We start from the raw sequence: 57,671 nt of genomic DNA on the forward strand, positions 1-57,671 counted from the left end.
ATCCACCGTCATTGCTGCGCTGCAGACAACGCTAGGTGGATAACTGTCAGCAAAAATTCACTTAGAATTTTCAGGGAGAACTCGAACTTCGTTTATAGTACGTAACGCACTTCTTCTATCGCAGACAATTCAGCATAAAGCTTCTCAATATGCTGTTGACTGCGCACGGTAACGGCAACCGATACTGAGTGGTAAGTCCCTTTGCTGCTTGGCTTTATTGTCGGTGCATAATCGCCCGGAGTATCTTGTTGCAATACCGCAACGACAAGGTCTGGTAGATGTGGCACAGCGACGCCCATCACTTTAAAATTAAATACGTATGGAAATTCAATAATTTTATCGAATCTGGCTTTCATAACATTCTCTTTATTGTGCCCATAGGGGCAGGGTTAACACGATATCGGTGGTTTACACGGTTAGCTGGCGCTTAAATGCTTGAAATTTGCTAAACAGCGCCCTTGCTACAGGGCCGATATTACCCTGACCGATTATTTTATCATCAATTTGCCTTACAGGGGAAATTTCTCTGCTCGAAGAGGTTATCCAAACTTCGTCAGCGGCAAATAAGTCATCTGTATATATGTCCTGTTGGTGCACTTTTAAACCCGCATTTTCGGCAATTTCAATAATCACATCGCGAGTGATACCACCAAGGATAAAATGATTGGCTTTTGGTGTGTAAATATTACTGTCTTTAACAACAAAGACGTTAGATGTCGAACCTTCAGTCACCAAACCATCGCGGTGTAAAATGGCTTCATCGTAGCCTCTAAGCTGGGCTTCATTACGCAACATAATGTTGGCTAACAGAGCGATACTTTTTACATCACAATGTTGCCAACGAATATCGTCTAGCAGTGTGGCTGTGCAACTATCGATGTGTTTTTCGTCGATATTCAATGGCGATGCCATAACCAAAACAGTGGGTACTTGCTGCTCTGCAAACACATGCTGGCGGTCGACGTCACTGCCACGAGTAAGCTGCAAGTAAATGGACATATGGCCAGCACCATTTTGCCTAATCACCTTGTTAATTATGTCGACCCATTGCTGATGACTATATGGATTGTCGATGTTTACTTTACTTAGGCAGTAATCGAGGCGCTGTAAGTGCTGCTCAAGGCGAAACGGTATGGCGTTATAGACAGGAATAACTTCATATACGCCGTCTGCAAACAAAAAGCCTCGGTCAAGGACCGAGACTTTTGCATCTTGCTTGGCGACAAACTGGCCGTTGAGATAAACAATATTCATGCGTGTTCGTCAACCCTTGCTACGGCTTTTCACTGCACCGGCAAGGGCTGAGAGCTCCTAAGGCTTACTGAATTTGTAGTTTAATATAGTCGATTAAGCGCGAGAAGATACTGCCTTCGTTGACTTCTTGTAGTGTAACGAGTGGGTACTCGGCAATTTGCTCACCATCGAGCGACAATGATACCGTACCTACAACTTCACCTTTAGCAAGAGGCGCGGTAAGTTGTTTATCTAGCTTAACGTTGGCTTCTAAGTTTTTCTTTTGACCACGAGGAATGGTGATAGACACATCCGACATAACACCTAAGTCGACTTCTTTAATGTCACCCATCCATACTCGATTACGAGCAAAGCTGTCGCCGGCACTGTATGGAGTAACGGTTTCAAAAAAGCGGAAACCATAATTTAGTAGTTTTTTACTTTCAATTTTGCGTGCTTGTGCGCTGTCGGTTCCCATTACCACAGCAACGAGGCGCATATCACCCTTAGTTGCACTGGTTACAAGGTTGTAGCCAGCTTTTGAGTGATGACCGGTTTTTAAACCATCAACATTTAAGCTCTTGTCCCATAACAGGCTATTACGGTTGTATTGTTTGATGTTGTTGTAGGTGAATGATTTTTGCTTGTACAGGGCATATTCTTCCGGTACATCGCGGATCAGTGCGCTAGCCAAGGTTGCCATATCACGTGGCGTGGTATAGTGCTCATCACCACTTAGGCCATGCGAGTTTTCAAAATTTGAACCGAACATTTCTAATTGCTGTGCATACGCATTCATCATATCAGCAAAGGCGCCTTCACTGCCGGCAATATGTTCAGCGATAGCCACACAAGCATCGTTACCTGAAGCAACAATAATACCTTGATTTAATAAGTTAACACTAACTTCAGTGCCCACTTCAATGAACATTTTTGACGAGTCAGGGAAGTTTTTTGCCCAAGCGTTTTCACTGATTAACACCTTGTCATCGTTAGCAATGTTACCTGCTTGAATTTCTTTACCGACGATGTAGCTGGTCATCATCTTAGTTAAAGATGCTGGCTCTAGTTGTATATCAGCATTACCTTCAGCAATAACGTAACCTGTGGCGTGATCTAAAAGAATATAGCCTTCAGCATTAATTTGTGGTGGTGCCGGAATAACATCCGCTACGGCAAATGATGAGGTGGTGGTTAGCAGAACCCCGGAGAAAAGTTGAATCAATTTATTAGCTGATTTGCTCATTATAAACCTGTATTTTGAAAATAGTTATGTCGTTTCATGAGTTGTCGTCCGCAGTGTGATGATAGCTAAAAACCATTATTCTAACCGTGTTAGCGGTTTATTTAACTGTTATAGGGGACGACGATAAAATTGTCGAACAGTATAGCAATTATGGCGTCGATGTTAACCGTCAAGGGCGATTATTTGTGAATTTGTTGCCCTTGCTAGCGCTATTTTAGCGAAAATAGTGGGTATGCTTCTGGGTAACCTTGGTTGTGTAGACTTGCCAATAACTGCTTTGCTTGCTCTGCACTTGATATTGGTCCTATTTGCACGCGAAAAAGTTCATTTTTTTCGCTCAATGAAACAGGAACTTGCATTAAAAATCGCATGCCTTTGGCGGTATTGTCAGCCAACGTTTTATTACGAGTCACCAATACATGAATGTAGGGCTTAAAAAACGCACTATTGGTTGTTAATTGTGTTGCGTGCGGTTTGGTGGGTTTAACTGGGGTGACTTTGGCAACTTGTGATTGACTGGCCTGCTCTGGTTCAGTAACAAAGCGACTAATGTTACTCCGGGTAATGGCTTCAACCTTAACGCGCGCGGTTCCTTTATCCAGCATACCCAGTTTATATGCGGCGCTGTAGGAGAGATCAATCAATCGGTCTTGATGAAATGGACCACGGTCATTCACACGGACAATGATCTTACGGTTATTGGCTAAATTAGTGACTTGCGCGTATGTAGGTAGTGGCAGCGATTTATGGGCCGCACTAAAGCCGTACATGTCGTAGATTTCACCATTGGATGTTAAGTGGCCATGAAACTTTTTACCATACCATGAGGCGATACCTGTTTCGCTATAACCCTCTGCACTGCTCATCACTTGATAAGGAACACCAAATACTCGGTAATCTTTATTGCCTCCACGACTCTTTTCCAACACCTTAGGTTGGGGCTCTTGTAGCTCTTGCTCAGTAGGTAGTCGAGTAGGAATGGAATCGTGCTTTTGTGAATATCGTGATGACGTCTGACAACCGAACATGCTTATTGTTACAAGCATTAAGGCCGCGGAAAAAAGCAGACGCTTAGCAAAAGGTATTGTCATTATTGGTATTAAACAGTGTGTCGACGACTTAATAGCCTCAATATAATGTACCGAATCGAGCGATACAAGAGCGACGATAGCGAAATATCGTATTTATACCAATCACATTAAGTTATTGCTCACTCAGTGAGAATTTAAAGGCTTTTTAGCCAGTTGCATAGATTAGTTATGAGATCAAACGTCGATGGGTACTAATCGCCATTAAAACACCAAACCCTGCCATCAGTGTCACCATTGAGGTACCGCCATAACTTACCAAGGGTAGCGGGACGCCTACTACCGGCAATATGCCTGAAACCATGCCGATATTAACAAATACATAAACGAAAAACGTCAGTGTCAGGCTTCCTGCTAAGAGCTTGGTAAAGGCTTCTTGTGCATTCACGGCAATCCATAAACCACGCACAACTATGTATAAATAAATCAGTAATAAGCCGATCACCCCAAATAAACCAAACTCTTCACTAAATACGGCAAAAATAAAGTCAGTATGCCGTTCCGGCAAAAATTCAAGTTGAGATTGGGTACCTTGTAGCCAACCTTTACCTGATAGTCCACCCGAGCCTATAGCAATTTTCGATTGGATAATATGGTAACCAGCGCCTAGCGGGTCTTCCTCCGGGTTTAAAAAGGTGAGTACTCGTTGCTTTTGATAATCGCGCATCAAAAACATCCACAATATTGGCAAAAAGGCAGATAGTAAGCCCGCACATACGCCAATTAAACGCCAGCTTGCACCGGCCAGAAACAGTACGAAGATACCAGAACTTGCTACCAGTAACGAGGTACCCAGATCTGGTTGCTTGGCAATAAGCAGGGTTGGGATCATAACCAACGCAAACGCGATAACAATGTGCTTGGTTTTCGCCGGTAAATCGTAGCGTGAAATAAACCAAGCGGTGGTCATCGGCACCACTAATTTCATGATCTCAGAAGGCTGAAAGCGGGTAAAACCTAGGTCAAGCCAGCGTTGTGCGCCTTTACTGGCATAACCAAAAAGTAATACACAAACGAGCAGTAATAGACCTATCACAAAAATTGCAAAAACCCAGCGTTGATAGAACGATGGCGGTATTTGCGCGACAACGAACATCACACCAAGGGCAACGCCAAGACGAATAACCTGCCGAACCACGAGATCCATATCCTGACCACCTGCACTATAAATAACCGCAAGGCCTAGCGACATGAGCACCAATAAACCAAATAGCAGCGGTAAATCAATATGAATGCGCTCCATTAAGGTTTTTCGTTTAGCGTGGTCTTGGCCTGTGTTTCGTATCATCTGTTTTCGTTTCTAGGTTATTGGTTAGGTGGCGTAATCAGTTGTTGCTGACCAAGCTGTTGTTGATTGGCAAAGTATTGATCCATAATTTGCCTTGCAACGGGACCTGCATTCGAACCGCCACCACCAACGGCGACATTCTCTATGGCGATAGCAACAACGATTTCCGGTTTCTTTGCCGGCGCGTAGGCAATAAACATGGCGTTGTCTCGTTGGCTTTCTGAGATTTTACTGGCATCGTATTCGACATCTTCATCTCGGCCAACAACTTCCCCGGTTCCTGATTTACCTGCAGCATCGTAGGTTGTGCCTAAAAAGGCATTATAGCCGGTACCTGCAGGGTGCTTGACCGTCGCGTGCATTGTATCGAGGATGATATCCCAGTTTTTGTTATTGTTTAATACGATGGGGGGTTTCTCATTAACGGTAAAGGCTACGGTATTTTTCTCAATTGCCGCATTCATTGCGATGCCTTCATCATCAAGCGCGGAAGAATCATCGTTGTTAACCTCAACAGGCTCATGAAAATACGAAACAAAATGCGGTTCAATAACCTGTCCTTTATTGACCAATATACTGGTTGCTTGAGCTAATTGCATTGGCGTTACGGTCCAAAAACCCTGACCAATACCAATGTTTACCGTATCTCCATGGTACCAAGGCTGATTGTAGCGAGCACGCTTCCAACCTCGGCTTGGTAATATAGCCGCGCTTTCTTCGAGTATATCGATACCAGTGCGTTCACCAAAACCAAATTTGGCCATGTTTTCGCTGATTCGGTCGACACCAATTTTATAGGCTAAATCATAGAAGTAGGTATTACACGAACGCATTACCGCTTCTTCTAAGTTAACCCAACCGTGTCCCCACTTTAAATGGTCGCGGTATTTACGCGTGCCATTTTGTAGGCGGAACCAGCCCGGATCCCATAGTTTGAAGCTTTGGTTAATTATTTTTTCTTCCAGACCGATTAAGCCCAAAAAGGGCTTGATAGTCGATGCGGGTGGATAAGTGCCTTTCGTAGCACGGTTAATCAGCGGTCTGTCTTTATTTTGTAGCGCTTTGTAGTCTATAGATGAAATACCGTGAACAAACAAGTTACCGTCATAACTTGGATTAGAATAAAAGGCTAAAATCCCGCCATCGCGAGGGTCAATCGCGACAACTGCGCCGCGTCTATCGGTAAGGGCGCGTTTGGCTATCATTTGTAATTCAATATCAAGACTTAACGTTAAGTCTTTGCCAGGCACTGGTGGTGTATAACTTAGCGTTCTAAGCACACGACCACGGTTATTAACTTCCACTTCTTGGTAGCCCATTTGCCCGTGCAGATCTTGCTCGTAGTAACGTTCAATGCCCAGTTTGCCGATATCTCGAGTCGCTTGGTATTGCTCAATTAAGCCGTTTTCTTCAAGGTGTAATAAATCGCGACTGTTTATTTTGGCAACGTAACCTAGCGAATGCGTGGTTAACTCAGCAAACGGGTAATGGCGTTTTAAATGGGCTTCGATGATAACACCGGGTAGGCGGTGTTGATTGACTGAAATCTTAGCGACATCATCTTCACTAAGTCGAGATACTAACTCGAGCGGTTTGAAGCGGCGTTTATAGCGCATCGATTCGATAAAATTTTGCTTTTGTTCATCACTAACCTCGATAAGCTCGGCTAATTCATTGAGTGTTGAGTCAATATTGTCAACATCCTCCGGAATTATGGCAAGTGAATACACCGGTTTGTTTTGTGCCAAAATCACACCATTACGGTCGTAAATAAGACCGCGGTTTGGTGCGACAGGTAATACCTTTATTCGGTTTTTATTGGAATGTGTTTGGTATTTTTCATAATTGGTTACCTCAAGATCATAAATGTTGTTAAACAAAACCAGTAATAACACGACCACACCCAGTAAGGTGATGAAGGTACGCCGTGCAAACAGGTTTGCTTCGGCGCTATGATTTTTGATGGTAACTCGACGTGCCGGCAAAGTGATTACTCGCGATGATACGGATGATTGTTATTGATGCTCCAAGCACGATAGAGACTCTCGGCAATCATGACGCGAACCATAGGGTGTGGTAAAGTCAGAGGTGATAATGACCATTTTTGCTCAGATGCTTTAATGCATGCTGGGGCTAAGCCTTCAGGGCCGCCAACCAACAAAGCGACATCACGACCATCCATTTGCCAGCCGTGTAATTGTTTGGCAAGTTGTGGCGTCGTCCATGGCTTACCTTCTACCTCTAGGGTAACAATGCGAGCGCCTTTAGGAACGGCAGCTAAGGTCTGTTCACCTTCTTTTTCTAGGATGCGGGCGATATCGGCATTTTTACCACGTTTACCTGGTGTGATTTCCACCAATTCAAAGGTTAAATCGCGAGGAAAACGGCGGGCATACTCATTAAATCCTTCCGTTATCCATTTTGGCATTTTGTTACCAACGGCAATTAAGGTTAAACGCATAATGACTAATGCTCGGACCAAAGTTTTTCAAGTTGATAAAAGTCGCGACATTCATCGGTCATTACATGGACTACGACATCGCCTAAATCGAGTAGACACCACTCACCAACATCACCACCTTCAAGACCTAAGGTGTCAACATCAGTCTGTTTGATTTCGGTATGTAGGTTGTCGACAATTGATTTTACATGGCGGGTAGAGTTACCAGAGCAAATGACCATATAATCGGTGAAACTGGCACGTTCTTCGACATCAAGTGTGACAATGTCACGGGCTTTCATGTTTTCAAGTTGTTCAATAACAAATTCGACAAGTTGTTGGCTTTGCAAGCTACTTCCTTATTGGGGTTATTAATAGTGATATAAGCGACAGCTGATGGCAGGAAAATAATTAGGCGCCTAAAGATCAAGCTAAGTCGCTCAAAGAATCACTATTCTAGCTCGAACATAGCGTAAATAACAGTACTTATTTAGCGCTGATATAGCTGATTTTGCTCGATGTAATCGGCAATATAAGAGGGCAAAAAGCGCTGACAATTTTGCTTTTGTAGAAGTTGTTGGCGAATTTGTGTTGAAGAGATATCAACTTGACGAGTCTCCACCATTAATATTTGTCCAGCTGCAAGGTGGTTAACATCGTTTATATTGCGGGTTATGCGATGTTTTATTGTCTCGTCAACATGCAGGCTGTTATATCCTGGGCGAGTACTGACCACGAAATGACAGAGTGTAAATAACTCGTCAATTTGATACCACGTATGCAAGCTTAATAGAGAATCGGTACCAATAAAGAAAAACAATTGTGCAGTTGGGTATTGTTGCTTGAGCTCTTTAATGGAGTTAACGGTATATGAAGGCTCATGGCGTTGTAATTCTCTCGCGTCAACGACAAATAATGGATTTTGCTCAGCGACCAGTCGAGTCATTTGTAATCGTTGCTCAGCATTGGCATGGGTTGATGATTTATGAGGGGGCAAATGCGCTGGCATTAATAACACATGGCTGAGTGTGAGCGCATTGGCTAAATCTTCACAAGGAAGAATATGCCCTAAATGAATCGGATCGAAGGTACCACCAAAAATGCCAAGACGCTGAGCTCCTAATGTTTCGTTTAGATTGCTGGTCATTAGGCTATGTATTCGTAGTCCAGTGGCAGGGTTTGTGTAGCGTGACCATGATACAAACTAATGCAAACATCACTTAGCAAGATAAATACATCGAAGTCACTGGCGGTTTTACTGATTAAATCGACTTGCGCAAGGCGCATTTTCGCATGCTTAATGTTAGCTAGCGTCATTGTTGCTAATGCGTGTTGATAAAGAGGCTTTTTCTTATCCCAAACTTTAAATTGTTTAAACACATCGCCTTGCTGGGCACCAGATTTTAGCATGAGATGCATTTTTTCCAGTTCGGTGATTTGTCGATGTAAAACCCAAATAAGTTGCTGCGCCGCTATACCTTCGTGTTTCATCTGCGTTAGCATGTCTTGAATTTGACTGAGTTGGCCAGCAAGCAATGCATCGGTTAATTGAAACGGCGTAAATTTGGCTTGGCGGATCAGTAATTGTTCGAGCGCATCAACATCAAGGTAGTGTTGTCCATAGAGCAATGCTAATTTTTCTAATTCTTGTGCCAGAGCAGGGGTGTTGCCAGCAAAAAAGTCAATGAGCATGCGCTGCGCATCGTGACTCATTTTGATATTTAAGCGCTGGCATTGTTGATTTAACCAAATGCTCAGGCCTTTGCCTTCTAATTCATATACTGGAATATAGGTGCCAGCTTGCTCAATGGCTTTAAACCATTTTTTTCGAGCGGTAGCGCTATCGAGTTTGCCACCGTGGACAATCAACAAGACATCAGTTTGCTGCGCTTTTTGCAATGTAGCAATATCGATTAAGATATTGCTCGCTTTATCATCGAGCTTAGCTGAGCCAAGATCAATCTCAATAATACGTAAGCTAGCAAACAGGCTTAAGCTTTGAAACTCGGCCATAACATCGGCAAAGTCAAAGCTTTCCTCAACGCTAAAGCGGATCAGTTCATCGTAGCCTTGCTGCTTGGCGACTTGCTTAATTTGTGCAAGGGCATCATTTTTTTGCCAAGGTTCATCACCAAAAATAGCAAAGGTATTCGCCAGAGATTGACTTAATTGTTTGCTTAATTGACTGTGATATATACGCATGGCAACCGTACTACCCGTTTAGCTTGATACTGGCTAAATCGCGCAGAATTTTATCGGCGGCAGCAACACGCATTTCTTTACGCAACAGGTTTAACTCACGTGTCTTTGCTAAAGCGCGGTTCGGATCGTCTTGATAACTGCGGGTGATATTAAAGTCATAATACTGACGTTCTTGTTCGTTAATCATTACTTCATAACGCACGGTATAGGTCAGTTCATACTCAGCAACTTGGCCGTTTTCAAACAAGCTCAGGGTTCGACGATTAAGACTATCTTTAAGAATACGTAAATGAGGTACATCATCCGTTACCGATTTAATAATGGTTATATCGTTTACGGTAAGGTGTTGCTTCACAACGCGGGTTAGTTCGCCATGGGGATCTTGCGAGCTAACGTACATGGTTTGTAAGCGCTCGGGGATTAAATAATCGCCTCGCAATTTAAAGCCGCAAGCGGTTAGCAAACTGACCATCAGCATAGCGCTGATGGTCAGTTTTAAGTGCTTGGTAAAATGTGTTGTTAACAGCATTAATTAGCCACAATATTAACCAGTTTGCCCGGTACGTAGATGACCTTGCGAATGGTTTTTCCGTCGGTAAATTTAACTACATTCTCATCATTAAGAGCCTGTTTTTCAACATCTTCTTGAGAAGCAGTGCTAGATACTGTGATTTTAGCACGTAATTTACCGTTTACTTGTACGATGACCAGTTTTTCATCTTCAACAAGCGCGCTTTGGTCTACTTGTGGCCATGCCGCATCTTCAACTTCACTGTTGTCACCAACAATTGCCCATAGTTCATGGCCTAAGTGTGGCGTGATAGGGGTAAGCATTAATACTAAGGCTTGTACCGCTTCTTTCATTACTGCACGGTCAGCATCTGACTCCATCTTAGCCTTAGCTAAGGTGTTCATCAGCTCCATAATCGCAGCAATGGCAGTATTGAACGTGTTACGACGACCAATATCATCACTCACTTTGGCGATGGTTTTGTGTAGTTCACGACGCAAGTGTTTATGTGCAGACTCTAGAGTCACATCGCTTAATGCTGGCGCATCACCAGATTCCACAAAATCGTGAACCAATTTCCACACGCGTTTTAAGAAACGATGCGCACCCTCAACACCTGAGTCAGACCATTCAAGCGTTTGCTCTGGTGGTGAGGTGAACATGATGAATAAGCGCACAGTATCAGCACCGTACATCTCAATAACTTGTTGCGGGTCGATACCGTTGTTTTTCGACTTACTCATTTTACTCATGCCAGCAGAAATAACCGGCTCGCCGTCAAGTTTAGAAATAGCTTTTGTGACTTGGCCTTTTTCATTGCGCTCAACGTCAACGTCGGTCGGTGAAATCCAAGTTTGTGCGCCATTTGCTTCTTCACGGTAGTAAGTATCAGCAAGCACCATACCTTGACATAACAAGCTCTTAAATGGCTCATCAGATTCTACTAGACCTACATCACGTAATAGTTTGTGGAAAAAGCGCGAGTACAATAAGTGCAAAATCGCGTGCTCAATACCACCAATGTATTGATCTACCGGTAGCCAGTAGTTGGCTTTGGCAGGATCTAACATCACATCAGTGCTCTCTGGCGAACAGTAACGTGCGTAATACCAAGACGATTCCATGAAGGTATCAAAGGTATCGGTTTCATGTAACGCAGGTTGACCATTGTAGGTGGTTTTTGCCCACTCAGGATCCGCTTTAATCGGCGATGTTACGCCGTCCATAACCACGTCTTCAGGTAACTCAACCGGCAGCATATCTTCTGGTACCGGCACTGACTCGCCGTTTTCTAAGGTTAGCATTGGGATTGGTGTACCCCAGTAACGCTGACGAGAAACACCCCAGTCACGTAAACGGTAATTTACCGTCACTTTACCTTTGCCTAGCGTCACTAATTTGTCGCTGATGGCTTTAAACGCAGCATCAAAGTCTAAACCGTCGAACTCATCTGAGTTAACCAAAGTGTTTTTCTCTACGATAGCAGCGGTTTCAATGTCATCGCCTTCTTGTGCAGCGATAACTTGCTTGATTGCTAAGCCATATTTTTTCGCGAACTCATAGTCACGTTGGTCATGACCAGGAACCGACATGACTGCGCCTGAGCCGTAATCCATTAACACAAAGTTCGCTGCCCATACAGGTACTTGTTCGCCTGTTAATGGGTGAATGGCTTTAAGACCGGTATCGACACCACGTTTTTCCATGGTCGCCATTTCGGCTTCGGTTGCTTGGTTATTTTTGCATTCTTCGATAAAGGCCGTTAATTCAGCATTACCTTCAGCTGCTTTTAATACCAATGGATGTTGTGCAGCAAGCGCTACGTAAGTCACACCCATAACGGTGTCTGGACGTGTGGTGTAGATATCAAACGCTTCATCGCTGTCAGCAACGGTGAAGGTCATTTCAACACCTTCCGAGCGACCAATCCAGTTACGCTGCATGGTCTTAACTTGCTCAGGCCAGCCGTCAAGCTTGTCGATGTCGTTTAATAGCTCTTCTGCGTAATCCGTGATTTTAATGAACCATTGTGGAATTTCTTTTTTCTCAACAATGGCACCTGAACGCCAGCCGCGACCATCGATAACTTGTTCGTTAGCAAGTACCGTTTGGTCAACCGGATCCCAGTTAACGGTTGCATTTTTCTTGTACACTAAGCCTTTTTCATAAAGCTTAGTGAAGAACCATTGCTCCCAACGGTAGTATTCTTTTTTACAGGTAGCGAATTCACGATCCCAATCGTAAGCAAAGCCTAACGACTTAAGTTGGTTACGCATGTAATCAATGTTTTCGTACGTCCATGCGGCAGGCGCAGCCTTATTTTTGATTGCTGCGTTTTCTGCTGGTAAGCCAAATGCATCCCAACCCATTGGTTGCATTACATTTTTACCTTGTAAGCGTTGGTAACGACTGATCACGTCGCCTAGCGTGTAGTTACGCACATGGCCCATGTGCAAACGACCGCTTGGGTACGGGAACATCGATAAGCAGTAGAACTTTTCTTTGCCTTCGATTTCTTGTGCTTTAAAGGTTTTCTTTTCCATCCAACGTTGTTGGATTTTGCTCTCAATGGATTGAGGATTATAAATGGCTTCCATTAATATCTTCTCGGTTAACTGTTTCTGCGCGCCTTTTTATTGCCTTTTATGGTGAGCCTAGGGGTGGCCTAGGAGAGGCATAGGGCAGGCGCAATATTCCAAAATATGGCAGCAATATTACCTTATTTCAGCGCTGCCTAACAACGCTTTCTTCCGTCTATACTTAAAATAACGACATTTTTACAGAGTTTGCACTATGACCGAACAAAATCAACAATATCAAGGTGTCTTCGACCGTTTGTCAGCTTGGCTTGATAAAGCGGCTCCCGATGAAATGCATAGTATTCGCCAGTGGGTGAATAAAGCGGAGGAGTTTATTGATGCCGCAGCCGATGTGTCAGTAAATGAGTATCAACTGAGTGTCGATAGTTTTAAAAATGATCTGCTCGGTTTTTACCGACATTACCAACAAGATGCCGAAGAATCTTTATATCTAGATGCTGTGCAAGAGGGCATGTGGCAACATCTTGCTAATATGACCGATACCACACAGGTCGAATGGCAAGAATTTCTTGATGATATTGACCATGACGGTGTGTATCGCAGCGGTGATGTGATTGGTTTTGGGCGATTAAGCTGTAATGGTTGTGGCCGAGTGGTTGATATTACTCACGCATCAACCGTGATTGATTGCCCTAAGTGCGGTCATAATACGTATTCAAGACAACTGTTTAAGCGCAATGTTTAACGGTACAACAGAGATAACGGTACAACTTCAAAAGCAAAGCCAAGTTATTAACTTGGCTTTGTATGTTATCAGGCTTTTGGTTCAGAGCTTATATATGGCCCTGGTTAAGGCTAAAGCGATAACCTTTATTCTACCGCATTACCATCGGCATCAAGATAGGTGATATCTTGGTAACCCAGTGACTTGATCTTATCTTCAATTTTGCTGCGATCACCAACCACTACCCAAGTTATTTTATCTTCATGTAAAGTGTCTTTGGCCGCTTGCGCTATTTGTGCTTTGCTAAGCGCCCTGACGCTTTGTGGATATTGTTGCCAGTAGTTATCAGGATAGCCAAACTGTACCATCTCAACCAATGACCCTAGCACTGCGTCGTACGTTTCCCAACGCCCTGGTAGGGTGAGTACTCGCTTATCTTTGGCGCGCGTAACTTCTTCATCGCTTGGTGGGCGTGCACCTTGAATGTCGGTAAACTCTTTTTGAATCTCACTCATCGATTCGCTAGTTTTATCGGTTTGTACAGGCGCATAAGCTATGAACGGGCGTTGACCACTGGCGGGTAATAGCAAGGTTCTGGCACCATACGACCAATGCTTATCTTCTCGTAAATTTAGATTCAAGCGAGAATTAAAGCCACTGCCCAGTACTTCATTAAATCCTTGCATGGCGACTTCATTGTCATTGTTTTTTGGAGCCACAACATGGCCTGCAAAAATAATAGATTGCTCTGAGCCGGGGCGATCGATAAGGTAAACTTTTTCGGCACCAGGTAGAGAGACTGTAGCAATATCTTTTTTCGGCACATCTTTGGCTTGCCATTTAGCAAAGGCTTTACGAACTTTGCTTTCTAATTCATCCATGCTGATGTCACCAACGGCGACTAGAGTCGCATTATTAGGACGCAACCATGTGGCATGAAAATCATTTAACGTTTTAGGTGACATGGCCTTAACTGACGCTTCACTGCCACTGCCTGTTTGCGGCGTACCGTATGGGTGCTCGTCACCATAAATCAGTTTCGGAAATACCCTAAGCGCCATGCCTACCGGTTGAACTTTTTCTTGTTGGATTCTAGCAAGTCGTAGATTTTGTCGACGCTTGAAATTATCTTCAGGGAATGTTGGGTTAATCACCATGTCGGCAAATAAACTTAGGCTATCGTCTAAGTTTTCGGTCAATGCGGACATACTAATATTGGATGTATCTAAGGTTGATGATACCGAGTAATTTGCGCCTAGTGTTTGCAGGCTATCACTGATCTCTAATGCGTCACGGCTTCTGGTGCCTTCTTCGAGCATTTCTAAGGTTAAGCTGGCAGTGCCTGCTAGCTTGCCATGATCGGCGGCATATCCAGCGTCAAAGACTAACTGCATGTTTACCATTGGCACGGTAGAACGTTTGGCTAATACAATGTTTAGTCCATTATCTAAGCTGCGTTTTTCAAAGCTATCAAATGCAACATTTGGCGACTCTTCAGGTTCAGGTAATTTGCTTCGGTCGACTGTATTAGCGGCGGCTTTGCCCTCGTCAAAAGGGTGTATTTCTAGTACATATTGACCTTTATTGATCCATGAGCGCGCCGTATTCAGTAAATCAACCTGATTGGCTTTTTGCCAACGCTGTAATGTCGTTTTGTAAAAATCCGGTTGATTTAAGTACACTTGATTGCGAGCTAAGGTATCGGATTTACCACCAAAGCCACCAACGCGTTCATTGCCACGAATAAACGCTGCTTTACGAGCGGTGACAATACGTTTAACTTCGTCTTTTGTAGGACCTTTTTCAAGTAGTCTGGAGACTTCCTGATTAATGGCGTTTTCCATATCGCTGAGTGATTTGCCCGGCATGGCAGTAGCGATAACACCAAATATGCCAGAAATTTCTAATGGAAACGCAAAAGCTTGTACGTCAGATGCGAGTTGCTCATCTATTACTAAGCGTTTGTATAATCGCGACGACTTACCTTGAGACAAAATACCACTGATTAAATCCAATTGATTGGCTTCAAGCGAGCCGATGCCTGGCATTTTCCATAGCTTGTATAAACGCGCTTGCGGCACGCGATCTTGCATTACGGTGCGCACATCGCCGTCGATGCTGGCAATCCAATCATCATGTTTGGTTAGTGGTGGTCCTGATGGAATATGGCCAAAGTAATGTTCAACGCGTTGTTTGGCATACTCCGGCTCAATATCACCGGCTAGTACAATGGTTGCATTACCTGCACCATAATAGGTTTTAAACCACTGATGTACATCATCAAGACTGGCGGCGTTTAAATCTTCCATAGAGCCAATAACAGAGTGAGCGTATGGGTGGCCGTTGGGGAACATATTTTCAAAAATGGTTATAAAGGCTTTGCCGTATGGTTGGTTTTCACTTTGGCGCTTTTCGTTTTGTACAACGCCACGCTGTTCATCCAATTTGGCCTGATCAACGGCACCCAGTAGGTGTCCCATACGATCAGATTCCATCCATAGTGCCATATCTACGGCATTTTTCGGTACCACTTGGAAATAATTAGTACGGTCGAAATTGGTGGTGCCATTCATACCCGTAGCACCTACGTTATCAAATGGCTTGAAATATTCATCATTATAATTTTCAGAGCCATTAAACATTAAGTGCTCAAATAAATGAGCAAAACCCGTTTTACCCGTTGGTTCATTTTTGGAGCCAACGTGATACCAAACGTTTACTGCAACAACGGGCGCTTTATTGTCGGTGTGAACAATAAGAGTCAGACCATTATCAAGTACATAACGGGTATAGGGAATATCTAGCTCGCTTGCCTTGGCGTTAAAGCCAATTACGCTCAATATGGCACAGAGTAACCATAGCCTGATAGCAAAAAAGTGATGATGCATACGCGTTTCCTTTTATTGTTGTTAGTGGCGTTTTTGCTACCTTGTTAAGTAGCCAATGATTTGTGCTTGATGTTGCGGCACATTGAATTTAACCTTAGTTTTCAGTTTGTTAAATGTCAAAGCCAACTGCGTGGTAACGCCTTTTGTGACCAAATAAGTCGAGACTCAATGAATAAGGAAAAGTGATGATAGATTTTAACAACAAAAGTGTTTTTAAATTAAAGCAAAATCCAGAGTATGGTGAGATGGTGAGCCAGCTATTACTAGAGGGTGAAGAGATTTTAGATGCGTATAAATCGATGCGTGATGGCGTGGTATTTACTAATAAACGCATTATTGCAGTGAATGTGCAGGGCATTACCGGTAGCAAAAAGGATTTTACATCATTACCCTATAAAAATATCGTTGCCTTCTCTGTCGAAACATCGGGAACCTTTGATTTGGACTCAGAGCTTGAAATATATTTTTCAGCACTAGGGCAAGTTAAATTTGAATTTAGCGGTAATGCCAAGACCACAGATATCGCGGCGATAATAGCGAAACACGTCTTATAACGCAGGCCAAAACCGTGTAACGCTAATTAGGTTTTGCATTTTTACAGGGCATACGGTTACTATGGAATGAACACCAGTAACACATTGGTATGATAACCCTAGTGTGATTTACTGTATGCAGTAAAGATTAAAAGGATACCCGCATTTGATGACTGAGCGTCTTAATGCACTGAAAGTGCCGGCGGAGCAACTCGCTGCCGATTTACCCGCAACATTATTTACCAAGTCTCAAGTAGATAGCCAAACGACGCAAAAATTTATCGGCCATGATCGCGCCAAGGAAGCCCTGCGTTTTGGCTTATCTATGACCTCGCCAGGGTTTAATGTTTTTGCTAAAGGCGATCCTGGTACTGGTCGACAAACGTTGATCACACAAATGTTAGCGGAGTTCGCTGCTAATCAGCCTACCGCGGAAGAATGGTGTTATATCAATAACTTTGATGACCCACAGGCGCCCTATAAATTGTATTTAAATGCCGGCGAAGGTAAACAATTACAAAGTAAGATTAATCAATTAATTGACGACTTATTGGATTTGTTTCCGGAAATTTTTGATAACCCGGGTTATCAACGACAAAAAGCCGCAATCGATCGTCAGTTTAATCAACGCTACGACAGCGCCATCGAAGAGCTCGAAGAATATGCTTACAGCAAAGACGTGGTGCTCTATGAAGAAAAAGGCGAAATTAGTTTCGCGCCGTTGGTTGATGGTAAACCGGTCGATGATAAAGAGTTTGCAAAATTAGACGAACAAACGCGTACTGCGTTTTATCAAATGCTTACTGAGCTAGAAACTATGCTCACTGAAAAGCTACTTGAGCTGCCACTGTGGAAGCGTGAATCAGCGATGGCGCTACGTAAACTTAAGTTTGAAACCGCAGAGCAAAGTATTCGACCATTACTTAAAGAGCTTGAACATGAATTTTCAGCGAATTTGGGCGTTCTTAAGTACTTGCGTCAGGTGAAAGATCATATTACCGAAGTCGTCCTTGATATTTTGGTTGATGAAAACTCAGAAAGCTCCCGTGACGACAAAGTTTGTCGCAAGCTATTGAGCGAACGGTTTTTGCCTAATTTATTGGTAACACGAGACGCCGATGAAGGTGCTCCTGTTGTTTATGAGCAAAACCCAACCTATCAAAACTTATTTGGCACCATTGATTACTCATCGATTCAAGGCGCGGTATATACCAATTATCGGTTAATTCGTGCTGGCGCTATGCATCGAGCCAACGGTGGCTACTTATTACTCGATGTTGATAAACTGTTGAATCAACCTTTGGTTTGGCAACGCTTAAAATTAGCCCTAAAAACAGGTGAATTACAAATTGAGCACCCGTATGCGGAAATGAGTATTGGCGGTAGCGTCAGCTTACAAGCCGAAAAAATACCGTTAAAGGTGAAAGTCGTTTTGCTTGGAAACTCTGAGTTGTATTACACCTTGCAAGAGTATGATCAAGAATTTACCGAGCTGTTTCGAGTGCTGGCAGATTTTGATCGCCATGTTGATAAAGACGAAGAAAACTTAAAAGCCTATGCGACGCTAATTCGCCAACATGCAGTCAAACATCAGTACCCAGATGTTAGTGATGCTGCGGTAAGTGCGCTGGTGCGTTTCTCTCTGCGCCAAGCTGAGCATCAAAATAAGTTATCTGCCAATATTGTTAACATCAACGACTTGCTTGATGAAGCCGTGTTTATTTGGCGTAACGATGACAGTCCAAGTATTGAACAAGAGCACGTTGAAGCAGCACTGGCAGCGAAAAAACGTCGCAGTGGTCGCTTGAGTGAAACTTGGTTGCAAGAGATCAAAGAAGAGCAAGTGTTAATATCGACCGACGGCGAAGCGGTTGGTAAAGTTAACGGCTTAACGGTACTTGAAATTGGCGACAGTGTATTTGGTACGCCAGCGCGTATCTCGGCTACGGTCTATGCTGGCGCGCAAGGAGTAACCGATATAGAGCGGGAAGCGGAGTTGGGCAAATCGATTCACTCCAAAGGGGTGTTGTTGCTTATTGGCTATTTGGGCCATAAATATGGCAAAAAATTCCCGCTGTCGATTTCGGCAAATATTGCTATTGAACAATCGTATGGCCATATCGACGGTGACAGTGCATCGATGGCAGAGCTGTGTGCCTTGATATCTTCGATTACCGAATTACCAATTAACCAACAGATCGCTATTACCGGTTCGATGAACCAGCATGGTGGAGTGCAATCGATCGGTGGTGTTAACGAGAAAATCGAAGGTTTTTACCGCTTATGTAAAGACAAAGGCTTAACGGGCGGGCAAGGGGTGATTATCCCGAAAACCAACAAAATGAACTTAATGTTAGATCATGATGTTATTGATGCTGTCAAAGCAGGGCAGTTCAGTATTTATGCGGTAGATCACGTTGATCAAGCGTTAGAGATTTTACTTAACCAACCTGCCGGTGAGATGAAACGTACCGGTACGTATCCGAAAAAGACCATTCATGGTATGGCACAAGATAAGCTGAAAAAGTTATCTGATTTGATAAACGGTGAAGATGAAGAATAACAACTGTTTGTCTACAGGCCTGTTTCACATAGGTACAGCTGGCTAGTGAGATTAACTAACTATTAGTGGTTATCGCTAGCCAGTGTTGGCTAAATGACCAAAAAAATTAAAGTACGCGTCGCGAGATATGTAAAAAATGTTTAAAAACAACTGCTTGTTGTTTTTGGCTCGGTTTTTGATTGTCTTATAACAGGCGTGTCGTTAACGCCACACGTTAAAAGCAATAAAGATAAAATATTTACAGGGATATATATAATGCGAACCTCATTTGCCGCCATGTTAGCCTGCACAGCCGTGTTACAAGGTTGTGTGATTCACTTAGAAGCAAATAATGCGGATATTAAACTGCAACAAACCTTGCAACTTGATAGCCAAGATATTGCAAGCTTAAAAGTAGAAGCCGGTGCGGGTAATTTAATCATTGAAGGTGTCGATGGCATGAATGAAATTGTCGTCAATACCGATATTTTTACGACACAAGAGCGTCGTTATCAGCTGACGCTCAGTCGTGTGGGTGATAAGGCGGTATTAATAGCCAAGCATAATACCAATGGTATATGGCATGAATCGCCAAAAATCGATGTAACAATGCGCGTACCGAGTCATTTATTGATGGACATCGAAGATGGCTCAGGCGAGCTCGTTGTTCGTAATATGGACAATGACGTAGATATTAATGATGCATCAGGTGCACTCACTGTAATGAACATTAATGGTCGTGTTGATATTGAAGACGGCTCAGGGAGTATCACCGTCGACAATGTTGCAGGCGATCTGCAAATTGACGATGGCTCGGGTGATCTTAGTGTCACCAATGTTGTTGGTTCGGTTGATATTGAAGACGGCTCAGGTGCTATGCGTGTCGCAGACGTTGGGGGGATGGTTACCATCGATGATGGCTCAGGGGCGATATCCGTAGAGAAAACCGGTGGGCTTATTATCACTGAGGCGGGCTCTGGCGGTTTAAGCTTTAACCAAATTAATGGCGAAGTACGCGTCGACTCATAAGCGAACGGCAATTGCAGTAAACGCAGCCTAAAGTTATACAGGGCTTTTAATGTAAAGTGCATTAAAGGCCCTTTCTGTTTCAAGGGGGATAGTTGTATAAGGTAAAAGCGGATTCATCAACTCCGTTAATAACGTACATATTGTGTTAATAAAACAATTAGGTTACACAATGTTACTTGCATATTTTTTACAAGTCGGTATGATGCGGCTTCGCATGTATTATCGAGTCAAATTTGAGTGTTGTCAGTCATATTAAGAGAGACAAAAGACAATAAGCGTCGAGACTTGAGCTAAGATACATAGGAAAGGGTTATTTCCGCCATTCGACTTTTTTGCAAGTTTGCTAACTTGCCCTCGCTAGAGTGTGAAATGCATAACAGAGAATTTGTTATTGCATTGATATTGCCATAAGTCGCCAGGTGGATAACGAAGATTTTAATGCAGTTATTTGCCTGGACGAACACCATATTGCTCGTCCTTATTTGAGCTGCCCACATTTAAGAAGATATTTTAATGACTGATACCAACAATGCTGTAACCAGCTTTGACTCTTTAGGCTTGCCTGAATTTTTATTATCTGCAGTAACCGAGATGGGTTTTACTGCACCAACACCTATTCAAGAAAAAACCATTGGCCCACTTTTACAAGGTCATGATGTATTAGGTGAAGCACAAACAGGTACTGGTAAAACCGCTGCTTTTGGTTTACCTGCACTTGCTAACATCGATACCAAATTACGTCGCCCACAAATGTTGGTTTTAGCACCAACTCGTGAGCTTGCTATTCAGGTAGCTGAAGCGTTAGAAGCATTTGCTGCTAACATGAAAGGCTTACGTATTGCCACCCTATACGGTGGTCAGTCATACAGTCCACAGTTGTCGCAACTTGAAAAAGGTGCACAAGTGGTAGTAGGTACTCCGGGTCGTTTAATGGATCATTTACGTCGTCGTTCATTAAAATTAGGTGACGTAAAGTTCTGTGCCTTGGACGAAGCAGACGAAATGCTAAACATGGGCTTTTTGGAAGATATCGAGTGGATTCTTGATCACTTACAAAAAGACACGCAAATGGCATTATTCTCAGCGACCATGCCACCAGCAATTAAGAAAGTTGCTGACCGTTTTCTTGACGAACCAGTGCACATCAAAATTGCACACAAGAAAGAGTCTAAGAAAAACATCAAGCAATTGGCGTGGAAAGTTACGGGTATTAACAAAAATACTGGTATTGAGCGCATCATTGAGACCCAAGATTTCGATGCATTACTGATTTTCGTACGTACTCGTAGCGATACAGTAACCGTTAGTGAATTTTTAGAGCGTCAAGGTTACCCTTGTGCGGCGCTAAACGGTGACATGAACCAAGCGCAACGTGAGCGTACCGTTGATCAGCTGAAGAAAGGTGAAATTTCTATCATGATCGCGACTGACGTTGTTGCTCGTGGTTTAGATATTCCACGTATTGATTTGGTTATCAACTACGATTTACCGGGCGACAGCGAATCTTACGTTCACCGTATTGGTCGTACTGGTCGTGCTGGTCGTGAAGGTACCGCAATTTCATTCGTGCGTCCTCGTGAAATGTACAACTTACGCCATTACGAGCGTGCAACATCTGGTACCATCGAGAACTTCGAAATGCCGGCCATTGCTGAAATCGGTAAAAAGCGTATTGAACGTGTTAAAAATGAAATCGTTGAGATTGCTGGTCGCCAAGACTTAGCCAACATGATGCAAATTCTTGAAGGTATGGTCGAGCAAACTGAACTAAGCATTGAACACTTAGCTGCGGCGTTGCTATACCAGAAGCAGTTAAAGCAACCGCTTCAACCAAAAGAAGACCCGCGTGAGCGTCGTGCTCGTGATGACCGTCGTGGTGACCGTGATGAGCGTCGCTCAGATCGTCGAGGCGACAGAAATGAGCGTCGTGGCGAGCGTGGTGATCGTAACGATCGAGGTGAACGCCGTGCTGAGCGTCGTGAGCGTCCACGTAACAATGGTCCACGCGTTGATGTTGATTGGCAAGCATATCGTATTGAAGTAGGTAAAGAGCATGGTGCTCGTCCTGGTGATATCGTTGGCGCGATTGCTAATGAAATTGCTTTGGATAGTCAATACATTGGCCAAATCGATTTGCATGAGCAACACTCGATTGTGCATTTACCAAAAGGTATGCCAAAAGACTCGTACAATAAGTTACGTACCGTTCGTATTCGTCGTAAGCAACTAGATATTTCAGTTGCCGATCAGCAAGTTGTTACGGATGCACCGCGTCGTCGTAACAATCGTTCTGACAAAGGTGAGCGTCGTTCACGTAATCATTAATCACGCGAGAGTAAGGTTAGCCTGTTGCTAGCCTTACATTAGCGATAATGAACAACAAAAAGGAGAGCCGTTTAACGGGCTCTCTTTTTTTATGCTTAAACTATTGTGAGTTTGATATTTAAACGAACATATTCAGCGTTATATCTTCATCAATAGCAATAGTTAGTCGATGCTACGTAGCAGTTCATTTAAGCCCGTTTTACCTAAGGTTTTTGCGTCGACCTTTTTGACGATAACCGCAGCGTATAAACTGTAAGTGCCACATTTTGATGGGATGTTGCCAGGAACGACAACAGAGCCTGCTGGTACTCTACCATAATGGATTTCACCTGTTTCACGGTCAAGGATCTTCGTTGATTGACCAATGTAAACGCCCATAGAAATAACCGAACCTTGTTCAACAACGACGCCCTCAACAATTTCAGAACGCGCGCCAATAAAACAGTTATCTTCAATGATGGTCGGGCCGGCTTGTAACGGCTCTAATACACCACCAATACCAACACCACCTGATAGATGAACGTTTTTACCGATTTGCGCACAGCTACCTACAGTTGCCCAAGTATCTACCATAGTGCCTTCATCAACAAATGCGCCGATGTTAACGAACGATGGCATAACAACAACATTTTTGCCAATGTACGAACCAGCGCGAACCGATGCACCTGGAACCACTCGGACACCTTCTTGAGCAAAGCGATTGTGATCGTAGTCTTTGTATTTCATTGGCACTTTGTCAAAAAACTTACCGTTTTTATCACCATCTTCAATCACTTCGTTATCCCAGATACGGAATGACAGTAGCACGGCTTTTTTCAACCATTGATTTACAACCCATTCGCCGTCGACTTTTTCGGCAACACGGGCACTGCCATCATTTAACATATCAAGTGCATCTAAGATGGCTTGTTTAACGTCAGCAGCGACGGTCGTTGGCGTAATTGAAGCGCGTTCGTCAAATGCTTGTTCAATGATTTGCTGTAAAGAACTCATATATTTTCCTAAAACTGTCAATATTAATGTGTTGTCTCAAGTTAACCAAGGTGAAAAGTCACATGTTAAATCGTAAGATAATGTCGCTAAAATGATTAACTCGTAATGCTATGTAGTTGTGATTCTAACTGATTTTGCTCGTCAATTGATAGCGCTTCACCGTCTTTATTGGAGATGATAAAGATATCTTCGGCACGTTCTCCATAGGTACTGATTTTTGCCATATGCACATTGACATGGCATTGCTGAAATACTTGGCCAATTTGTGCAAGTAAGCCAGGGCGATCGATAGCGACGACTTCTAAGGTATTAACTCGCTTATTACTGTGGCCAATAAAGCTAACTTTGGTCGGGATATTAAACTGCTTAAACTTTTGCGGCACTGGCTTTGTTGGAATGTGCGGCAGCTTATCAGTGGCTAAGCTCTTTGTGAGCGACGTTTTAATATCATCTAGATAATACAAATCTTTAAGAGGTTTGCCTTTGCCGTCTAAAACAACAAAAGTATTTAAGGTGTAACCGTCTTTAGATGTAATGATCTTAGCATCGTGAATCGACAGCTTTTTCGCACTAAGCACACCAACGGAGGTGGCAAAAACGTTACTTTTATCTTTGGTATACACAAACACTTCAGTGCCGCCGCGATAAGGCTTTTCACTGATCAGCACCAATGGCTTTTCTTTATCATGACTGATGATATGGCGACCATGCCATGAAAGTTGCGATGGCGAATAACGCAGAAAATAGTCGGCTCTAAACTGTTGCCATAACTGTTCAATGGCGCTGATATCAATGCCCTGATCTTGAAGTTTCTCTAACGCCAATTGCTTGTTTTCGCGGATCTTGCTACGCAGTTCAACGGGTTTTTCTAAACCACGACGAAATGCGGCTTTGGTGGCAAAGTACAATTCTTGCAATAGGTTGGCTTTCCAACTGTTCCACAAGCTTTCATTAGTGGCGCGCATATCAGCAACGGTTAAACAATACAGATAGTCGAGGTGTGCTTCATCGCGCACCACATCGGCAAATTGCTTTATCACCGCAGGATCGGAAATGTCTTTACGTTGTGCGGTAACAGACATCAATAAGTGGTATTTAACGAGCCAAGCAATTAACCGACTATCATGCTCTGATAGTTTATGTACTTTACCGAACTCAAGCGCATCTACGGCACCGAGTTTACTATGATCACCGCCTCGACCTTTGGCAATGTCATGGAATATGCCAGCGATGTAGAGCAGTTCTGGCTTGCGAATTTTTTGTACTATGGTCGAGCAAAGTGGAAATTCATTGTTGTGCTCAGGCAAAGAAAAACGATATAGGTTTTTAATCAATCGATAACTGTGTTCATCAACCGAGTAAGCATGGAATAAATCAAATTGCATTTGCCCGACAATTTTTTGCCACTCGGGAAGATAGCTGGCAATAATGTCATGGCGATGCATTAGATTAAATGCACGGCCTAAGCCATTAGGGTGGCGCATTAAGGTCATGAACAAACGACGGCATTCGGCGTAATCATTTAAACCACCAATTAATCGACGGCGGGTGTTACGCATTAAGCGAATGGTGTTTGAGTGAATACCTTTGATATCGGGATTTTCGGCAATGGCTAAAAATATGGCGATAAAGTTACTGTGACGAATAAACGCTCGCTTATTCTTGGCGCGGATCAGTGAGCCCACTTTCTCAAAGGTATGGTCAATATCAACCGTGGTAAGCGTTGCGTCTTTACCCAAAATACCTTCTTCAAAGTGCTGTAGTAGCATTTCGTTTAACTCATTCACCGAGTTAATAATACGGAAAAAGCGTTTCATCATTCGCTCAACTGCGGGCTTACCGTCATCGCCAAAGCCCATCATGTCTGCCACATCACCTTGGTAGTCAAACAACAGGCGGTTTTCACTGCGACCGGCAACAAAGTGCAAGCAAAAGCGCATACGCCACAAATAGTCCTGACACTCGATAAGCTCGTCTAACTCATTTTCAGATAAGTAATTGTGATCAACCAGTTGTTTAATGGTATCTGCCTGAAAATGACGTTTCGCTACCCAACTGATGGTTTGAATATCGCGCAAGCCACCAGGATTGGCTTTTAAATTGGGCTCTAACGTATACGCAGCGCCTTTATATTGCTGATGGCGCTGCTGTTGTTCATCGCGCTTGGCAATGAAAAAGTCATTAGATGGCCAAAAATTCTTTTTGAATAACTGAGGTTGTAATTGCTCTTCTAATTGACAGTTGCCACAAATAAGGCGAGATTCAAGAAGATTGGTGGCAATGGTAACGTCTGTTTTTGCACGCTTAATACAGTCTTTTATACTGCGCACGCTATGGCCAATATCAAAGCGAATATCCCACAATTGGGTAATAAACGCACCAATGTATTGCTCGATGTCTTTGTCGATTTTCTCAGGGGTTAAAATCAGAATGTCGACATCTGAGTATGGATGTAGCTCACCTCGCCCATAACCGCCTACAGCCAATAAACTGATTTGATGTTCATCGAGATGGTGTTGACACCAAACTTTTTGTAAAACTTGATCGACAAAACTGGCGCGTGCATGAACCAGTTCAGTAATCTCATGTTTATAAAACGACTCACGTAACCACAGATAAAAGTCGTTATTTAACTCGACAAATTCTTGGGTAGTTAAGGCGACCGCCGCGGGTGCCAGTTTGGCCGTTAGGGATGTTGGAAGAATGGCGTGATTAAGCATAAATATGTTATCTATTGCAGTTGTTGTTATTTTATTTAATCCATAAAAAAGCCCTAGCGTTTGATAACGGCAGGGCTTTAAAACATTGGCTAGTTAACCATAATGCGCTGTATGTCTTTTTCTTCGCTACGTAGCGTTAAAATTTCACAGCCTGTGTTGGTTACTAAAATGGTGTGTTCCCATTGTGCTGAGTTTTTACCATCAACCGTGTAAGCAGTCCAACCATCGTCTTTATCTAGTACGGTGCCACCTTTGCCAAGGTTGATCATTGGCTCGATGGTGAAAATCATACCAGCGGCCATTTTACGGTTGTCGGCATTTTTGTAATGTAGAATTTGTGGCTCTTCGTGGAATACGCTACCAATACCGTGGCCACAAAAATCTTTAACAATACCAAAGCGACCCGCTTTTTTGATGTGCTTTTGAATAGCCGCACCAATATCTGAAAACTTGTTACCTGGTTTTACTTTTTTGATAGCCGCATACAAACTTTCTTGGGTGATACGACATAAGCGACGGTTTTCAGGTGATACGTCACCAATTAAAAACATCTTTGAGGTGTCACCGTGATAGTACTTTTTCTCGTCTTCCGGAGTATTGTCATCATCAAGACAAACCTTAACCGTGATATCGATATTGATAATGTCACCGTCTTTTAATGTTTGCTCTGATGGAATACCGTGACAAACCACGTGGTTTACTGATGTACAGATAGACTTAGGGAAACCACCTTCACCATGTTGATCAGCACCATAGTTTAACGGCGCAGATAAGGCATTATGTTGTGCAGTGTACTCAGCACAAATGCTGTCTAGCTCGGCAGTGGTAACACCGGCTTTTACATGTGGCTCAATCATCTCCAAAACGCTGGCGGCAAGTTTACCGGCGATGCGCATTTTTTCAATTTCGGCTTGAGTCTTGATGGCAATAGTCATTGATTTCCTCAAATTAAATCTGTCTGGTAATCGGCGCTTTGCAAACCGATTACGAATTCATATATAAGGGCTTATATAAAGGGATAAATAATAACGCAGCTATAGTCAAAATGCATTACTTTGTATGCAATATCAACATCAGCACTCGGTTGTAGAGCACAGCGTAAGCCGTCGAATGATGATTTGCTGTTTTTTTGTGCTTTTTACTTTATTTTTACCGATATTAATGTTATAAAGCACGGCTCCAAAGTTATGGTTATTGATCTGGCTTTTGGAAAACTGCTGAAATGATGACATTTACAGCACATTATTACTTTTTATTAATCTCACATACATTCATTAAACATGTTCCGGGGTGCCTGTTACCTGCTAGAAGGTAACGATAGGTCGGTAACATGGAATGTATGAACGCATAACCCCAAGAGGAATTTAAAATGCCAAACGTATCTATGCGCGACATGCTTAAAGCAGGTGTACACTTCGGTCACAAAACTCGTTACTGGAACCCAAAAATGAAGCCATTCATTTTCGGCGCTCGTGACAAAGTACATATCATCAACTTAGAATCTACTGTTCCTATGTTCAACGAAGCTCTACAATTTTTAGCAAACGTTTCTGCTAAAAAAGGTAAAGTTCTTTTCGTTGGTACTAAGCGTGCAGCAAGTGAAGCAGTTCGTGAAGCGGCTATCAAATGTGACCAATTCTACGTTGATCACCGTTGGTTAGGTGGTATGTTGACTAACTGGAAAACTGTTCGTCAATCTATCCGTCGTTTAAAAGACTTAGAAACTCAAAGCCAAGACGGTACTTTCGATGCTCTTACTAAGAAAGAAGCATTAATGCGTACTCGTGAAATGGAAAAACTTGAGAAAAGCCTTGGTGGTATCAAAAACATGGGTGGCTTACCAGACGCTATCTTCGTTATCGATGCAGACCACGAGCACATTGCTATTAAAGAAGCAAACAACTTAGGTATCCCTGTAGTTGCTGTTGTTGATACTAACTCAAACCCAGATGGCGTTGACTACATCGTTCCTGGTAACGACGATGCTATCCGTGCAGTTAGCCTATACCTTGAGTCTGCAGCTTCTGCAGTAATCGAAGGTCGCGAAAACAACATCGCTGTAGCAGCTGAAAAAGACGGTTTCGTAGAAGCTGAATAATTCGCTGTTTATCGTCGGTTAGGTGATATCTAGCCGACGATTCATACCCTTATTAACGAAGAGGCATCGCCTTTTCGCAATACAATTACAGATATTTGAGGAATAACTCATGGCAATTACTGCTAAAGACGTAAAAGAATTACGTGACCGTACTGGCGCGGGCATGATGGATTGTAAAAAAGCTCTTCAAGAAGCTGATGGCGACATGGAGCTAGCAATCGAGAACATGCGTAAGTCTGGTCAAGCTAAAGCAGCTAAAAAAGCTGGTAACATCGCTGCTGAAGGTGCAATCATCATCAAGCAAGCTGAAGGTGTTGCTGCTCTTGTAGAAGTTAACTGTCAAACTGACTTCGTAGCAAAAGACTCAAACTTCGTATCATTCGCTAACGAAGTAGCTGATTTCGCTATCGCTAACAAGCCTTCTATCGAAGCATTGAAAGAGCAGTTTGAAGAAACTCGTGTTGCTCTAGTTGCTAAAATCGGTGAAAACATGAACATCCGTCGTGTTGAGTACATCGAAGGCGCAGCATTAGCTTCTTACATCCACGGCGGCACTATTGGTGTTGTTGTTGCTGGTGAAGGCGACGCTGAATCACTTAAGCACGTTGCAATGCACGTTGCTGCTTCTAAGCCTGAGTACGTTAACCCAGAAGACGTTCCAGCTGACGTAGTTGAAAAAGAGAAAGCTATCCAAATCGACATCGCGATGAACGAAGGCAAGCCTGCTGAAATCGCTGAGAAGATGGTTACTGGCCGTATGAAGAAATTCACTGGCGAGATCTCTCTAACTGGTCAAGCATTCATCATGGAACCTAAGCGCACTGTTGGTGACGTTCTTAAAGAAAAAGGTGTTTCTGTATCTAACTTCATCCGTTTAGAAGTTGGTGAAGGCATCGAGAAGAAAGAAGAAGACTTCGCTGCTGAAGTAGAAGCGCAAATCGCTGCTGCTAAAGGTCAGTAATCTTACTGCTTTCTAAATAACCTTTAGAATTACGTAAAGCCCTGCATTGTTTCAATGCGGGGCTTTTTTTATGATGCTATTAGAACGAATACGTCGATAGGCGATATTGAAAAGGTGACATTCGCTGGCGGGTTACATGCCTCGCTGTGTGCTATGGCACAGTTTTCACCATAACACGAACACTTGCATCAGCTAAAAGGCCGTTTGCCCTCGATTTACTCTTTTTGCTTTTATCTCTTTTTTTTATTACTTTTAAGGTATTGTAAATATTAATAAAAATGAGAGAGCGATGACTTTAATTAAAAATATTTTAATAAACGAAAAACTATTAACAGCCGAATTGGATAAATTATCTGTTGAAGAAAAAATTCAGGCGAAAAAAGTTTTAACCTCTTCGGCTAATAAATTAAAGCTGCCATCACAAAAATTATTGAACGCGTTAAAAAATGAAGGTTTTGATCTTGCCGACCTAGTGGGTAGTAGTCTGGGTAAACCGACCAAGACAACAACGACTAAGCGCGCTCCTCGTAAACTGGTTTTAGAAAACCAAAGCTTTGCGATTCTTGACGAGAAAAACAAAGAGCTTGCCCATGCCGTTGGGCGAGGCGTAACGTCTTACAAAGACAAAGGGTTTAAAGTGGTTAAATATGATGAGCTTCCTGCAGCATTGCAGAGTGTGGCGAAAGAGCTCATTAACTAAGCTTAAAGCCTGCAAGGACGCAGCTACGTTGGAAATATCTGTCGTTATATGGAGGTAATTAATTAGGGTAATGTAAGGAGCAATCGCGAGCATTACTGTGAATTCTCAGTAATATCCCGAGCTATTCTAGAAAAACATGTTCCTGTCCATTTAATGTATTGAAAATCAAATGCTTTCTGGTAGTTTAAATGAAAATACGTAGACGGACATTACTGAGACGTCTACATAATAAGCTGTTAGGTATTACTCAAATATGAGTGAAGTATTCAGAACATTTCTCGCTATAATTTTGCATGTTTCATGCTTCGCTATAGGAATGTCCTTATTTAATTTAACTGGATTAAGTGAAGTAATAGAGGATGTTTCTCTTGCAAGAGAATTTATTATTATATTACTCGGCCTAGCTGGCATAGTTTTAGTTTCAAACAAGTCAGAAGAACCATTTCTGCATACGTTTATTAAACTAATCGCGCAAAGCTTTGAATGGCTTTTTTTACTATTAACACTTGTCGCTTTTACATCCTTAATAGATGAAAAAGATACTACGTTTGGGTTGTTTTCATTTGTAGGGTTTGCATTAATTACGTATGGTATTCATAAGCTTAAATTTAGCTCTGGGCTAAATAATACCTAACAAGAACGTCAAGTTACGGTCGCAAAACACTTGGCTGGCGTTCGTTACTCACTAATTTTAGCCAAGTGTTTTACGCCGCTTATGTAGGCGTTATGTTTTCGCACCTCAGTAAGGAATTTATAGGAATATCGATGGTTGATATACAAAGAGCAAATCTTATCTATGCACTAGCTGAAGTAGTGCAAGACGCTGAGGTAATGCAAATTATAGAGGAAAAATCTGGTAACTTTGAATCATCACAGGATCTTCAAGCTTTAGAAGAAGCTATTAAGCAAAAGGTTATAGCTTATCGTACACATGACTTATGGCCACCAAAAATTGATCCAATCACAAAAGTAATGAACTTTGATAGTTAATCACCAATTACAAAAACATAACAAGTCAATCAACTTCGTGCTTTCGGCGCCGGACAGCTTACACTGCGCTTCGTTACAGCTGCCAGTTATTGAGGCGTTATGTGCAAAGAAGGATTTGAGCAATGTGGAAAAATGGAACTGCTGAAAGCACTCAGATTGGATACGTTAATCGTAATAATCAAAAAAATCATGGAACACGCGGTACGAAAGGTACTGATCACAATGCTACGGCCTACAAACTTGAGTGCCTAGTGCCGGGATGTGGGCATGTATATGGTGCAAATGGAACAGATGTATTTCACCGAAAATGCCCAAAATGTCAAAATGGTAATCTAGGCATTGAATACTAAGCACATAACAAGGCAAGGCTGGCAATCCCCTTTGGGGCGTTATATTTTAAATTCATAGTGTAGGAGAACCCAATGGCTCATATCCCAGAAGAAGCACATGTTGTAGCCTACTATTTGGCAAAATTTCCAGATTCTTATAAAAATCTTGAGCCTAATAAAAATATGACGAATTTGCTTATTAGTTACTCTCGATTCTTTTCAATGCCAGACAGTTCATTGAAGAGACTTCGAGATGAATATGATGCCTTTTTCCCACATAGAGTTGGTTATAAAGGCGCAGAGAAGAGAGCATCTCGTGTAAAAGTTAATGATTCTCTTAAAAATCTAAGTGAAACTGAGCTACATGAAAAAGTATTGAATATTATAAATGAAGAGTCAGCTATATTACCTGAAATCGAAACAGACAATCCTTTGTGGGAAGGAAAAAGAATTCAAATTAAAGTTAATAAATTTGAAAGAAATCGATATGCACGTGCTGCATGTATTGAGCATCACGGATTAACATGTCAATGTTGTTTAAATAATATGGGTGAACTTTACGGGGCAATTGCTGAAGGTATTATTGAAATTCACCATATCAAACCTATTTCTGAAATTGGTATTGATTATCAAATTGACCCAATCAATGATTTAGTTCCACTTTGCCCTAATTGCCATAGGGTTATACATAAACGAAATCCACCGTATACAGTTGAAGAAGTGCAGTCAGCGCTTAAAAAATATAACAAGGCATTTAAAAGCGGGTTACGTTCCGCTTCGCTACACAAGTTTAGCAAGCTATTATCAGTGCCCGTTATCGGGGCGTTAGGCATAAAATAAACAATCAAAGGAAATTGAGATAATGAGCGAAAGCTGGGACGATTATGCTGACGGATGGGACAGCAATGAGGCTGTAATCTTATATTGCCACAAGGCTTATGAATCTTTATTAAATATTGTTGATTTAGATGGTCGCAAAGTACTGGACTTCGGTTGTGGCACAGGTCTCCTTACTGAGAGAATATCTGATCATGCAAGTGCAGTCGTGGCTATTGATCCCTCTAAGAAAATGATTTCAGTTCTTAGCGATAAACACCTCAAGAATGTACAGGTAATAAACGGTGAGCTTACCCAAGATTTGATCAGTAATGATGACGTTCTCCGTGATGGTTTCGATGTCATAGTCGCTTCATCTGCATTAGCCTTTGTTTCAGATTATCAAGAAACACTTAATCTGTTAAAACAGTTGCTAAGAAAGGGGGGATTTTTAGTTCAGTGGGACTGGTTAAAAGAAAATGATGAGCTAGGAATTGGCTTCTCAAAAGAACAGATTGAATTAGCACTGGAGCAAGCAGAATTCTCGAAATATACCACATCAATCCCATTTTCAATGGAAAGTTCTGATGGTTCAATGAATGTTGTCATGGGTGTGGCAGAGAATGCTTAACAAATTGCCGCACTCGGCAAATCACCCGCTACGTTCCTAATATTGTGGTGAGCAAGGCGTTACTAACGACAAGGGGATAAAGCGGCTGAATCAACTTCCTTTCGATGTTTTTCGTCATATTTGGTGTATTACCGTGTGTATTGTCAGGCTACTTTATGGCGATAAAGCAAAAACGCGGTTTAATTGCCATATGGAACGACGCCTGGTTATCAGATCCTGTTAAAGCGGCAAACGCTTTAGACTATTCTATGTTTCTTTGTGCAGCTATTTTATTATTTGCCTCGGTTAGCGTGGTTACTGAATTATTATTACTGTCTGAATTACAATGCTTTTTTATTGCTTTTGGTGTGGTGCTGGTTAGTGCCTTTGTGTATATTAATGTATCGACACCTACTGCTTGGCTGGTACGCTTTCCTCGCGAATTTAGTCACGCATTATCTGTCGATTATTAGGGCGGTATATTACTTGTAAAACATGGAGTCGGCTTCAACGATGGAAGTTAAAATTTTTACAAAGACCCTTAAATCTAAGCAAGGCTTCTGGCCTAGCTCAGAGAGTATTTCTGATTGTGGTTTAGAAGCAGAAATCAACCTTTGGTTGGCATCGCAGCCTAATATTGAAATCAAAAATATTACGCAGTCACAAAGTGGTGGTTCTTGGATGCCAGCAAAAATTGTTGTTACTGTTTGGTATCAAAAATAATATAACTGGCTAATAATGGCGAGCACGCAAAACTCAAGGCTTGCGCTGGTATGTTGCTAATTTTTGCCATGCATTTAAGTACTTCGTATTGGCGTACTATTTGCTCCCAAGCATATGTTATTCCGGCTCGTTTTCATTGTGTTACAACCCATCCTTATCATTAAATAAAAGAGATAATTCATGCGCTATTTTACAATTGTGATCCTGTTGATGTGCTATTTTTTCACAAATTTCGCAATAGCAAATAAAGATAATAGCAATATAGATTATGTCTCCGTTGGAGATGTTCCCAAGGCGACAATGGAAGAGATAAAGAAAACTGTTGATATACACCAGAGTCGCATAATTAACAATTTTAACGTAACTAATATGCCCGCTGTAACAGTAAAAATCTGGCAAGATCGAAATAAATTCGAGCTCGAATATGGAGATGATGCGGAATATGTACAAGGCTATGTTGTTCAAAGCGCTTGGGAAGCTCGATTCTTTAATGGCCGACCTGAATTAGGTTTGGGTGTTGTACATGAATACACTCACTTAGTAACACTAGCACTAAATCCGAGCTTTAATAACAACCCACGTTGGTTATGGGAGGCAACTGCTATTTATGAGTCAGGTCGGCCACCAATTCCAGATATATCAAGCCTGAAATGTTTTTCCGAAGAATCTTTTCCGACCTTAGAAAGCTTGGAAGTACATCCATTCAATATTTACAAGGTCGGCTACTTTTTGACTGACTTCATCGTTTCAAAATGGGGACAAGAGAGTTTAGTGAGATTGGTGGAGTCAAATGGCGACATTAAAGAAAGTTTAAAAACATCAGTCAATGATTTTGAAAAAATGTGGCTTTTATTTTTACGAGATAAGTACAAACTCAGTTATAGTGAATCGTCAGGTTCAGATTGCTAACTAATTTTGTTCACTGGATACATAACAAGCCCATCATGTCGTTCACAAGCTCACTAGGACAACAACTCTGTGGCTAGTGCTTTGCGCAGTTTAGCTACATTGTATTTGCTTCATATTGAGGTGTTATATGCAAAGGATACTCATGTTCAAACCAATAACTCTAAGTCTTTTTATGGTCACAAGCCTTATTTCGACAAACGCCCAAAGCGCGGACTGTGATATTTCTGGAATTTGGAATCACTCAGCTAAACCAGCAAAACTTTCCATCGATTTAAAGAAAGGTGAAATCTTTGTTTATTCCCACGAAAATAACTCTAAAGCAGTTGGTGCCGTGGTTATAAAAAGCCTTGCGTTAGATTCAACGACACTTCAGTGGAAGGCAAAAATGTACAGCGCTGCAGACGATTCTTTTGTTGACGTAAATATAATAGCGAACGCGTGTAGTCAATTAAATGTAAGTTATCGCGGTGAAGAAGTTTTAAGGTTAATAAGGTAAGTTTGCGAATAACAAGTAGCATGTAGGGCAAATGTTTTTTGGCTTTTATCACGACATTTCAAAGTGTCGCCAAGCATTGCTACCTTTTAGCTGCGGGTTAGAAAGTAATGCAAATTTTTGAGTGTTAGCACGATATGATCAATAAACTTGATAATTCGAATAATGAAATTGCCGAGCAAATTTTTAATGTCTTTCAAAGCTCTTATAACGTTGAAGCTCAACTTATTGGCACTCTAGAATTTCCTCCTCTTTCAAGGTGTAGCAAAGATATAGAATGTTCACTCACTCTATTTTATGGTTTTATTGTAAATGGGTACCTTGCTGGGGTAATCGAAATTGCGATCAGAGATAACCAACTAGAAATTGATAGCTTAACTGTTGCTCCACATTATTTTCGACAAGGCATTGCTGACAAATTGCTAAATTATGTTTTAGGCACATTTGAATTTACTAGGGCAATTGTAGAAACAGCGGTTGTAAACGAACCAGCGATTAGATTGTACAAGAAGCATGGCTTTGTTGAGTTTAAGCGGTGGATACCAGCGCATGGCATAGAAAAATTAGCGTTAGCTGTTGAAAACGCAATTTAATAAGCGTTGTCAGCAGAACTGATAAAGTCTGGCTCAGTTCTGCTTTATTACACAGTGACGCCTACCATTTATCTCTACTTAACGTTTGGTTATCTTTTAAAAGGGACATTATGCGCATTTTTCTCGTTTTATTTTCTTTTCTCTGCCTTTCAGGTTGTGTTGGTTTGGCAGTTGGGACATATGGAACCTTTGAATCACAAAAAGATAATTTTAATTTAACGGATAAACGCAACCAGCAAGGCTATGGTGAAAATACCTCGTATTCAAAAGAACACGTTATATCGCTTTGGGGAACACCCGATAACATAACGACTAAGGGTTCTTGTGACATCTTCTCATATCACGATGGGTATAACTGGTCTGGTGTTGGTGCATTTGTTGTAGTTGTACCAATCCCTCTCGTTATACCTAGCGGAGCAGACGAAACTAAAATTTATTTTAAAAATAATCAAAGTGTAAAGCTCGTTTCTGAATATGGCGAAATCACAGGGATGTTTGGATATATGTGTGGCAGTAATGAATGTGGCTTCAAATCAGGAGCCGTAAATACAGATAAACCACGAACGGTGCCGGTTACTTGGTGTGAGTAATTGCAGTATAACAAGCCAACAACGGTGGGATTGCTCTAGGTTAGCTGATTGCCGCGTCGCGTAACATTTTAGCCAAATGACACTCACCGCCCAAGGCGATGTTAATAGCCCACAGGGTCGGTTAGTCTTAAACTGTCGGGTAAATGTCGGATAAAATTCGTAACCGACAATGAGTAAACCAGGGAATAATCTTGATTCTTAAGTACAGAGGTAAACTTAATGATTCTTAAAGAACTACGTATTAGCAATCATCTTTCACAAGAGCAATTAGCTCAAATGTCTGGATTAAATGTTCGAACAATTCAGCGGATTGAAAGTGGCCACAATGCAAGCTTAGAATCGCTTAAATGTCTTGCTTCTGCGCTTGAGGTTGATGTATCAACTTTGAATCAGGAGAAATATACGATGGATAAAAAATCAGATAACTGGAAAGCGTTACCTTTCATATTAAAATGTTGGTTTGTGTTTAACTTTTTACAAGCTCGACCTACGAGGCAGTCAGCACGTCGAATTGAGGTTATCGGACATGTAAGCGGCTTTATTTTTTGTTGTTTAGGTCTTGTAAATGAAGCAGCCTTAGTGGGCGGTTTAATCATGCTTTCAACAGCTTATTTATACCATTGGCTTAAATATCAGGGAGATAAATATGGCATTTGGTATGAACATGAATCGGTAAATAACAGTTAACGAGCGAATCAAGCGGGACCGATAACGGTTATCTTGGTTCCGCTTTGCGTCACATTTCAGTAAACTGTTAACTAGCCCGTTGTTGCGGCTTTCGCATCATAAGGCCACCCATACTAGATGCTAAAAACAAGTCTAGTTTGGCATGTTTGCGTCGTTCTATGACATGTCTATTTAGTTGATTAATAATCGATTAGTGTTGTGTCTCGCTATGGTTGGATATGAACTATTTTATTCTTTGCTATTGCTAATTAGCATCCGTCCACGTGATGCAACGACGTTGCTTCTTTTCATTTTTCGCAAACTTCTTTAAGCAACCCATAATGCCGAAGTACTCGTTGGAAACCTTACGATACTAGCCGTTTATAAACGTTAGCTAGCGCTTTCACATAGCTGATGGCACGGGTTTTATATCGGCACGAATCCTTCCAAGGCATTGCGCTAAACACCAACCCTGACGGGCGTTGGCCGTAATAACAGTGGATAAAAAAACTAATAGGTATTAAAATAGCGCAGATTTATAATATGCAATTGATATGTGTGTAATTTTTGTACGGAAATGTAATTACCTCAAGTCCGTCAAAAGCCATACATCAATCTAATACAGGATAAAAAATATGAGCGCCACACCAAAACCTACGTATCGTCGAATTTTGTTAAAACTTAGTGGTGAAGCCTTAATGGGTGATGAAGGCTTTGGTATTGATCCAAAAATCCTTGATCGCATGGCTTCTGAAATTAAAGAGCTAGTGGAAATGGGCGTTCAAGTTGGTCTGGTTATCGGTGGTGGTAACTTGTTCCGCGGTGCGGGCCTTGCAGCAGCAGGTATGAACCGTGTTGTTGGCGACCAAATGGGTATGTTAGCAACGGTAATGAACGGCTTAGCGATGCGTGATGCGTTGCATCGTGCGTTTGTAAACGCACGCTTAATGTCAGCCATTGACTTACAAGGTGTATGTGACGGTTACAACTGGGCTGAAGCGATTAGCTTATTAAAATCTGGCCGTGTTGTTATTTTCTCAGCCGGTACAGGTAACCCATTCTTCACAACAGACTCTGCTGCATGTCTACGTGGCATTGAAATTGAAGCGGACGCCGTATTTAAAGGCACGAAAGTCGATGGCATTTACTCGGCTGACCCTGTGTCAAACCCTGACGCTGAATTGTACTCACAGTTAACGTATGGTGAAGTGCTAGAGAAAGAGCTTAAAGTAATGGATCTTGCAGCATTTACGTTGGCGCGTGATCACTCTATGCCGGTTCGTGTATTTAACATGAACAAAGAAGGCGCATTAAAATCAATCGTTTTAGGTAGCGAAGAAGGTACCTTAATCGATCATGCTGAGAATTTAAGCAAGTAATGCTTAGCATTACATCAAAACAAATTTACTAAGATACAAGGAAATTATTGTGATCAACGACATTCAAAACGACGCTCGTACCCGTATGGGCAAAAGCATCGACGCGTTAAAAGTAAGCCTTAACAAAATCCGTACCGGTCGTGCGCACGCATCATTACTTGACAATATCACGGTTGATTATTACGGTGTAGCTACGCCATTAAATCAAGTGGGTAACATTGCTACCCCTGATGCACGCACAATCGCCATTACCGTTTTTGATAAAGGCATGATCAGCGCTGTTGAAAAAGCGATTATGGCATCGGATTTGGGCCTAAACCCTTCATCACAAGGTACCTTAATTCGTATTCCATTACCTCCATTAACAGAAGAACGTCGCCGTGATCTTGTTAAAGTGGTTGGTGGTGAAATTGAAGGCGGTAAAATTGCCATTCGTAACATTCGTCGTGATGCTAACTCAGACATCAAAACACTGAACAAAGAGAAAGAAATCAGTGATGATGAAGCGCGCCAAGCAGAAGATGAAATTCAAAAGATTACTAATGAATTCATCAAGCAAGCTGACGAATTAGCAGCCGCAAAAGAAAAAGAGCTGATGGAAATCTAATTTCCCAGCAGAGAAAAGCCGTAGACTTATCTGTAGGGTGGACACCACCATTAAGTTTACGGCCTTTTTGCTAAATGGAACCGACGTGATAACAACGAATAATAATAGCCAGGTAACTCAGGCACTTCCGCAACATGTCGCTATCATCATGGATGGTAATGGCCGATGGGCACAACATCAGGGTAAACCTCGTGTTGCAGGTCATAAAGCGGGGGTTGAATCGGTGCGCGATTGCGTCCGCACGGCACGAGAAAAAGGTGTTAAAGCGCTTACCTTATTCGCCTTTAGCTCTGAAAACTGGATGCGACCAGAAGACGAAGTTAGCGTGCTTATGGAATTATTTATGTTTGTGTTAACCCGAGAGGTTAAACGCTTACATAAAAATAATATTCGGTTTCAATTGATTGGCGATAAGACTCGCTTTTCAAGCAAACTACAACAAAAGATTGTAGATGCAGAGCAACTAACCAAAAATAATGATGCTATGGTGCTATCCGTTGCAGCCAACTATGGTGGGCGCTGGGATATTGCACAAGCAACAAAGAAAATTGCTCAAAGCGCCCTAAATGGGGAAGTAAACATACAAGATATTGATGAGCAGTTACTTGGTCAACATATCTGCTTAGCAGATTTACCTGAGCTGGATTTACTTATCCGCACAGGTGGTGATTATCGCATAAGTAATTTTTTGCTTTGGCAAGCAGCTTATGCTGAGTTTTATTTTACTGAAACGTTGTGGCCTGACTTTAACGAAAAGGCGTTTACCGAAGCGTTAATGTCTTTTGGTAATCGAGAGCGCCGCTTTGGTAAAACAGGCGATCAAGTAAAAGCGGAAAATCAGAAAAAGGACTAACGTTTGTTAAAGCAACGTATTATAACAGCAGTGATTTTAGCGCCTTTGGCGATCGCTGCCATATTCTTCTTATCGTTACAAAACTTTGCCGCGGTATTGGCGGTTGTGTTAGCTATCGGCGCCTGGGAATGGGGCCCGTTAATGGGCTTTGATACAAAACGTCGCCGTATTGGTTTTGTTTCAGCGTTATTACTGACAATTGCTGGCATGTGGTATTTGATGCCACCAACAGCCATTTGGACCACATCAGGGCATGTTATGTCGGGTGTTGTCATTACCATGATGATATCTGCTGTATGGTGGTTGATGAGTTTGTTGATGATCTTCAAATATCCTAAGCACTCGCAATTTTGGACTTCGCACCGCAGTATTCGCGGTATTTTCGGTTTACTAACACTTGCGCCAACTTGGCTAGCTTTTGTGACATTGCGTGGTCATGAGTACAACATTGACACCTATCATGGTAGCCAGCTTATTATGTTCTTATTTGCATTAGTGTGGAGTGCAGACATTGGTGCATACTTTACCGGTAAGCGTTTTGGCAAAAATAAATTGATGCCAAATGTCAGCCCAGGAAAAACCATTGAAGGCTTCTTAGGTGGTATGGCGTGTGCTGCTATGGTCGCTGTGATTACTGGTTTGGTTTTAACTGTTAGCAGTGAGCAATTAATCAAGATTATTATATTAGCGGTTGTTGTTAGTATTGTTTCGGTTATTGGTGACTTAACGGAAAGCATGCTTAAGCGTCAAGCCGGTGTGAAAGACAGTGGTCGTATCTTGCCGGGTCACGGTGGTGTATTAGATCGTATTGACAGCTTAACCGCCACAGCACCTATATTTACACTTTGTCTTATCTTGTTTACTTGGTAATTTTGCTATGCAGGGCTTATCTGTTTTAGGGGCTACCGGCTCTATTGGCTTGAGTACGTTAGATGTTGTTCGTCGCCATCCCGATAAATATCGCGTTGTCAGCTTAAGTGCCAATCAACGGGTTGAGCAAATGCATGCATTATGTACTGAGTTTAAGCCGAAAACGGTTGTTATGGTCGATTCTCAAGCCGCTGAGCAATTGAAGTTGCTTTTGATGGCCAGTGGCGATCATACAACTCAGGTGTTACAGGGCGAGCATGCGCTTATCGGCTTAGTACAAGACCCAGCAATTGATATTGTTATGGCAGCGATTGTTGGTGCGTCGGGTATGCTACCAACACTTGAAGCGGTTAAGGCCGACAAGAAAGTGTTGCTAGCTAATAAAGAAGCCTTGGTTACATCGGGACAGATTTTTATTGATGCGTTGCGTCAATCTAAGGCGATTTTGCTACCAATTGATAGCGAACATAATGCTATTTTTCAATGCCTGCCACAGGCAATGCAAGATGGTATCGGCGATGCTCATATTACCGATAACGGTATTAGTAAAATCTTGCTGACAGGATCTGGCGGCCCATTTCGTAACTACCCATTAGAGCACTTTTCAGATATCACACCTGAACAAGCCATTGCTCATCCAAACTGGGATATGGGCAAGAAAATTTCCGTTGACTCTGCCACAATGATGAATAAAGGCTTAGAGTTCATTGAAGCCAAATGGTTGTTTAACTTACAGCCCGATGATATCCAGGTGATCCTTCATCCACAGTCAACCATTCACTCAATGGTTCAATACAAAGATGGCTCGGTATTAGCGCAGTTGGGCAACCCGGACATGCGCACGCCAATCGCCCACGCTATGGCTTATCCTGAGCGTATTGATGCTGGGGTTGAGCCGTTCGACTTTTTTAACTGTAAAAACTTTGAATTTGCACAGCCTGATTTCGAGCGTTATCCTAACCTCAAGTTGGCGATTGATGCATGTAAGGCTGGGCAAGCGGCATGTACAGCACTTAATGCCGCCAATGAAGTGTCAGTGCAAGCATTTTTAGACGAGCAAATTAAGTTCACAGATATTGCAGCTGTTAATGAATATGTCATGTTGCAATTTATCGCATCTGATGCGAATACCCTAGATGATATTATTCGTTTAGATAAAGCTGCCCGCGAGCAAACGGTTAGCTATGTTAGGCAAATGGAGACGACCCCTTAATGTTTGAATTTCTCTGGAATCTTGGCTCATTTATTGTTGCCCTAGGTTTATTGATCACGGTTCATGAATTTGGCCACTTTTGGGTGGCACGAAAATGCGGGGTCAAAGTAGAGAGATTCTCGGTTGGTTTTGGCAAAACTCTATTTCGCACCCATGATAAACAAGGCACTGAATACGTTATTGCCCTGATCCCGTTGGGCGGTTACGTGAAAATGCTCGATGAGCGTGTCGATGATGTTGCCGAGCAAGACAAGTCGTATGCGTTTAATAATAAGTCGGTACTGCAACGTATTGCCATTGTTGCAGCAGGACCTATTGCTAACTTCTTATTCGCGATTTTTGCCTTTTATTTGATGTTGCTTATAGGCAAAACCGAAGTGAAGCCTATTATCGGTGAGGTTCAACAACACTCCATTGCCGCCCAAGCAGGCTTACAGCAGGGCAGCGAAATCATTGCAATAAATGGTAATAAAACGCCAGAGTGGCAGGCTGTTAATATGGCCTTGGTTAGTCAAATCGGTAGCGAGCAAATCATTATTGAAGCGCGTCAAGCAGATACTACCTATATAAAAGAGCATCGATTAGATACGCGCAACTGGCAATTTGAGCCGAGTGAAACCTCAGCAATGTCTAGTTTAGGGTTCCAACCATATCGCCCACAAATTTTACCTATTATCGGTCAAACCGTGCCAGGTGAAGCCGCAGCACAAGCTGGCCTTGTTAAAGGCGATGAAATTATTGCCATCGACAACACTAAAATTAATGGTAATTGGCAACAATTTGTGGATACTATTGTGGCTAATCCCAATAAAACACTCAATATCAGTTATATTCGCAATGGCGAAATTCAAACGATTGATATGTTAGTGGGAACTCGACAACAAAACGATGGTCGTATAGAGGGTTACGCAGGTATTGCTGCAACATTAGAGCCATATCCCGAGAGTTATGTGTTTTTATTGCAATATGGTCCACTCGAAGCAATCGCAGAAGCCAGCGCTCGAACTTGGGAGCTTATTGATTTAAGTGTAGCCATGTTAGGCAAATTGCTCACTGGTGATGTTAGTGTCAACAACCTAAGCGGGCCTATCGCCATCGCTCAAGGTGCAGGAACGAGCGCAGGGGTTGGCTTAGTATACTTTCTTAGCTTTTTAGCTTTGATAAGTGTTAACCTTGGCATAATTAATTTATTGCCTTTGCCTATTCTTGATGGTGGGCATTTACTGTATTACACAGTGGAGTTAATAACAGGTAAGCCGGTACCAGAAAAAGTACAAGAAGTAGGGTTTAAGATAGGCGCCCTTATTTTATTAACGTTAATGAGTATTGCTATATTTAATGACGTTTCCCGGCTTTAACAAGACGGCATAAGCCGCATAATATGAAAAGTTGAACAATCCATGATAATAAAAAAACTCGCCTTAGCAGTATTATTGGGCAGCGTTGGTGGACAGGCTGTTGCCGCCAATGAGTTTGTCGTAGACGATATCGAAATTAAAGGTTTGCAACGAGTTGCGCTCGGTGCAGCATTGACTCACATTCCTGTCACTGTAGGTGACGAATTAAATGACTTCCGTATTTCTCAGTCAATCAAGTCGCTGTATGCGTCTGGTCACTTTCACGATATCAAAGCCTTCCGTGACGGCAATAAGCTGATCTTCCGTGTTAAAGAACGAGAAACTATTTCAGAAATCATTTTTGATGGTAACGATGACATCAAAGATGAACAATTACAGGAAAGCCTTGACGGCTCAAATATCCGCGTTGGTGAAACACTTGATCGTTCAGTATTAACGGGTATTGAAACAGGTTTAGAAGACTTTTATCACAGTGTGGGTAAATACAACGCCAAAGTTACCACCAAAATTGCCCATTTACCGCGTAATCGCATTAATTTGACCTTTGAGTTTGATGAAGGTGATGCGGCAAAAATTGAGCAAATTAACATTGTTGGTAACGAGCTTTACTCTGATGCCGAACTGTTAAATAAAGTCGAGTTAACCTACGACTCGCCGTGGTGGAACTTCATGGCGCAAGACAGGTATCAAAAGCAAACCTTGCAAGGCGATATGGAGACTATCGAGAGTCATTACCTTGATCGTGGTTATTTACGCTTTAACATCGATTCTACTCAAGTATCGATGACGCCGGACAAAGAGGGGGTTTATATCACCCTTAATGTCAGCGAAGGTGAACAATATAAGGTGAGCGAGATTGAATTTATTGGTGATATGGCAGGTTATGAAAAAACCATTGAAGCTATTTCGCCCCTACAAGTGGATGCCTTATATAACGCGGCTGAAGTGACGTACACTGAAGAGCTAATCAGTAAGTTTCTTGGTCGTTTTGGTTATGCTTACCCGCAGGTACAAACCGGTACAGAAATTAATGATGACGATAATACGGTTAAGTTGATTGTCTCGGTTGATCCTGGTAAACGTGTATACGTAAACCGTATTAACTTTTTAGGCAATAATGCGACCTCAGAAGAAGTCCTGCGTCGCGAAATGCGTCAAATGGAAGGCTCATGGTTGTCGAATAATTGGCTTGAAGGATCAAAGGTTCGTATTCAGCGTTTACCATATTTTGAAACGGTTGAGTTTGAAACCAAACCGGTGCCAGGCGAAGACGACTTAGTTGATGTTGATTTTACCGTGAAAGAGCAACCATCTGGCTCATTTAGTGCGGGTATCGGTTATGGCTCATACTCAGGTTTAAGTTTAAACGCTGGTATTCAACAAAATAACTTTCTCGGCACGGGTAACAGTTTAGGTTTCCAAGTCAACACCATGCGCTTCCAAAAAAGCGCTAATATTTCATATACTAACCCGTATTGGACGATAGATGGTGTTTCGCTAGGTGGCAGTATATTTTACAACGAGTTTGATGCAGGCCAAGCGAATCTTGTTAATTATAATCAAACCTCATACGGTGCATCATTAAACGTAGGCTACCCAATAAACGAGTATGTGCGCGTTAATTTTGGTGGTGGTTATAAGAGTTCTGATATCTCTAACTTACAAACCTATGAACAAATTAAATCGTTTAACGATATCTATAAGGATCCTAATAATCCTGATGCAACGTTAAACTTTGAAACGTTCGATGTAAATGCAGCGATTTCTCGTATCACCTTAAACCGTGGTACCTTTCCAACGGCAGGTTCATCGCAAATTTTATCGGGTAAGTTTACCTTCCCGGAAGTTTCAGATGTTGAGTACTTTAAAGTTAAATACGACAGTAAGTATTATTTCCCGTTATCACGCGATCATCGCTGGACTGTGTTAGCTCGCTTTGAGGCAGGCTATGCCAATGGTTATGGTACCTTTAATGGTAATGATCAACTATTACCGTTTTGGGAGAACTTCCGTGCCGGTGGTGCGACGACATTACGTGGTTTCGAAAATAATACCGTAGGTCCACGAGCCATTTATCGTTACCCAAGCCAAAGCCCTGGTTTGCCGGGCGAAGGTAATGAAGTGAGCCCATCTGATCAAGATGCCGTGGTTATTTCACGACGCAGTGTTGGTGGTAATGCCATGGTTATTGGTGGCCTAGAATTGATTGTGCCAACGCCATTCTTAGATGAAGGCTACACAAACTCAGTTCGTACCAGTTTCTTCGTTGATGCAGGTAACGTTTGGGATACCGAATTTGACCTAAACGATTACAGCTCATTAGATCCTCGTGAATTCGCTAAACTGTCTGATTATTCAGATCCGGGTCGTATTCGCGCGTCTGCGGGCATGTCAATTCAGTGGTTATCGCCAATGGGGCCGATGATTTTCAACTTTGCCAAAACATTAGGCAGTGAACAAGGTGATGAAACCGAATTCTTCAGTTTCAACATTGGTAAAACATTCTAACGAATACATCAGGCGGCCAAGATCGCCGGTAAATAAATTATAATTTAGGAGATTAGTGTGAAAACTTTTATTAAATCTGTGGCGTTGACCGCCGTTGCTTCAAGTATGATGATGGCATCTTCAGTAAACGCTGCAGAGCAAAAAATTGGTGTTGTTAATGTTCAGCAAGTTGTGGCGCAATTACCACAAATGGCTGACATTCAAGCGAAAATTACTAGCGAATTTAAAGACCAAGTAGATGGTTTGAAAAAGCTTGAAGGTGACATTAAATATAAGCTTGAAAAGCGCCAACGTGATGAAGCCATTTTAAGCAAGAAAGAAATCGAAGCGCTTGAAAAAGAAATCGTAGAGTTGCGTCAACAGTACGCAGGTCAAGCGCAACCATTGCAACAACAACTAAAACGTCGCGAGCAAGAAGAACAGCAAAAAATCTTAATGTTAGTGAAAGATGCTGTTGATGCGGTAGCTGCGAAAGAAGGCTACGACCTAATTATTCAGCAATCAGCGGTAGCGTTTTCTAAGCAAGATTTAGATATTTCCGCTAAAGTTGTAGAGCACGCAGCGAAAAAATAAACATTTTTTATGATTACATTAGGTGATTTAGCCAAGCAACTTGGCGGTCGTGTCGAGGGAGATGAGTCTTGCCAGATTCACTCCCTTGCTACATTAACAGAGGCGAAATCTGGGCAAATTGCATTCCTTGCTAATGCCAAATATCGTCAATATCTTGAACAAACTCAAGCGAGTGCCGTTATTGTTTCAGAGGCACATGCTAAGTTTTGTAAAACCAATGCATTGATCCTTGGCAACCCTTATCTTGGCTTTGCGATGGTGGCACAATTGCTTGATACCACGCCAAAAGCTGCCGATGATATCGCACCATCTGCGGTAATAGCAGACGATGTTGTGCTTGGCGAAGGTGTTTGTATTGGTGCAAATGCGGTAATTGAGCAGGGTGCAGAGCTCGCGGATAACGTTGTTATAGGTGCTAATTGCTTTGTTGGTAAACAAGCAAAGATTGGTGCCAACAGCCAGTTATGGGCAAATGTCAGTGTCTATCATCGTGTTGAAATTGGCCAGGACTGCTTAGTGCAAGCCAATGCGGTTATTGGTAGTGATGGCTTTGGCTATGCTAACGATAAAGGACAATGGATTAAAATCCCACAGCTAGGAACCGTTATCATTGGTGATAACGTCGAAATTGGTGCTTCGACCACCATCGATCGTGGCGCCTTAGAAAATACGGTTATTGGTGATAATTGTATCATCGATAATCAGGTGCAAATTGCGCATAACGTACAATTAGGTGCAGGTACCGCTATCGCAGGTTGTAGTGTCATAGCTGGTAGCACGAAAATTGGTAAGCACTGTATTATTGCAGGTTTAGTTGGGGTTAATGGCCATATTGAAGTGGCCGACCGCACGACATTGACCGGCATGACAATGGTGACTAAGGCCATTAAAGAGCCTGGTGGCGTATACTCTTCAGGTTTGCCAGCGTTAGAAAATAGAGAATGGCGTCGTAACACTAGCCGTTATAAACATTTAGATGGTATGTACAAGCGTATGCAAGAGCTTGAACGTGTCATCGAAGAACTAAAAGACAATCAATAGTAGCCACCAAGTGTGGTGTTTATTTGCAAGGAATGAGTTTTGGAACAGTCCAAAAATGTCATTGACATAGAAGAAATTCAAACCCTAATCCCGCATCGTTATCCGTTTTTATTAGTGGATAAGGTGCTTGATTATGTACCTGGTAAATCGATTCACGCGATAAAAAATGTGTCTGTGAATGAGCCGGTATTTCAAGGTCACTTCCCTGGTTATAAGATTTTTCCTGGGGTGATGATCTTAGAAGCGATGGCACAAGCCAGCGGCGTACTAGGTTTTAAATCGGTCGAAGGCGAAGATGGGGAAATGTTCTTATTTGCGGGCATTGATAATGCGCGTTTTAAAAGCCCTGTCGTCCCTGGTGATACGATGCATATCCACATTGAGTTTGTTAAAGAGCGTCGTGGTATGTGGAAATTTGCTGCAACAGCAAAAGTAGACGATAAAGTGGTTTGTTCAGCCGATCTTATGTGTGCACGAAAAGGTATTTAATAGGATGATTCATCCGCAAGCGATTGTAGAGCCGGGCGCTAAGCTTGGCAAAAACGTTACTGTTGGTCCATTTGCCTATATTGGTAATGATGTCGTTATTGGCGACGATTGTGTTATTCATTCCCATGCCGTTGTAAAAGGTCCAACGACCATGGGCAAGGGCAATGTCATCTTCCAATTTGCCTCGGTAGGGGAAGAGTGCCAAGATAAAAAATACGCAGGCGAGCCTACTCGACTGGAAATTGGCGATGATAACGTTTTCCGAGAGGGGTGTACGATTCATCGTGGAACTATCCAAGACAACTCGGTAACCATCATAGGCAACGATAACTTATTTATGGCTGGTTCGCATGTTGCTCATGATGTCATTATTGGCAGTCACGGTATCTTTGCTAACCACTGTAGCTTAGCTGGTCACTGTAAAGTGGGTGACTGGGTTATCTTTGGTGGCATGTCAGGTGCACACCAATTTACTCAAATTGGCTCGCATGCCTTTATTGGTGGTGGCGGTATTGTGTTGCGTGATATTCCTCCTTATGTGATGGCATCTGGCCATCCAGCTAAGCCGTTTGGTTTAAATAGTGAAGGCCTAAAGCGTCGTGGTTTTGATAAACAAGCGATCCTTGAGGTTAAGCGAGCGTATAAAGAGGTTTACCGTAAAGGGCTGACGATTGCTGAAGCCAGTGACGCCCTAGCCGATGTCGCTAGCCGTGTACCTGAAGTGAAGCATTTCATCGATTTTATCGTTAATTCACCTCGAGGCATTGCTCGATAGTAATGGAACAATCACCAGTATTTGCGATTGTTGTTGGTGAGCACTCAGGGGATACTCTGGGTGCAGGCTTGATGCAGTCACTGCAACAACGTTTCCCTAATGCGCGCTTTGTTGGCATTGGCGGGCCGAAGATGCTCGCGCTTGGCTTTGATAGTTTATTTGCCATGGAAGAGTTAGCGGTCATGGGCATTGTTGAGGTGCTGGGCCGACTAAGACGATTACTTCATGTCCGCAAGGAGTTGGTGGATTACTTTAGTGCGAATAAGCCTGACGTTTTTATCGGCATCGATGCGCCAGATTTTAACCTTGGGCTTGAGCTGAAGTTAAAACAACAAGGCATTAAAACGGTTCATTATGTTAGTCCATCGGTTTGGGCGTGGCGTGAAAAACGTATTTTCAAAATTGATAAAGCCACCGATATGGTGCTGTCTTTATTGCCTTTTGAAAAAGAGTTTTACGACAAACATCAGGTGGCCTGTACCTTTGTTGGTCATCCACTGGCGGATCAAATACCATTGCATAGTTCACCCACCGAGGCTCGTCAAAAACTTGGCCTTGATGTGAGCAGTAAATATCTGGCAATTATGCCAGGTTCACGTGGTAGTGAATTAACTATGTTGTTGCCGGACTTTCTTGAAACAGCGCGAGTTTTACAAAAGCGACACCCTGAGTTGAAGTTAATCGCGCCAGTGATTAACGATATTCGTCAGCAACAGTTTCAGCAGATTTGGCAGCAATATGCACCAGAACTAACCATTGATGTTGTCGTTAATGACACGCAAACGGTAATGGCCGCCAGTGATTGTTTGCTTACTGCCTCTGGAACGGTCACTTTAGAAGGTGCGCTGATCAAACGTCCGATGGTCGTTGCTTATAAGTTTAATTGGTTGACGGCAATCATTGGTCGCATTATGGTCAAGCTAGAGTGGTTTTCATTACCAAACTTATTGGCCAAAAAAGCTTTAGTACCAGAACTCTTGCAAGAACAAGTCACCCCTGATAACTTGGCAACACAAGTTGAACCTTTGTTGTATCAAGATCAACAGGCGTTAGTCGATGAATTTACCAAAATTCATCACATGCTCAAGCAAGATGCTAGTGAAAAAGCGGCTAAAGCTGTTATCGAGCTGATGGCTTAGTAGCGAGTGATGGGCAATGGTTATTCTACCGTTGCCCTTTTGATTAACGAATTTGTTAATATCTCAATATTGGTTTAATTATACCAAGCGCATTAAATGATCGCTCATTTTGTAAAGACATAAATTTACCTGTTAGTTGTTGATAAACCCCATTTTATCTGCTTGAAATTTAATGAATATAGAATCACTATACCCATCAAATTTCACTTGTTAAAATACGTTTTCTCTAACTCAAAATTGACCAATAACTTAATGCAATTGGTATCAAAATCATAATTTTCGATATCTTATCTGGGCGATGCCCTAATTTTTTGGAGTAATACGAATGAGCGAAGAATTTATTCGCCCAAATGTGGAGTTAATTGCTGGCGTTGATGAAGTGGGGCGTGGCCCGCTAGTAGGCGCAGTGGTAACTGCAGCAGTAATTCTTGATCCTGCTAACCCTATTGACGGTTTAACTGACTCTAAAAAGTTATCTGATAAGAAACGAGCCCTGCTAAGCGACGAAATTAAACAAAAAGCGTTAGCGTATAGTTTTGGTCGAGCTGAACCTGAAGAAATAGATCAACTTAATATACTGCAAGCGACGATGGTGGCGATGCAACGCGCCGTTGCTGGCTTGTCGATAACCCCACAGCACGTGCTAGTTGATGGTAACCGTTGCCCTGATTTTGGTATTGCCGCTAGTGCCGTGATTAAGGGCGATTCAAAAGTAGCAGAGATCTCGGCGGCGTCTATTTTAGCCAAAGTCGCTCGTGATGAAGAAATGTTAGTGCTTGATAAACAGTATCCAGATTATGGCTTTGCTAAACACAAAGGCTATCCAACCAAACTACACTTTGAAAAACTTGCCGAATTGGGCGTTATTGACTGTTACCGTAAAAGTTTTAAACCGGTTGCCAAAATTATTGAACAACTCGGTGAACATGCTGGCGACGAGGATAAGCGCTAATGCAAGATCCTAAGTTCGTCCACCTTCGGGTACACAGTGATTTCTCAATGTGTGATGGCCTCAATAAGGTCAAGCCTATTGTTGCCAAAGCAGTCACTGAGCAGATGCCAGCGATAGCGCTGACTGACCAAATGAACTTATGTGGCTTAGTAAAGTTTTATGGAGCCACACAAGGGGCTGGCATTAAACCAATTATTGGCTGTGATTTTTGGGTAAAAACGCCTAAATTTGACGATGAAATCTGCCGATTAACGATTCTTGCATCTGATAATGTTGGTTATAAAAACTTAACCGAACTTATTTCTAAGTCCTATTTACGTGGTGAGTTGCAAGGTAAAGCGGTATTAGATAAAGAATGGCTACTGCAATATAAGCAAGGGCTTATTCTGTTATCGGGTGCAAAAGACGGTGATGTTGGTAAAGCGTTATTAAAGGGTAATACAGCGCTTACTGAACAGTGCTTAGCATTTTACCAAGAGCATTTTGCAGACAACTACTTTATTGAATTGATCCGCACCGGCCGAGCGCAAGAAGAAGAATACTTGCACCTTGCGGTTTCGCTTGCTGCAGATACCGGATTACCCGTTGTAGCAACAAACGAAGTGGTGTTTCTTGAAGCCGATAATTTTGAAGCGCATGAAATTCGCGTATGTATTCACGATGGCTACACCTTAGACGATAAACGTCGCCCGAGAAATTATTCCAATCAACAATATTTGCGCAGTGAACAGGAAATGTGCGAGTTATTCGCTGATATTCCTGAAGCATTGCAAAACAGTGTCGAAATCGCCAAACGCTGTAATGTCACAGTACGTCTTGGTGAGTATTTCTTACCAGACTTTCCTACCGGCGATTTAGATATTAAAGACTTCCTTGTTAAGGTGTCAGAAGAAGGTTTACAAGAGCGCCTTGAGTTTTTATTTGATAAAGATGCCGATGACTTTGCTGAAAAACGCAAGCCATACGATGAACGTCTAAAAATTGAACTCGACGTTATCAATGATATGGGGTTCCCCGGGTACTTCCTTATCGTTATGGAATTTATTCAGTGGTCAAAAGACAACAATATTCCTGTTGGGCCAGGGCGTGGTTCCGGTGCGGGCTCCTTGGTGGCTTATGCATTAAAAATTACCGATCTTGATCCGCTTGAATTTGATCTGCTATTCGAACGTTTCTTGAACCCAGAACGTATATCGATGCCGGATTTTGACGTCGACTTTTGTATGGATCGCCGTGACGAGGTTATCGATCATGTTGCTGAGCTGTATGGTCGTGATGCGGTGTCGCAAATCATTACCTTCGGTACCATGGCAGCGAAAGCAGTTATCCGCGATGTTGGCCGAGTATTAGGTCATCCATACGGCTTTGTCGATCGAATTTCAAAATTAATTCCTGGCGATCCAGGGATGACGCTGGCAAAAGCGTTTGAAGTTGAGCCACGCTTACCGCAGGTTTATGCGCAAGATAACGAAGTCAAAGACTTGATTGATATGTGTCGTATCCTTGAGGGTACCACACGAAATGCCGGTAAACATGCCGGTGGTGTTGTTATATCACCAACCACGATTACTGACTTTGCGCCACTTTATTGCGACAGCGAAGGTAAAAACCCGGTTACTCAGTTTGATAAAAACGACGTTGAAGAAGCCGGGCTTGTTAAGTTCGACTTTCTTGGTCTGCGTACCTTAACCATTTTGCAATGGGCTATTGAGATGGCCGATGCCAAGTTGGCTAAGCAAGGACAAGAGCCAATAGATATTGCTGCCATACCGCTTGATGACAGCGAGAGCTACGAGCTGTTACTACGAGCTGAAACTACCGCCGTTTTCCAGCTTGAATCACGTGGTATGAAAGACTTGATCAAGCGTCTAAAACCCGACTGCTTTGAAGATATGATCGCACTGGTTGCTTTATTCCGCCCTGGGCCATTGCAATCAGGCATGGTAGATAACTTTATCGACCGTAAATTAGGCCGCGAAGAAATCAGCTACCCTGATGCCACATGGCAACACGAATGGCTACAACCGATCCTAGAGCCGACCTACGGCATTATTCTTTATCAAGAGCAGGTAATGCAAATTGCTCAGGTTCTTGCTGGCTATACCTTGGGTGGTGCGGATATGCTACGCCGAGCGATGGGTAAGAAAAAGCCAGAAGAAATGGCGAAGCAACGTTCAGGCTTTGAGCAAGGGGCGATTGACTTAGGCGTTGACGGTGAGTTGGCGATGAAAATCTTTGACTTGGTGGAAAAGTTCGCCGGTTATGGTTTTAACAAATCGCACTCGGCCGCTTATGCATTAGTTTCATATCAAACACTTTGGATGAAGGCGCATTACCCTGCGCCGTTTATGGCTGCGGTAATGTCAGCCGATATGGATAACACCGATAAAATCGTTACTCTCGTTGATGAATGCGAAAACATGGGGTTGGATTTACTGCCACCTGATGTAAATAGCGGCCAATATAAGTTTACCGTCAATGATAGTGATCAAATAGTGTACGGTATTGGTGCCATTAAGGGGGTTGGTGAGGGGCCTATTGAGGCAATCATCGACGCGCGCCAACAAGGCGGCCCATTCCATGACTTATTTGATTTTTGTGCACGCGTTAATTTGAAAAAGATTAATAAGCGTGTATTAGAACGATTAATTAAAGCTGGGGCTATGGATAAGCTCGGGCCACATCGAGCCGCTCTGGCTGCTACCTTAGATGAAGCGATAAAAGCAGCCGATCAGCACGCCAAAGCGCAAGCTATTGGCCAAGATGATTTATTTGGCCTAATTAATGAACAGCCTGAAGATTCGATTCAATCGTTTAAGCAAGTTGCTCCATGGGAAGAGGCGGTCTGGCTTGACGGCGAACGAGAAACATTGGGCTTATACCTGACCGGACATCCAATTAATCGCTATTTAGACGAAATAAAACGCTATGGTGCACCGAGGTTGGTTAATTTACAACCGGGTGGCAAAGATCAACTAAGCACGGCAACCGGCTTAGTGATTGGTGTACGGGTTTTAGTGAATAAGAAAAACCGTCGCTGGGCGTTGGTGACGTTGGATGATAAAAGTGCACGTTTAGATGTGCGCTTATTTCCTGATGACTTTGAGCGCTACGAAGAAATTCTAAAAGCCGATACTATTTTGCTCTGTAAAGGACAGGTCAGCTTTGATGATTTCTCCGGAGGGCTTACAATGACCGCTCGTGAAGTGATGACCATTTCACAGGCGCGTGAAAATTATATTAAATCAATCGATTTAAATGTGGTTAGTCAATCATTGCCAGTTAATTTTTTGCATGAGCTCAAGCAAGTACTGTCGCCATGCAAGGAAGGGACGTGTCCGGTACGGGTGTTTTATCAACGACCGGAAGCAAGAGCTGTACTTGAGCTTGGTACCCAGTGGCGGGTATCACCCACTGACACGCTGATCCATCAACTTAAATTGTTGCTCGGTGAAGAAAATGTGGCTTTACAGTTTTAAAGTTCGCGACAGGCGCCATCGTAATATAAGACGAACGTCGAGTTAATCGTAATGTCCATCCTGAAAAGATGTTGTTGATTTTATCGACAGCAGTTAGGTAATTTATTGCGTTAGCTTGGTAAATCAATGAATTTCTAGTAAAATCGCCAAATCATCGCGGTTTTGCAATGGCTAAGGATGATATTTGCACAGCAAGTATTGGCCGTAAATAACGTATTAGGTAATAGATTTATGTCACTCAACTTTTTAGATTTTGAGCAACCAATTGCAGAGTTAGAAGCAAAAATAGAAGAGCTGCAATTAGTAAACCAAGGACAAGAACTGGATTTGGATCTTGAAACGGAAATTGCCCAACTACGCAAGAAAAGCGAAGAGTTAACCAAAAAAGTATTCTCCGATTTAGACCCATGGCAAGTATCGCGTATCGCTCGTCATCCTGGTCGTCCATATACCCAAGACTACATCGATCGTATTTTTACAGACTTTGATGAGTTAGCGGGTGATCGTGCTTATGCTAATGACGAAGCAATTGTTGCAGGTACTGCACGTTTAGATGGTCGCCCAGTTATGGTTATCGGGCATCAGAAAGGTCGAGATACCTCAGAAAAAGTTCGTCGTAACTTCGCCATGCCACGTCCTGAAGGCTATCGTAAGGCGCTACGTTTAATGGAAATGGCAGAGCGTTTTAACATGCCTATCATTACTTTTATTGATACCCCTGGTGCTTATCCTGGTATTGGTGCTGAAGAGCGCGGTCAGTCTGAAGCGATTGCGCGTAATCTAAAAGTAATGGCGCGTTTGAATGTGCCTATTATTTGTACCGTGATTGGTGAGGGTGGCTCTGGTGGTGCACTCGCGATTGGCGTAGGTGACCGCGTAAACATGCTAGAATACTCAACATATTCAGTTATCTCTCCTGAAGGCTGTGCCTCTATCTTATGGAAGACCGCAGAGAAGGCATCTTTAGCAGCTGAAGCTATGGGAGTGACTGCTGACCGTATCAAGGAATTGGGTCTTATCGATGGCATCATTAATGAGCCATTAGGCGGTGCGCATCGTGACTTTGATTTAATGGCAAATCAATTAAAGCAAGCGATTAAGCAAGACCTGACTGATATTGAACAAGAAGGCTCAGAGCAGTTAATTGAAAATCGCTATCAGCGATTGATGACATACGGTTACTGTTAATCAACAGGTGCAAAAGGGAAGCTAGGCTTCCCTTTTTGTTTTGGCTTTTGCTATCGACTTTGTTTAAATGTGGCACTAGCTTGGTCGATGATAGCCAAATGCGTCATAGCGGTTTGATGACTCACTAATGATGTTCACTATGTACACAAGTTCTCGTATATCATCACGGTTTATCACAGCAACAGTATACTAGGTAACTTACTTATGTCCTCCGTTGATAACCTAAGGCAACAGGTTATTTCCTTTCTCCAACAGTACGACTTAATGTCCGCTGATATAACACTTGCCTATAGTGGTGGTTGTGACTCTCAAGTGTTACTGCATGTGTTAGCAACATTAAAAAGCGACAAACTCCTTGATGGCCATGTCAAAGCCATTCACGTACATCATGGCTTAAGCAGCAATGCTGACGATTGGTTAAGCTTTACTGAACGACAAGCGAAGCAGATGAATGTTAGTTATCAAGCCGTGCGAGTAAATGTAATACGGCAAAGCCGCAGTAGTATAGAAGCACAGGCGCGACAGGCACGTTATCAAGCGCTGGCAGAGCACAGCAGTGAATCATCGGTGATATTAACCGCTCACCATGTTGATGATCAGTTAGAAACCATGATGCTGGCATTAAAACGTGGTTCTGGTATTAGTGGCCTTGCTGCCATGCTACCAATACGAGATCTTACCATAAGTGGTGACGATAACGTTGATGGTTTGCAGCGTGATAACCAACCATTATCATCAACATCGGGCGCTCAACAACGACAGCCAACAACCGCAGGTTCACAACGACTTGCTCGGCCGCTGCTGACCGTGAGTCGTCACGAGATCGAGCAATACGCCAAACATTATCAACTGTCATGGGTAGAGGATGAGTCGAACTGCGATCAACGTTTTGACCGTAATTTTTTAAGACAATCGGTATTACCAACGCTATCTCAGCGCTGGCCTCATATCGCCAGCAGTGCCGCACGTGCAGCCAGTCATTTACAAGAGGCGCAGCGTTTGTTGCAAGAGTTGGCTGAGATCGATTATCAGCGCTGCACCAATGATGCAGGGCACTTGCGTGTTGAACGGTTGCAACAACTTAGCAGTGATAGGCAAAATAACGTGTTGCGCTACGTGTTTATGCGTCGAGGCTTGTCGATGCCTAGTACGGCGCAGTTGCAGCAAATTAAGCTTCAGCTGATTGCAGGACGCAGCGATAGCCAACCGCAGATCAAGTTAACTGACCACATCATTCGTCGTCATAAAAAACTGTTAATGTTTACCAATGAATTGGCGGATATTAGCGATTGGCAGATTCAGCTGGCTATTGGTGATTTACCGCAAACCATTACTTTGCCAGATGGCCTTGGCCAGTTAGAAGTCAGTTTAGTAACATTAGCCGATCAAGACGTAACAGTATTGAGTCGCAGCACTCAGTGTATACTGCCAATTGCTCAGCAGACAGAATCGATAACATTGGATTTTGCTTATCAGAACAGCAAAGTTTGGCCGCATTTTCGTCATAAACGCCGAGATCTTAAAAAAGTTTACCAAGAACAGCAGATCCCAAGTTGGCAGCGTGATAGGCTATTGAACGTGCGAATTAACAACATGTTAGCAGCCGTTGTTGGCGTGTTTGTAAATAAAGATTATCTTCACAGTATCGACAACGAGTCGCAAGCATCCTATCGGTGCGTGCAGATCCGTTTGCTCGATTGATTATAAAAACGATTAGAGAAATCAACCATGATAAAAATAATGAAAATGCTTGCCAACGCGAGCTTGGTAAAACAAATCATTATCGCGATTATTTTAGGCTGTTTGTTAGCTTACTTTGCACCAGATGTTGCCCTGAATTTTGCCTTATTGGGTGGCTTATTTGTTAGTGCGCTAAAAGCGGTGGCACCGATCTTGGTCTTTGTTTTGGTTATTGCCTCGATTGCCAATCAAAACCTAAACAGTGACGCAAAACTACGTCCTATTATTGGCTTGTATTTAATCGGCACACTTTGTGCGGCATTTGTCGCTGTGGTCATGAGTTTTATGTTTCCAACGTCATTGACGTTAGATTTAGCGGGAGCCACAGCGAATCCACCTCAGGGCTTATCACAGGTGTTATCAACCTTAGTGTATAAAGTGGTCGATAATCCGATTAATGCCATATCAACGGGTAACTTTATTGGGATCTTAGCTTGGGGCTTAGGCCTAGGTTTTGCGTTTAAGCGCTCTAGTGAAGCGACTAAATCGATGATCCAAGATGTAGCTGATGCAATTTCCGCAGTGGTGCGTGTTGTTATACGTTTTGCTCCGGTTGGTATTTTTGGCTTAGTTGCCAATACTATTGCCAGCACCGGGTTTGGCGCTTTAGCGGAGTATGGACAATTACTCGCAGTGCTACTTGGCTCAATGTTGATTATCGCTTTAGTTGTGAATCCGATTATTGTCTATGCAATTACCCGTAATAATCCATATCCATTGGTGTTTA

Annotated in this window: 52 protein-coding genes (1 of these 52 running past the window's edge); 36 read left to right on the forward strand and 16 right to left on the reverse strand. The window is 42.5% G+C overall.

Features of this window, described 5'->3' with window-relative positions:
* Nucleotides 1-92 precede the first annotated feature (92 nt).
* The 12 genes from ybeD to leuS all read right to left on the reverse strand — a co-directional run bounded on the left by ybeD (nt 93) and on the right by leuS (nt 12,605).
* Nucleotides 93-356, reverse strand: a complete 264-nt coding sequence (ybeD, locus tag ACAX20_RS04815) for a DUF493 family protein YbeD (RefSeq protein ID WP_371188980.1) — start codon at nt 354-356, stop codon at nt 93-95.
* Nucleotides 357-408: 52 nt separating this feature from the next.
* Entirely contained in the window at nt 409-1,254 is an 846-nt protein-coding gene (locus ACAX20_RS04820; RefSeq protein ID WP_371188981.1) for a D-amino acid aminotransferase, read from the reverse strand.
* 64 nt (nt 1,255-1,318) lie between these two features.
* A complete protein-coding gene (locus ACAX20_RS04825; RefSeq protein WP_371188982.1) occupies nt 1,319-2,479 on the reverse strand; it encodes a serine hydrolase in 1,161 nt (386 codons plus the stop codon).
* A 209-nt stretch (nt 2,480-2,688) separates the two neighbouring features.
* On the reverse strand, nt 2,689-3,525 hold the full coding sequence (locus ACAX20_RS04830; protein ID WP_371188983.1) for a septal ring lytic transglycosylase RlpA family protein: 837 nt from the start codon (nt 3,523-3,525) through the stop codon (nt 2,689-2,691).
* Between the two features lie 211 nt (nt 3,526-3,736).
* Complete coding sequence (gene rodA / locus ACAX20_RS04835; protein ID WP_371188984.1) at nt 3,737-4,855, reverse strand: rod shape-determining protein RodA; 1,119 nt, start codon at nt 4,853-4,855, stop codon at nt 3,737-3,739.
* Between the two features lie 17 nt (nt 4,856-4,872).
* The gene (mrdA, locus tag ACAX20_RS04840; RefSeq protein ID WP_371188985.1) at nt 4,873-6,840 is read right to left on the reverse strand and encodes a penicillin-binding protein 2; all 1,968 of its coding nucleotides are present in this window, start codon (nt 6,838-6,840) and stop codon (nt 4,873-4,875) included.
* 5 nt (nt 6,841-6,845) lie between these two features.
* Nucleotides 6,846-7,316 carry a 23S rRNA (pseudouridine(1915)-N(3))-methyltransferase RlmH gene (rlmH, locus tag ACAX20_RS04845; protein WP_371188986.1) on the reverse strand — a complete coding sequence of 157 codons (471 nt, stop codon included), beginning with the start codon at nt 7,314-7,316 and terminating at the stop codon, nt 6,846-6,848.
* Between the two features lie 5 nt (nt 7,317-7,321).
* Nucleotides 7,322-7,645, reverse strand: coding sequence for a ribosome silencing factor (gene rsfS, locus ACAX20_RS04850; protein WP_371188987.1), 324 nt, complete (start codon nt 7,643-7,645; stop codon nt 7,322-7,324).
* Between the two features lie 140 nt (nt 7,646-7,785).
* A complete protein-coding gene (nadD, locus tag ACAX20_RS04855; RefSeq protein WP_371188988.1) occupies nt 7,786-8,442 on the reverse strand; it encodes a nicotinate-nucleotide adenylyltransferase in 657 nt (218 codons plus the stop codon).
* Nucleotides 8,442-9,497 carry a DNA polymerase III subunit delta gene (gene holA / locus ACAX20_RS04860; protein ID WP_371188989.1) on the reverse strand — a complete coding sequence of 352 codons (1,056 nt, stop codon included), beginning with the start codon at nt 9,495-9,497 and terminating at the stop codon, nt 8,442-8,444. The genes nadD and holA overlap by 1 nt, the downstream gene beginning before the upstream one ends.
* Nucleotides 9,498-9,507: 10 nt before the next feature.
* Nucleotides 9,508-10,026, reverse strand: a complete 519-nt coding sequence (gene lptE, locus ACAX20_RS04865) for an LPS assembly lipoprotein LptE (protein ID WP_371188990.1) — start codon at nt 10,024-10,026, stop codon at nt 9,508-9,510.
* Nucleotides 10,026-12,605 carry a leucine--tRNA ligase gene (gene leuS / locus ACAX20_RS04870; protein ID WP_371188991.1) on the reverse strand — a complete coding sequence of 860 codons (2,580 nt, stop codon included), beginning with the start codon at nt 12,603-12,605 and terminating at the stop codon, nt 10,026-10,028. The genes lptE and leuS overlap by 1 nt, the downstream gene beginning before the upstream one ends.
* Before the next feature lie 196 nt (nt 12,606-12,801).
* On the opposite strand from leuS, the gene ACAX20_RS04875 reads away from it, so the two are divergent.
* Nucleotides 12,802-13,293 carry a zinc ribbon-containing protein gene (locus ACAX20_RS04875; protein ID WP_371188992.1) on the forward strand — a complete coding sequence of 164 codons (492 nt, stop codon included), beginning with the start codon at nt 12,802-12,804 and terminating at the stop codon, nt 13,291-13,293.
* Between the two features lie 125 nt (nt 13,294-13,418).
* On the opposite strand, the gene ACAX20_RS04880 is transcribed toward ACAX20_RS04875, so the two are convergent.
* Nucleotides 13,419-16,160: a M16 family metallopeptidase gene (locus ACAX20_RS04880; RefSeq protein WP_371188993.1), complete on the reverse strand. Its 2,742-nt coding sequence runs from the start codon at nt 16,158-16,160 to the stop codon at nt 13,419-13,421.
* A 185-nt stretch (nt 16,161-16,345) separates the two neighbouring features.
* Between ACAX20_RS04880 and ACAX20_RS04885 the strand changes: the two genes are divergently transcribed.
* The 4 genes from ACAX20_RS04885 to ACAX20_RS04900 all read left to right on the forward strand — a co-directional run bounded on the left by ACAX20_RS04885 (nt 16,346) and on the right by ACAX20_RS04900 (nt 22,589).
* Nucleotides 16,346-16,714 (forward strand): PH domain-containing protein, encoded by a 369-nt coding sequence (locus ACAX20_RS04885; RefSeq protein WP_371188994.1) that lies wholly within the window; start codon nt 16,346-16,348, stop codon nt 16,712-16,714.
* A 148-nt stretch (nt 16,715-16,862) separates the two neighbouring features.
* Nucleotides 16,863-19,256, forward strand: a complete 2,394-nt coding sequence (locus ACAX20_RS04890; protein ID WP_371188995.1) for an AAA family ATPase — start codon at nt 16,863-16,865, stop codon at nt 19,254-19,256.
* A 255-nt stretch (nt 19,257-19,511) separates the two neighbouring features.
* Entirely contained in the window at nt 19,512-20,264 is a 753-nt protein-coding gene (locus ACAX20_RS04895) for a hypothetical protein (RefSeq protein WP_371188996.1), read from the forward strand.
* A 513-nt stretch (nt 20,265-20,777) separates the two neighbouring features.
* Nucleotides 20,778-22,589 carry a DEAD/DEAH box helicase gene (locus ACAX20_RS04900; RefSeq protein ID WP_371188997.1) on the forward strand — a complete coding sequence of 604 codons (1,812 nt, stop codon included), beginning with the start codon at nt 20,778-20,780 and terminating at the stop codon, nt 22,587-22,589.
* Between the two features lie 162 nt (nt 22,590-22,751).
* Here the strand turns inward: ACAX20_RS04900 and dapD are convergent, their stop codons facing one another.
* From dapD to map, 3 genes are all read right to left on the reverse strand, one after another.
* A complete protein-coding gene (dapD, locus tag ACAX20_RS04905) occupies nt 22,752-23,582 on the reverse strand; it encodes a 2,3,4,5-tetrahydropyridine-2,6-dicarboxylate N-succinyltransferase (protein WP_371188998.1) in 831 nt (276 codons plus the stop codon).
* 95 nt (nt 23,583-23,677) lie between these two features.
* Nucleotides 23,678-26,302: a [protein-PII] uridylyltransferase gene (gene glnD, locus ACAX20_RS04910; RefSeq protein WP_371188999.1), complete on the reverse strand. Its 2,625-nt coding sequence runs from the start codon at nt 26,300-26,302 to the stop codon at nt 23,678-23,680.
* Between the two features lie 89 nt (nt 26,303-26,391).
* Nucleotides 26,392-27,237, reverse strand: a complete 846-nt coding sequence (gene map / locus ACAX20_RS04915) for a type I methionyl aminopeptidase (protein ID WP_371189000.1) — start codon at nt 27,235-27,237, stop codon at nt 26,392-26,394.
* Between the two features lie 434 nt (nt 27,238-27,671).
* Here map and rpsB point away from each other — a divergent pair, with 434 nt between their 5' ends.
* From rpsB to sstT, 31 genes are all read left to right on the forward strand, one after another.
* The gene (gene rpsB / locus ACAX20_RS04920) at nt 27,672-28,400 is read left to right on the forward strand and encodes a 30S ribosomal protein S2 (protein WP_371189001.1); all 729 of its coding nucleotides are present in this window, start codon (nt 27,672-27,674) and stop codon (nt 28,398-28,400) included.
* Nucleotides 28,401-28,509: 109 nt separating this feature from the next.
* Complete coding sequence (gene tsf / locus ACAX20_RS04925; protein ID WP_371189002.1) at nt 28,510-29,361, forward strand: translation elongation factor Ts; 852 nt, start codon at nt 28,510-28,512, stop codon at nt 29,359-29,361.
* Between the two features lie 289 nt (nt 29,362-29,650).
* Nucleotides 29,651-30,061 carry a hypothetical protein gene (locus tag ACAX20_RS04930; protein ID WP_371189003.1) on the forward strand — a complete coding sequence of 137 codons (411 nt, stop codon included), beginning with the start codon at nt 29,651-29,653 and terminating at the stop codon, nt 30,059-30,061.
* A gap of 253 nt (nt 30,062-30,314) precedes the next feature.
* A complete protein-coding gene (locus ACAX20_RS04935) occupies nt 30,315-30,695 on the forward strand; it encodes a hypothetical protein (protein WP_371189004.1) in 381 nt (126 codons plus the stop codon).
* A 131-nt stretch (nt 30,696-30,826) separates the two neighbouring features.
* Nucleotides 30,827-31,051 carry a hypothetical protein gene (locus ACAX20_RS04940; protein ID WP_371189005.1) on the forward strand — a complete coding sequence of 75 codons (225 nt, stop codon included), beginning with the start codon at nt 30,827-30,829 and terminating at the stop codon, nt 31,049-31,051.
* Between the two features lie 422 nt (nt 31,052-31,473).
* Nucleotides 31,474-32,220: an HNH endonuclease gene (locus ACAX20_RS04945; protein WP_371189006.1), complete on the forward strand. Its 747-nt coding sequence runs from the start codon at nt 31,474-31,476 to the stop codon at nt 32,218-32,220.
* A gap of 22 nt (nt 32,221-32,242) precedes the next feature.
* Nucleotides 32,243-32,827, forward strand: a complete 585-nt coding sequence (locus ACAX20_RS04950; protein WP_371189007.1) for a class I SAM-dependent methyltransferase — start codon at nt 32,243-32,245, stop codon at nt 32,825-32,827.
* A gap of 104 nt (nt 32,828-32,931) precedes the next feature.
* Nucleotides 32,932-33,279: a hypothetical protein gene (locus ACAX20_RS04955; RefSeq protein ID WP_371189008.1), complete on the forward strand. Its 348-nt coding sequence runs from the start codon at nt 32,932-32,934 to the stop codon at nt 33,277-33,279.
* Between the two features lie 40 nt (nt 33,280-33,319).
* Entirely contained in the window at nt 33,320-33,529 is a 210-nt protein-coding gene (locus tag ACAX20_RS04960) for a hypothetical protein (RefSeq protein ID WP_371189009.1), read from the forward strand.
* A gap of 180 nt (nt 33,530-33,709) precedes the next feature.
* On the forward strand, nt 33,710-34,438 hold the full coding sequence (locus ACAX20_RS04965) for a hypothetical protein (protein ID WP_371189010.1): 729 nt from the start codon (nt 33,710-33,712) through the stop codon (nt 34,436-34,438).
* A gap of 142 nt (nt 34,439-34,580) precedes the next feature.
* Nucleotides 34,581-34,934 (forward strand): hypothetical protein, encoded by a 354-nt coding sequence (locus ACAX20_RS04970; RefSeq protein ID WP_371189011.1) that lies wholly within the window; start codon nt 34,581-34,583, stop codon nt 34,932-34,934.
* Between the two features lie 134 nt (nt 34,935-35,068).
* Nucleotides 35,069-35,524 (forward strand): GNAT family N-acetyltransferase, encoded by a 456-nt coding sequence (locus ACAX20_RS04975; RefSeq protein WP_371189012.1) that lies wholly within the window; start codon nt 35,069-35,071, stop codon nt 35,522-35,524.
* 110 nt (nt 35,525-35,634) lie between these two features.
* Nucleotides 35,635-36,114, forward strand: a complete 480-nt coding sequence (locus ACAX20_RS04980; RefSeq protein ID WP_371189013.1) for a hypothetical protein — start codon at nt 35,635-35,637, stop codon at nt 36,112-36,114.
* 219 nt (nt 36,115-36,333) lie between these two features.
* Nucleotides 36,334-36,801: a helix-turn-helix domain-containing protein gene (locus ACAX20_RS04985; RefSeq protein WP_371189014.1), complete on the forward strand. Its 468-nt coding sequence runs from the start codon at nt 36,334-36,336 to the stop codon at nt 36,799-36,801.
* A 614-nt stretch (nt 36,802-37,415) separates the two neighbouring features.
* Nucleotides 37,416-38,159 carry a UMP kinase gene (gene pyrH, locus ACAX20_RS04990; RefSeq protein WP_371189015.1) on the forward strand — a complete coding sequence of 248 codons (744 nt, stop codon included), beginning with the start codon at nt 37,416-37,418 and terminating at the stop codon, nt 38,157-38,159.
* Nucleotides 38,160-38,244: 85 nt separating this feature from the next.
* Nucleotides 38,245-38,766, forward strand: coding sequence for a ribosome recycling factor (gene frr / locus ACAX20_RS04995; RefSeq protein ID WP_371189584.1), 522 nt, complete (start codon nt 38,245-38,247; stop codon nt 38,764-38,766).
* A gap of 49 nt (nt 38,767-38,815) precedes the next feature.
* Entirely contained in the window at nt 38,816-39,619 is an 804-nt protein-coding gene (uppS, locus tag ACAX20_RS05000) for a polyprenyl diphosphate synthase (RefSeq protein WP_371189585.1), read from the forward strand.
* Nucleotides 39,620-39,622: 3 nt separating this feature from the next.
* Entirely contained in the window at nt 39,623-40,489 is an 867-nt protein-coding gene (locus ACAX20_RS05005) for a CDP-archaeol synthase (protein ID WP_371189016.1), read from the forward strand.
* A 7-nt stretch (nt 40,490-40,496) separates the two neighbouring features.
* Nucleotides 40,497-41,702 (forward strand): 1-deoxy-D-xylulose-5-phosphate reductoisomerase, encoded by a 1,206-nt coding sequence (ispC, locus tag ACAX20_RS05010; protein WP_371189017.1) that lies wholly within the window; start codon nt 40,497-40,499, stop codon nt 41,700-41,702.
* Nucleotides 41,702-43,060, forward strand: coding sequence for a sigma E protease regulator RseP (rseP, locus tag ACAX20_RS05015; RefSeq protein WP_371189018.1), 1,359 nt, complete (start codon nt 41,702-41,704; stop codon nt 43,058-43,060). Before ispC ends, rseP begins: the two co-directional genes overlap by 1 nt.
* A 42-nt stretch (nt 43,061-43,102) precedes the next feature.
* Complete coding sequence (gene bamA, locus ACAX20_RS05020; protein ID WP_371189019.1) at nt 43,103-45,568, forward strand: outer membrane protein assembly factor BamA; 2,466 nt, start codon at nt 43,103-43,105, stop codon at nt 45,566-45,568.
* 57 nt (nt 45,569-45,625) lie between these two features.
* The gene (locus ACAX20_RS05025; protein WP_371189020.1) at nt 45,626-46,141 is read left to right on the forward strand and encodes an OmpH family outer membrane protein; all 516 of its coding nucleotides are present in this window, start codon (nt 45,626-45,628) and stop codon (nt 46,139-46,141) included.
* 9 nt (nt 46,142-46,150) lie between these two features.
* Nucleotides 46,151-47,182 (forward strand): UDP-3-O-(3-hydroxymyristoyl)glucosamine N-acyltransferase, encoded by a 1,032-nt coding sequence (gene lpxD / locus ACAX20_RS05030; RefSeq protein ID WP_371189021.1) that lies wholly within the window; start codon nt 46,151-46,153, stop codon nt 47,180-47,182.
* A gap of 39 nt (nt 47,183-47,221) precedes the next feature.
* The gene (gene fabZ / locus ACAX20_RS05035) at nt 47,222-47,671 is read left to right on the forward strand and encodes a 3-hydroxyacyl-ACP dehydratase FabZ (protein ID WP_371189022.1); all 450 of its coding nucleotides are present in this window, start codon (nt 47,222-47,224) and stop codon (nt 47,669-47,671) included.
* A 4-nt stretch (nt 47,672-47,675) separates the two neighbouring features.
* Complete coding sequence (lpxA, locus tag ACAX20_RS05040; protein WP_371189023.1) at nt 47,676-48,446, forward strand: acyl-ACP--UDP-N-acetylglucosamine O-acyltransferase; 771 nt, start codon at nt 47,676-47,678, stop codon at nt 48,444-48,446.
* Nucleotides 48,447-48,448: 2 nt separating this feature from the next.
* A complete protein-coding gene (gene lpxB / locus ACAX20_RS05045) occupies nt 48,449-49,585 on the forward strand; it encodes a lipid-A-disaccharide synthase (protein WP_371189024.1) in 1,137 nt (378 codons plus the stop codon).
* Between the two features lie 325 nt (nt 49,586-49,910).
* On the forward strand, nt 49,911-50,537 hold the full coding sequence (gene rnhB / locus ACAX20_RS05050) for a ribonuclease HII (RefSeq protein ID WP_371189025.1): 627 nt from the start codon (nt 49,911-49,913) through the stop codon (nt 50,535-50,537).
* On the forward strand, nt 50,537-54,016 hold the full coding sequence (gene dnaE / locus ACAX20_RS05055; RefSeq protein WP_371189026.1) for a DNA polymerase III subunit alpha: 3,480 nt from the start codon (nt 50,537-50,539) through the stop codon (nt 54,014-54,016). Before rnhB ends, dnaE begins: the two co-directional genes overlap by 1 nt.
* Nucleotides 54,017-54,247: 231 nt before the next feature.
* Nucleotides 54,248-55,204, forward strand: a complete 957-nt coding sequence (accA, locus tag ACAX20_RS05060; protein WP_371189027.1) for an acetyl-CoA carboxylase carboxyl transferase subunit alpha — start codon at nt 54,248-54,250, stop codon at nt 55,202-55,204.
* Between the two features lie 204 nt (nt 55,205-55,408).
* Nucleotides 55,409-56,905: a tRNA lysidine(34) synthetase TilS gene (tilS, locus tag ACAX20_RS05065; RefSeq protein WP_371189028.1), complete on the forward strand. Its 1,497-nt coding sequence runs from the start codon at nt 55,409-55,411 to the stop codon at nt 56,903-56,905.
* A 27-nt stretch (nt 56,906-56,932) separates the two neighbouring features.
* Nucleotides 56,933-57,671, forward strand: the 5' portion of a protein-coding gene (gene sstT / locus ACAX20_RS05070; protein ID WP_371189029.1) for a serine/threonine transporter SstT. It continues 470 nt past the right edge of the window; only the first 739 of its 1,209 coding nucleotides appear in the window; it begins with the start codon at nt 56,933-56,935; its stop codon lies off the right edge, out of view.

The organism is Thalassotalea sp. Sam97 (assembly GCF_041379765.1).
Classification (GTDB): domain Bacteria; phylum Pseudomonadota; class Gammaproteobacteria; order Enterobacterales; family Alteromonadaceae; genus Thalassotalea_A; species Thalassotalea_A maritima.

Coding starts and splice junctions, on each gene's coding strand:
- ybeD (WP_371188980.1), bottom strand. CDS start 356: ATGAAAGCCAGATTCGATAAAATTATTGAATTTCCATACGTATTTAAT.
- ACAX20_RS04820 (WP_371188981.1), bottom strand. CDS start 1,254: ATGAATATTGTTTATCTCAACGGCCAGTTTGTCGCCAAGCAAGATGCA.
- ACAX20_RS04825 (WP_371188982.1), bottom strand. CDS start 2,479: ATGAGCAAATCAGCTAATAAATTGATTCAACTTTTCTCCGGGGTTCTG.
- ACAX20_RS04830 (WP_371188983.1), bottom strand. CDS start 3,525: ATGCTTGTAACAATAAGCATGTTCGGTTGTCAGACGTCATCACGATAT.
- rodA (WP_371188984.1), bottom strand. CDS start 4,855: ATGATACGAAACACAGGCCAAGACCACGCTAAACGAAAAACCTTAATG.
- rlmH (WP_371188986.1), bottom strand. CDS start 7,316: ATGCGTTTAACCTTAATTGCCGTTGGTAACAAAATGCCAAAATGGATA.
- nadD (WP_371188988.1), bottom strand. CDS start 8,442: ATGACCAGCAATCTAAACGAAACATTAGGAGCTCAGCGTCTTGGCATT.
- holA (WP_371188989.1), bottom strand. CDS start 9,497: ATGCGTATATATCACAGTCAATTAAGCAAACAATTAAGTCAATCTCTG.
- lptE (WP_371188990.1), bottom strand. CDS start 10,026: ATGCTGTTAACAACACATTTTACCAAGCACTTAAAACTGACCATCAGC.
- leuS (WP_371188991.1), bottom strand. CDS start 12,605: ATGGAAGCCATTTATAATCCTCAATCCATTGAGAGCAAAATCCAACAA.
- ACAX20_RS04875 (WP_371188992.1), top strand. CDS start 12,802: ATGACCGAACAAAATCAACAATATCAAGGTGTCTTCGACCGTTTGTCA.
- ACAX20_RS04880 (WP_371188993.1), bottom strand. CDS start 16,160: ATGCATCATCACTTTTTTGCTATCAGGCTATGGTTACTCTGTGCCATA.
- ACAX20_RS04885 (WP_371188994.1), top strand. CDS start 16,346: ATGATAGATTTTAACAACAAAAGTGTTTTTAAATTAAAGCAAAATCCA.
- ACAX20_RS04890 (WP_371188995.1), top strand. CDS start 16,863: ATGACTGAGCGTCTTAATGCACTGAAAGTGCCGGCGGAGCAACTCGCT.
- ACAX20_RS04895 (WP_371188996.1), top strand. CDS start 19,512: ATGCGAACCTCATTTGCCGCCATGTTAGCCTGCACAGCCGTGTTACAA.
- ACAX20_RS04900 (WP_371188997.1), top strand. CDS start 20,778: ATGACTGATACCAACAATGCTGTAACCAGCTTTGACTCTTTAGGCTTG.
- dapD (WP_371188998.1), bottom strand. CDS start 23,582: ATGAGTTCTTTACAGCAAATCATTGAACAAGCATTTGACGAACGCGCT.
- glnD (WP_371188999.1), bottom strand. CDS start 26,302: ATGCTTAATCACGCCATTCTTCCAACATCCCTAACGGCCAAACTGGCA.
- map (WP_371189000.1), bottom strand. CDS start 27,237: ATGACTATTGCCATCAAGACTCAAGCCGAAATTGAAAAAATGCGCATC.
- rpsB (WP_371189001.1), top strand. CDS start 27,672: ATGCCAAACGTATCTATGCGCGACATGCTTAAAGCAGGTGTACACTTC.
- tsf (WP_371189002.1), top strand. CDS start 28,510: ATGGCAATTACTGCTAAAGACGTAAAAGAATTACGTGACCGTACTGGC.
- ACAX20_RS04930 (WP_371189003.1), top strand. CDS start 29,651: ATGACTTTAATTAAAAATATTTTAATAAACGAAAAACTATTAACAGCC.
- ACAX20_RS04935 (WP_371189004.1), top strand. CDS start 30,315: ATGAGTGAAGTATTCAGAACATTTCTCGCTATAATTTTGCATGTTTCA.
- ACAX20_RS04940 (WP_371189005.1), top strand. CDS start 30,827: ATGGTTGATATACAAAGAGCAAATCTTATCTATGCACTAGCTGAAGTA.
- ACAX20_RS04945 (WP_371189006.1), top strand. CDS start 31,474: ATGGCTCATATCCCAGAAGAAGCACATGTTGTAGCCTACTATTTGGCA.
- ACAX20_RS04950 (WP_371189007.1), top strand. CDS start 32,243: ATGAGCGAAAGCTGGGACGATTATGCTGACGGATGGGACAGCAATGAG.
- ACAX20_RS04955 (WP_371189008.1), top strand. CDS start 32,932: ATGTTTTTCGTCATATTTGGTGTATTACCGTGTGTATTGTCAGGCTAC.
- ACAX20_RS04960 (WP_371189009.1), top strand. CDS start 33,320: ATGGAAGTTAAAATTTTTACAAAGACCCTTAAATCTAAGCAAGGCTTC.
- ACAX20_RS04965 (WP_371189010.1), top strand. CDS start 33,710: ATGCGCTATTTTACAATTGTGATCCTGTTGATGTGCTATTTTTTCACA.
- ACAX20_RS04970 (WP_371189011.1), top strand. CDS start 34,581: ATGTTCAAACCAATAACTCTAAGTCTTTTTATGGTCACAAGCCTTATT.
- ACAX20_RS04975 (WP_371189012.1), top strand. CDS start 35,069: ATGATCAATAAACTTGATAATTCGAATAATGAAATTGCCGAGCAAATT.
- ACAX20_RS04980 (WP_371189013.1), top strand. CDS start 35,635: ATGCGCATTTTTCTCGTTTTATTTTCTTTTCTCTGCCTTTCAGGTTGT.
- ACAX20_RS04985 (WP_371189014.1), top strand. CDS start 36,334: ATGATTCTTAAAGAACTACGTATTAGCAATCATCTTTCACAAGAGCAA.
- pyrH (WP_371189015.1), top strand. CDS start 37,416: ATGAGCGCCACACCAAAACCTACGTATCGTCGAATTTTGTTAAAACTT.
- frr (WP_371189584.1), top strand. CDS start 38,245: ATGGGCAAAAGCATCGACGCGTTAAAAGTAAGCCTTAACAAAATCCGT.
- ispC (WP_371189017.1), top strand. CDS start 40,497: ATGCAGGGCTTATCTGTTTTAGGGGCTACCGGCTCTATTGGCTTGAGT.
- rseP (WP_371189018.1), top strand. CDS start 41,702: ATGTTTGAATTTCTCTGGAATCTTGGCTCATTTATTGTTGCCCTAGGT.
- bamA (WP_371189019.1), top strand. CDS start 43,103: ATGATAATAAAAAAACTCGCCTTAGCAGTATTATTGGGCAGCGTTGGT.
- lpxD (WP_371189021.1), top strand. CDS start 46,151: ATGATTACATTAGGTGATTTAGCCAAGCAACTTGGCGGTCGTGTCGAG.
- lpxA (WP_371189023.1), top strand. CDS start 47,676: ATGATTCATCCGCAAGCGATTGTAGAGCCGGGCGCTAAGCTTGGCAAA.
- lpxB (WP_371189024.1), top strand. CDS start 48,449: ATGGAACAATCACCAGTATTTGCGATTGTTGTTGGTGAGCACTCAGGG.
- rnhB (WP_371189025.1), top strand. CDS start 49,911: ATGAGCGAAGAATTTATTCGCCCAAATGTGGAGTTAATTGCTGGCGTT.
- dnaE (WP_371189026.1), top strand. CDS start 50,537: ATGCAAGATCCTAAGTTCGTCCACCTTCGGGTACACAGTGATTTCTCA.
- accA (WP_371189027.1), top strand. CDS start 54,248: ATGTCACTCAACTTTTTAGATTTTGAGCAACCAATTGCAGAGTTAGAA.
- tilS (WP_371189028.1), top strand. CDS start 55,409: ATGTCCTCCGTTGATAACCTAAGGCAACAGGTTATTTCCTTTCTCCAA.